This is a genomic window from uncultured Succinivibrio sp., from assembly GCF_902756765.1.
In the GTDB taxonomy this organism is placed as follows: Bacteria; Pseudomonadota; Gammaproteobacteria; order Enterobacterales; family Succinivibrionaceae; genus Succinivibrio.
The window spans coordinates 1-47,717 of sequence record NZ_CACVSS010000023.1 but is presented as its reverse complement, the minus strand read 5'-3'; the positions used below and the strand labels follow the sequence as shown (position 1 = coordinate 47,717).

Below are 47,717 nucleotides of genomic sequence, written 5' to 3'. Positions count from 1 at the left end.
ATAGTTTTCACAACTGTAGGGAGATCTTTAAAAGTCTGTTTGTCACGTAAGCTAGCTTCTTTTCTAGTACACGATTCCAATATCCTGTCTAGTTGCTTGTGGATTGCTCTATATATAGAACTTCGTACTCCATTGGTAAAAGATTTAATGAGTGCATCTGTAGCTTCAAGCACAGTGTGTATTCTTAGAATACTGAAGGAGACCTCTGATTTAGCAATCCTCTTTGCAACAGTAGCAACTAGCTGTTTAAAACTGTACGTCAGTATATTTCCTAGCATAAAGGTAATAATCACATCCAGAAGGCTGGAGTTTATTGTTCTCATGCCGTCTCCTGACTGCAGTGCCTTAAAAGTAAGCTCAGAGCCTTCCCATCTACATCTGTAAAGCAGGTAGACAGCCTTTGCTGGAATTTTATCCATTGGCAGATTGGTTCCGTAGTAGGAGAATTCCCCATCAGGATTTCTAACTCTAACCACTCTTGCAATAACCTCGTTACCACTGTCACTGATACGTTTAACCAGCATGTCTATGTACTCTGATTTGATGTTGTCTGGGATTTCACAGGATGGAGCCTTTCCTATGAGTTCATCAAGGCTTTCTCCTGTTTCCCCATCAACAGCCATTATCACGGTTCCCTGAACATTGGTGCGATAGCGAGTTAGGTGGAACTGACTTCTGTCTGCATAAAGGGGCTCACCGTTGTAATCAATATAGCCTCTGTCTTTGATGTTCAGCATTCCCTCTCCATACTCGTCAGCTCTTACCTGTTCACGTTCTGAGCCGGTACCTTCGGTTATGGAAAGATGGGATATGGTTCCGTTTACATTAGAGAATGCCATATGTACTTTGATACCAGCGTTTTCCTTCTGAACTCCTCTCTGAGTGCTTTTTCTACCTGCAGTCTTACAGTTGAAGTTTTTTCTGCAGGATAATCTTACAAAGAACCCGCTGCCGTCAACCGGAACAACATCAGTTATACCAACAGAAGAGAGGATTTTTACCAGCTCAAGATGTTCAGAACAAGGATTGTCATTTCCAATGTAAGAGTAAATTCTGAGGATTAACTTTTCCAAAAATTCAACAATCTCTGGCTTCCTAAGCTGATTATGAAAGGCTTTGTCAGAAATATGCTCCTTGGCATATTTACTGTAATAATTCAGTCTGAAGTTGTTAATAGTGTATTTGGCTGAAGATAGCATTCCACGATCGTTAAAATCAACAAGAGCACAAACGAAAGCTACAATATCAAAGATTCGAGAACGTTCAATAACACCGCAATGTCTGGCAAGCGCAATAATCTCTTTAATGGAGATCACGCTTTCGATTTTTTTAACTGACATCGGTTTGTTAAGAGTAGAGTTAAAAAAATTAGCGTTATATAATTCAGACATGAGCTTCTCCTGTTGTTGTTTTTTTTTGCAATTTAAATATTAACAGAGAAGCTCTTTTTGTTTTGATCCTGGCGTCTCAAAACCGTGTCTCAAAAATAGTACAAAAACAGACTTTTAAAGAACTCCATACCTGTAAAAAGATATGGAAAACCATGCAGAAATTAGTGAATTTGACTACAAAACAAAATAAGAATTTGAAGCAAATCAAACTTCATATTTTTTATGATTAATAATCAATTAGTTACTAAGATCTTGGGCATGAATCCGGATAGGTTCTGACGTCTGTATCCGACATCATTGTAGAAATCCTCTATTTTATAGTTGAATAGAGCAAAGAATCTGACTATGAAATCAACACCTATGCTATCTTTGAGAACTCTCAGTTTTGTCTCTCTATCATCCGGACTTACCTTTTTCATAAGAAGCTTTTTTCTGCATTAACCGTTGGTAACATTGGTTAAAAGCTCTATATTTGTTAGTTAATTTTCTTACATAATCTGCACTCTGAGCCAACAAAAACGATGGCATAGCTGTCAAGCGGACGATTCCCAACCTTCTCTTTGAGAACCGTACCCTCACGGTATTTTTCAATTTCCTCTCTAGCTTCTGCAAATTTTCCTTCTACTGCAGATTTGCTGTCATCCTTTTTATGTAGATATTTAAGTTCGAGAAGGAAATAGTGTCCGTTAGGATAGATATTCTTTACTAGTACATCAGCAAAGCCTTTACCAGTGTAAAACTCTGTATAGGAGGTAAGCTGTCTCTTTCTACTGTTATTAATGATACTGTCACAAATAAGCTGCAGCGCCATCTCAGAGAATTTTCCAAGAGACTGAGGATTAAGCTTGTTCTCTATATGCTCTGTTATAGTCTCTAAGAGAGGAGTTATATCTGCAGTTTCCTCATACATAGCGGCTAAATCTTTGTTACTATCTGCTTGATAGCCAATAGCCTGACGACAGTAATCTAAAAAAAGTTTTTCATAGATTTTATTTGGAATGACAAAGCTTGAAATGCCTTCCTCTCTGGTAGCTTCAGTATCGATTGTCAAATAGCCTAAATGATAAAGCAGAGATATCATCTGCGCTTTATCAAAATAATCTGTACTGTTCAGATTCATCTTGTCAGGGAGTTTTGTGACAATTGGCTCTTTATTAAACATTGCTTTGACTATTTCTTCCCTAACATCATCCTCGCAGAGACTCAGCATTCCTCTTAATTTGCCGGCATCATCATTTAGAGAAATTTCATTTGGATCAGGAATTCTTTTTCTTGAAATAAGAGCATCAAGATATGCAAGACAGAGATTAGAATTAAATATCTGTTCATTGGCATCTTCAGAAAAGGAAAAACCGTCAAAGTTCTCTTCCATTAAATTAAGAATCTGCTCTTTTGTAACGCCTGAAAGCAGTGATAAATCTACAGTTTCATCAATTATTGCTGACAGTTCATCATGTGTAAAACCAATCATTTCCTGGAAGTCTGGCTTTGAACTGATATTGGTTGCAATATTAAAACCTGATGTTACAGAATCTAAAGAAACAGATGACACGCCAGTAATAAAGAATCTGTCAATACCTCCATTACGATTGCCACGATAATTGGATTTGAGCAGAGCATAAAACTGTTTAATTAAACCTTCATGACCTTCTGCAGTTGAAGTTATATCTTTAAAGGATTCCTTGTCTTTTGTCAGTATTTCATTGGCAAAATGGTCATACTCATCAATGATGACATAGAGATATTCTCCAGCTTTAGCATTTCTAGAGAAATTTCTCAGAAATCTAGACATTACATCAGTTGCATTCTTGTATAGTGATGGCTCAAGTTCTTCTGCAGTAAGTCCATACTCAGGATATTTGTCACTAAAGAAGGATATACCGTTTATAACCGCATTTATAAAACTGTCATTTAACTGTGAAGCATCAGATAAGACATAGGAAAAATCGAAATGCAAAACGTAGTAGGAACTAGCAAGTGGTGTTCTGTGATCATAAATCCATGTGTCTTTGAAATTCTTTTCAAACTGATCTTTTTCGGAAATATCATAGTAACTGTGGAGCATACTTGCGGTAAGGCTTTTTCCAAAACGTCTAGGACGCAGGAAAACGGGAACCTTTGTACCGGCTCTATTCTCAAGGTAGTCAATAAATCTGGTTTTATCGACGTAAATGGCGTTACTTTCTCTGATTTCAGATAATGTACACATTCCTACTATGATATTTTTCTTTTTCATTCATATTCCTTAAACATATTCATTACAAATTATATAGAAACATATAAAGAAAGTTGATGTTTTTATGCTTATATTGACGAATAATGCTCTAAAGAACAGTTTAATTGTGGAGCGGTGCAAGGTCTTTTGTTCTATATAGATCCTGTAAAAGGCATTTTCTCCTGAGTTTAATTAAAAAGTGACCAATGTTCGTATCGTTTGGTCAACGTAATAAATTCATTTTTCTCTCAAAAAACATTATTTACATTCTCACGATTTCAGAGAGTTCTAATCGCTACAATAGAAACATAAAAGCAGCCCTTAAACTGTATGACATGCCCACTAACACATGTTCGTTCCAGATTTAAATCATTAGAAAAATTTATTTGCTGATTAGTCTGGATTGGCTGGCTGGGGCAGTCAGATTATGCGGTATTTAGAATACATAAACGGAGAATAACTATGGAAGAACTTCAAATCAACGGAGACTTCAGCAAACTTGGCGGTTTCGCAAAGGACATTTCTGAGTTCAAAGAGTTCTCAATGGACGGTTTCAGATGTTTTTCCGCCAGACTTACCAACAGATCTGTTGACTATTACATCGGATATGTAGCTTTTGGTAATGAATACAGTACAGCTGTTGATCTTGCTATTGAGAACAGCGGAGAACTTCCAGAGGAAGTTGAAATCACCTGGGAGAAGAAGATTCCTCCGATACTAAAGAGATACGAGCATCTTTTTGAAGGCCTAATCTTTCTTGGAGTGGATCTGAATCATATGTATGACAGAGAGAAAGGCGTATGCCTTGATGAAAAGAAGCTGCATTACGAGCTTAAGACAGTAATTGAGTTTGTGAAAAGTTTTACTGATGGCAGCTCTCGTCAGGAGTAAAAGAGCGCATTAGAACTTTCAGAATATACATTTCTTCAACATAGGATCGTGCATAAATGACAACAATGGATAAAGAAACATTTGTTACACCTTATTATGAGGTTAAAGGATTCAGTCCTACAGAAAAGTTGTTTGTCATGACTGATCTGCATGGCTGCAGTCAGGCTATGTCACGACTGCTTAAGCATTATGACGGACAATCGAAAGTGGTATTTCTTGGTGATGCTATAGATCGTGGCCCTGACAGCTACGGTGTTGTAAAAAAACTTTTGGAACTTGATGCACTGTGTATTCTTGGAAATCATGAATTCATGTCCTTAGAAGAGCTGTATCCGGAGACGGTTTATTTCAAAAACTATGCACCGTTGTGGCATACCGTAAACGGAGGAGCAAAGACTCTTGATTCCTTTGACAAAGCCATTACCGAAGGTGCTGATTATATCGAGAACAGGAATAAAATCAGATTTCCAAAAAACTATGATGACTACATCAGACGCTGTCAGTCACATTATCTATGCGGAAATATTCTTTTTACCCACTCAGGTATACCGCTTCACGAAGAGGTTAAGTTCTTCGAAGATCCGTTTGATGTAGAAAACTTTGACGATACCTTCCTCTGGTGGAGACCTAGAGAAAATAAAGAAAGGTATCTATATGAGCCTCGTATATTTAACGGTCAGAAAGTTTTCTCTGTAAGCGGACATACTCCAACTAATCCAGGCTTTGTAAGACAGGATTATGGAATAGAGCTTGATACAGGTCATGTATTGAAGCTTGCGCTGGAAATTGAGCCAGATTCAGATAGAAAAAACTGCAAATACAGGCTAATCGGTACTCTTTGCTATGAAGTTCGACTTGATGAGTCTTTCGAATACGGATGCACTGTTGAAAGATTAGTAGAATCATATAAAAGGAGTATTGAAAACCAGATTATCTGCAAAGCTATCTAGACAATAGAGAAAAATAAATTCAACTCCAAAAAAAATGCGTAGAAGAACTAGCCATGCTATAGTGGTTTAATTAACGTCATTAAATTCTCAGTTTTTCGCTTAACTTTTTATGGGATCTCCTCATGGTTAAACGTGGGTTTTCTTGCTCGCATAAGATATAATTATTTAAAAGTTCATAAGAAGTTAAGGTCTCAGAACATGGTAAATAATTCTCAAATTGTTCTTTTAATTGTTGCAGGATCAAATGGTTCAGGAAAGTCTACTATTTACGAGAATTTTAAAAATACCGTTCCAGAATATAGGAATCTTCCTCTTGTTAATCCAGATGTGATTACTTACAACATAGTAAAGGAAATGGGATTCAACTCTATTAACCAGTTATCTGTAACCGAACAGAATATAGCGAATCTTAAGGCGGCTAAAACTGCACTAACTCTTAGAAAAAAAATGATAAGAGAAAAAACTAGTTTTGCAGTAGAAACAACTGCATCTTCAAGAAGTATCATCGATTTGGCTGATAAAGCAAAAGAGCAAGGATATAGAATTGATTTACTATACGTAACAGTTGGTTCTCCTCTAATGAATATCAAGAGAGTTCACCAAAGAGTTATAAAAGGAGGACATAACGTTGCAGATGCAGATATCCTAAGAAGATACAATAGATCTCTTCTCATATTACCTGAATTGATAAAAAGAACTGATACAATCTATGTTTATGACAATGAAAACAGTCCTGAAATGATTTTTTTTAAGTCTGCAGAAGAAAGACAGTTTTTCACAAAGAAAAAACTACATGTTGATTTTATTAAAAAGATTTTTTCAGAGAGTAATTAAACTGAGCAGAATAAATGTTGCATATTCTCTATTTGATTAAAAATCTGTCCTTCGGGCAAGGTTCTGTATAAATCTTCCTTCCATCTGGTTTGAGCTCATAGATCCCCTTTGAATCCATTTGCATCACAGGAATTCCCAAACTCCAATCTTTTTCAATTGCTGCTTGAACATTCTGTTTAACAATTTTAGGATCGGTTATTTTTCTGAAAAACTCCTCTGCTATCTCAGGTGTATTTTTGCTTAGATCATGCTGTTGAAGAAATTCTTCCACAAGCTCGTCAACACTTTTACTCATGCTCATTCCTCTGTTATTTCTTACCTTAATTATAACTGATGCAGGTGAAAAAAACACGTTTTCATCCGAGGGGGTATTGCTCGCAATCTCAGCTTGCTAAGGAAAATAAGAAGTTTGTTTACAGCATGTTAAAGAAAGGTGGAAGAGCCAAAGAATTTGAAGATGCTATTCAGTGGCTTAATGATGCAGGGCTTATCTATAAAGTTGAAAGAGTAAAGTCGTTATCAATGCCGTTGAATTTTTATGAGGATTTTGGTGTATTTAAACTTTTCCTGTCAGATTTAGGTTTGCTTGGAGCACTTTCTGAAGTTAAGGCTAAAAATATTCTTATAGATAATAATATATTCTCCGAATACAAAGGAGCTTTCACTGAACAGTTTGTAGCTCAGCAGCTTATAAGTAATAAAGAACATCCTTATTATTACTCAAAGGATAATTCCACTTTAGAGCTAGATTTTGTAATTCAGAAGGACAAGGTGTATCCAATTGAAGTTAAAGCAGGAGATAATGTCAGATCAAAAAGTCTTAAAACGGTAGTCGATGCGAATGAGGAAATGCAGGGCTGGCGTTTCTCCATGAATGGATATATTGACCAGGGATGGTTTGTTAATATTCCACTTTACCTTGTAGAAGAGTTTGTAAAGTCAAAGGATGAAGATGATTAAACTGCCAGGTATATTTATACGTAATAAAACACAGCTCTCTTTTTTCTCATTGTTATATCAGCAATTTTTGTAAAAAAATATTATCAATCATCTATAATAAAAATATCAGTGCTAAAACAGTTATCTCTATTTAGCTCTGAAATTACTGATTACACGATAATAAACTGCTTAATTCTTCACCTGCAGCATAAGGTTTTACATTATTATGAAGTTCAGCACCAAGTTTCTAAGAAGTCTTCTGCTTATACCCACACTGTGTATGACACCTTCGTACGCGGCGGTGCAGTCAGGATGGGAACTGTCAACTTCATATATCTGGAGACTTAACGACGATTCAGATTTTGTCTTCACCAAAGGTTCTCCTGCCAAGATTCTGCAGATGGACCGAACCATCCGTCATAGACAGGCTGTTCTTAATGTTGTCCAGTCTTTAACAAAAAAGTTTTCCTTCAGAGTAGGGTGTATGTATCAGAGTCAGACTCCTGCACTAGGACTTGATCTGACAACTCTTGATATTGGCATACGTGATCTTGAGCGCGGCTTTGTCTATGCCAGAGTGATTGTAGACAGTGGTCAGGAGTATTCCCTGCGAGGAGAGATTATTCCTCCTGCCAGAATCATTTTTGCTCCTTTAACTGCCACTCAGGAGAAGAAACTCTCTGATCTGTTTTTGCAGATCTCCGAGGGGGGAAGTCTTAAGATTGCCGTTCTGCAGGGAGAGACTACCGAACCTCGAGTCTATAAGATCCCGCTTGAAGGCTTTTTTGATATTTCCAAAACTGTCCTTGATGACTGTAAGAATCTAAGTGCTCTGGCAAAAGATCACCGTGGTCCGGTTACCTTGCTGCCAGATTATATCTCAAGAGAACCAAAAGGACTTGCGCCTAAGGATTACTCCGTCAAACCAAAGAAAGGTTCTGATGGCTTAACGCCTGAACCGGATGTGGCTGAGGATACTATTGATCCTGTAAGTGAGCCGGAGAAGAAAGAGGCAGAACCTGCTATCAAGCCATTTGAACCTGGTGGCGGAGCTGCTTCAATCGGTGAGGATGGCAAGCCTATCATGGCTACCGAGGAAAAGAGTGAAGAGAGTAATCTTGGAACTGCTAAATCCATGCAGATTGGTGATGACGGTAAGCCTGTAAGTCATTGACATCTCCCCAAGGCCAAGCCTGGGGCTTTTCGGCAATCTTTGGTAATGCCCAGTTCCATGTGGCTTATTTATCTGATACAACATCTGCTCCTGCAATTATCATCTGCCAGGAAGTGACTGTTATTACTTCCTGCAGATAAGGTTCATTTCAAAAAAGCAAACGGGAAAGAACTTTCGCTCTTTCCCGTGCATTCAGAGTCCTCCTTTGGAAGATACTAGAAGAAATACTGTAACATCAGTGACCATGCCACGTAGCCTAGACATGCAAGCAGGAGAATAGGTACGGTAATAGAGAATACTTCTCTGATAATATAACCGAAGTCCTGTATCATAGAACCGCAGTATACAAAAGGTACCTTTAACTTCTGTGACATATTCAGCTTGTTAAACTCGGTTTTAAACTCGCTCCAGCTGATCTGATTCCTAATGAAGGCAAATACGAAGCTGTAGTCCTCGGTAACGTCTGTGTTATCATCAGGAAAGAACTGATCATCAGCAAATGGATCATCGTCATATCCTGAAATCTGAACTTTCTTCTTAGGAATCTTAAAATGCCAGTCAGAAGATTGCATGTGTTCTGGAGCAATTAATCTGTTGGTTATAGTCATATCGACCTCCAGTAGCTACTTATGTTTGTTTGACTGCTGTGGAAACTTATAAATTTATAATGCAAAAAAACTAAAGCAAAATATTTCCACCTCGCATTATAAGAATAGTCCAGTTTTCAAAATTTGCCTTATCTTATTTTTTAAACTTTTGTTGTTTGGGAGGATTATTTCATTTTTTTATAAGTCTATTCTATGTTTGTGCGCTAATGCACTGAAATTTAACAGAATCTAAAATACTGTATTTTATTTTATAATACTATATTATACAAAGTATCTTTACAAAAAATAGTTAACAAAAATAAAATTTGCCTAAAATTATCAAAAGTAGTAATTATTACTATTAATATTATTACGTGAACGGTTGCTTACACCATGCAGTCCTAGGCTCTACTTCTATTAAGCCATTTTCTATTAGTCAGAAGCAATCTGAGAAAAATTGCATATTTTTTGGTTACTTAGAACAGACTTAGAATCATAACTCCTCTGTATATTCACTTTTACAGCAGATCACGTCTTAGAAAAATTTCTTTTTCCTTTAATTTCAATGCACAATTCGGAATTCTCACAAAAAATGACACCCTTACGTGCAGGGCCATTTTTTTGTGCATGATAATGTTGCCCGAGGTAAAAATGAACACAGACCATACAAGGATTAAAGAAAATCTATACAGATCTTTATATGAAGGTTTAGGTGACAGAGTTGTAAGTGCTCTTGATTCTGGTTTAGTTGAGGAGCTGATGCTTAATCCAGACGGAAGATTTTTTGTGAAGTATACAGATGGCACCATTGTGCAGGATGAAAACTTTACAAAAGCCCGTGCGGAAATTGTAGTCAGAACTATAGCCTCGCTTAATGACAGAGAAATTGATGAGGAAGCTCCAATGCTTGAGTGTGAGCTTGAACGCTTTAGTGCAAGATTTTCTGCACTGATGCCGCCCTTATCAAGAGGAACCAGTTTCACCCTGAGAGTTCTCAAAGCCCTGAATCTTTCCTTTGATGAACTGCTTTTAAGCGGCTTTATAAAGGATAGTCAGGCCAGAGCAATAAACTCTCTTATAGAGAAGCGTAAGAATTTTCTGATCTGTGGTCAGACGGGCTGTGGCAAGACCAGTTTTATTAACTCGATCCTGAATCGGATTACAAAACTTGATCCTGCCTGCCGCATTATTTGTATTGAAGATACTCCAGAACTGAAATTAAGTGCAGATAACTGTGTAAATCTTTTTACCTGTACAAAGACTTCAATGAGTGATCTGGTCAGGGCCTCCTTAAGATTTAGTCCTGACCGTATCGTGGTAGGCGAGATCCGCTCCATTGAAGCGTTAGATATGATTGATGCCTTTTCAACAGGACATAAGGGGGGAGTTGCATCTATCCATGCAGGTTCAGCTCTTCAGTGTCTGGACAGATTAAAGCTTTTAATCTCCAGACATCCTTATGCTCCGGCAAAAGGGATAGACGAGCTTATTGCTCTGTCTTTAGACGCGGTCATTGTTTTGGGAAAACGTCCTTATCGTCATGTAGAGAGCATAGTGCTTGTCAAAGGATACTCGAACAACGCTTATGTACTCGAGGAAATTGGAATTTAGTGCGTTTAACGTTCTGATTCCTTTGCTAAACGGTTTAATTGATGGATTTTTTCAGATTCCTTTACATAAAAACAGAAATATTAAACCGGATCTGAGCGTTCCTTCTGACGATAAGACTCCTTTATTGAGGTATGAAATGAACAGATTTTTAATCACCCTGGTTGCTCTGGTTTCCCTGTGTGCGGTTTTTACTTCCGCCTATGCGGCAGATACAGCATCAAGTGCAGTTCTTCCCTATGAGGACTGGCTTAAAACTATTCAGAAATCACTGACTGGACCGGTAGCCTTTTCGGTTTCCATTATCGGCATTATCTCCTGTGGTGTTACTCTGATCTTCACAGGCGGGGAAATCAACCGCTTTATGAAAACTCTAGTTTATCTGGTGTTCGTGATGACTCTTCTGGTAGGAGCCAACAGTTTTATGTCCAGTGTCTTCAATGGTGCCACCCTGGCTAAATCCGGCAGGGGAGAACGTATTGTCAACAGAGTGTTCTCCGACTATTCAAGACAATGTTCCCTGAAGCATGTCAGCTCAGATTTTAAGTTTCTGAATTTCTGTTCTCCTGTAGATGAGGATAGGGCTCTGGCCTGATTAAGAGTGAAGTAATCTTTCTGTCGTGGCTTTTATGCACAGAGTTGGTTTCATATATGCGTATACATGAAGGCAAGTCCCAAATATAGCAGGTTGGCGTTCTGCTTGCTTTCTATGCGGGGCATTTTATCTGCTGTGTAAGAGTACTGCGGTATATGCTGTTTTGTAGAGTTTTGTCGATCCTATAGCTTTTCATGAATAAAAAACATCAGGTTTATCCGTCATTATTAAGAACACATACGCTTTTTGGTGCAGAGAGAACTCTGTTTCTGCTATGGCTGATGCTGTGTATGCTTGGTTTTATTCTGAATATTTCACTTTTGGGGTCAATTGAGACGCTTCTGATTATGTTTGCAGGCTGGGCCGTTATTGCGCATATGACCCGTAGTGATCCTCTGTTCAGACAGGTATATGTGAGAAATATCCGCTATAGATCTTTTTATCAGGCTCAGGCTTCTGAGTATTCAAAGTATCATCCAAAATATAACCGCTGATTATGCTTCTTGTTTCGTCTTTTATGCTGTCAGGTGCGCTCCTGATTGCGCTTTGTATTTGTCTTGGTTTAGGAATATTTCTGCCCTATAAGAAATTTTCCAGAAACTACAGTTTTACTGATCTTCTGGACTACGCTATTTTGGGCCCGCAGAATACGGTGATTCTCAAAAACGGTGCTCTGATGAAGTGCTATAGAATTACTCCAGAATGTACATCATATTTATCGGAGGAAGCTCTTGATAAACTGCATTCGATGATTACGGGAAGTATTCGCAGACTTGATAAGTCTTACATCTTCAACTGTGATGTGATTCGTTCAAGGAATACTTCAGCCAAACCTAATAATGGTGAATTATTTTACGGCTCTACTGAGGCCAAACGCCTGTATGAGAAAAGGGCAGAGTTCTTTGAGAAAAATACCACCTATACAAATGAGTTTTTTCTGAGTTTCACTAAGCTTGGCTGCAACCTTGAGACAGCTGACATTGAGTCTGTGTTTCGTGGTGACAGTCACTTGCCCCAGAGATTTTTAAATACGGTTAAGACCTTTAATCAGGAGTCTAAAAGCTTTATTGACGGCTTCTCTTCCTTCTGTGAGATAGAGGAGCTTGGTCTTAAAGAGAAAGCTGTGTCCTTAGAGAACTCTTATTTATGTTCCACTCTGGCAGCTAAGAGTAAACTCACTCATGAGACGGTTAATTATCTTTTGAACTGTATAAAAGGAGCAAAGACAGAACTTTCCTGCCCTAAAAAAGCAGCGCTTTTGGATCTTATGCTTTCTTCTGATGATTTTATTCCGGGAAACTGTCCAAAGCTTGGGGATAGATATATTGCTGTCATAAGTATTGACGGCTTTCCTCTGGTTTCTGATTTTGGAATGCTAAGAGCCTTATGTGCGCTGCCTTTTGAGTTTCGTTTTTCGAACCGTTTTATTTCCTACTCAAAAGTTGAGTCCTCGCTTAAGCTTGCTCTTTTACGACGTCTGTGGATTCAGAAGCGTAAATCTTTTTTATCTATGCTCTCATCCTCTTCTGATTCAGCTGTGGACAGAGATGCCGAGGAGATGGTGGAGAATGTGGATGAAGCTCGTAAATCCATGTCTCAAAAGGCGGATAATTTCGGAGCTCTATCGTCTACGGTGATCATCTTTGATGAATCTGTCAAATCACTAGAGGAGAAGGCCAGACAATGTCTTAAGCTTTTTGAATCTTTAGGCTTTGTTGGCAGAGTTGAATCTTTAAATGCTACGGATGCATACCTTGGCTCACTGCCTGGCCACAGTATCGAGAACTTAAGACGTGCCATGGTTTCTTCTGAGGTTGTGGCAGATCTTCTGCCTCTGCACAAAAACTACAGTGGGGAGAATGTCTCTCCTAATCCTAATTACGGTGAAAATGCTCCTTATCTCATGAAGGTTGTTTCTAAAGCTCATGAGCCTGCTTACCTTAATCTGCATGTAAAAGATCTTGCCAACTGCCTGGTGGTCGGACCTCCCGGCTGTGGTAAATCTGTATTTTTAGGGGCCACTATTTTAAGCCTTTTAAAATATGACGGCATGAAGATTTTTGCTTTTGACAAGGGGCAGTCTTTCTATGCCTTAAGCCGTTTTTTAAAGGGAAATCACCTGAGTCTGGAAGAGGCCTCATCTCACAGGTTCTGTCCTCTACTGGATCTTTCCTCTCCATCAAAGATAAGTGCGGGAGCTTTGTTTGTGGAGAAACTGTATGAGTACAACGGGAAAACTCTAACTGACGGGGAGCGACAGCTTATTTTCAGAACGGTTGAACTATTATCACAGCAGTCTGAACAGAGACATTCTCTGACGGATTTTTACAATCTTTTAAATAATAACGAGCTCAAGCTTAGCCTTCGTAATTACCTTGTTTCGGTAAATCCTGACAGTCCTCTGGATGGTACGGACAATCCGGACCTCAATTCTGCTCTGACGGTTTTTGAGTGTGGAAGTTTTTTTGAGCACGGCAATAGAAATCTCTATCCGGTTCTAGACTGCATCTTCAGTTTAATCAATTCAGAGATCCAGAAGGTAAAAAGCTCAGCCATCATTATTGATGAGGCCTGGCTGATGCTATCTAACAGCTATTTCTGTAAGCAGCTTCTTTCCTGGATTAAAACCGTGAGAAAGCACAATACCGTGGTTATTCTTGCGACTCAGTCGGTAAATGACTTTGCCCGCTCAAAGCTGCTTGAGGATATTCTTGACTGCGTTAAGACCAGAATCTATCTGCCAAATGCGGATATTAAAAGTCCTGCTCTTACGGAGCTTTACTCAAGACTTGGCCTTAATGCGCCGCAGCGAGAGGAAATTTTTAAGGGTATACCTAAAAAAGATCTGTTTTTACATAAGGATGGGAATTTTATGCAGTTTAATCTGGCTATATCAGAAAGCGAGCTTAAGCTTCTGTCCTTTGTGGCTAAGGACAGAGAAAAGCTCGATATGCGATTTAACAGTGAGGGAGGTGATTTTATATGGGAACTCTAAGATCTTTATTTAAGAGAAAGGAGCATAGAGACTCCGTAACTCTGTATACCTTTGCCTCATCTGGTTACATGAGAAATGTTCTTCCGCTGATTATGGGGTTAGGTGGTATAGCGCTTGGCTTTGTCTCGCTTGGTTATCTTCTGATGCTGCATAAAGAGCCTCAGGTTATCCCCTATATAGTCACAGTAGATAAACAGGGCAGTGTTATTGCCTCAGATAGACTTCAGAGTTCAAAGGAAATTCCCGAAACAGCCCTGGCCGCTTTTATGTGTGACTTTATAGAAAAAGCATTCTCTATGTGTCAGGACAGCTCTCTTCAGAGAGAGTATATCCGCAAGGTTTATTCCATGGTGGATCTGGAAAGTCAGGCCCGTCGCTATCTTGATGGCTTTTATAACGACTCGGAGCTGTTCAGATCTGGAGGTAACCTTCTTGCAGATGTAAAAATCGATAGCGTCTCACGACTTTCGGATAACAGCTTTCAGGTGGACTATTCTGTTATAACCCAGAGATTAGAGGAGATAACAGAAAAGCACTTCAAGTCCGTTTTAAGCTATAGAATCGGCAGCATCAGCTTTGATAATGTGGAGGAGATAAGACTTAATCCTCTTTCAGTTCTGATCTATGAGATTAGAACCTCAAGAAAACTTGTTAAGGAGATGAACCATGAATAAACAGAATGTGCTTATGCTTTCTCTTTGCTTCTCCTTTGCCGGTATTGCCTCGGATGGCAGTGAATATGGTGGTGAAATGTCTTATCTTGATGAGCGTGATCTTAACACCATACAGAAACTTGAGGCTTTGGACAGAAGACAGGTTTCAGCTCAGGCGGTGTTGCCAGGACAGGTAATATTTACCTATGGCAGCGGAATTCCTACCGTGGTCTGTGCTTTGTTTGAAATAACGGATATCTCCATGGAAAAAGGCGAGCGCGTTTTTACCGTTCAGCTTGGAGATTCTACCCGCTGGCTTATCGACAGTGCAGTATCCGGCAGTGGAGCTGACAGAACCGAGCATATTGTGGTCAAAGCTTTGGATAACGGACTTAAAACCTCCCTTATCATAGCCACCAATCGCCGTACCTATCATATTGCTCTTAAATCATCACAGAAGGATTTTATGCCGGCGGTAAGCTTCAATTATCCTGGTCATAGTCTGAAACTTAATCCTTCTCAGTATGAAGACTCAAGATCAGCTCAGCGCTTTGACTATTCTCTTGCTGACAATAGGGAGTCATCACCTGGTATTTCTACAGTCTCCTATCAGTATGGAACAAATGAAAACAGCAGAACAGAAGGGGGGATTTCCCCAAAAGGCCGCAACTACTCCTATTCTGTAGAGGGAGATGATTCGCTTCTTCCTCTAAACGCCTTTGATGATGGGGTGAATACCTATATACAGCTACCATCTGAATTTCAGCGCAATGATCTGCCTACAGTCTTTAGAGTTACCAGTGACGGGCTGCCTCTGTTAGGAGATGAGAAAACAGCTCTTTTAAACTTCCGTGTTGAGGGACATACCTTTGTAATCGACGGTGTCTATGAGCATCTGCGTATTGTCAGTGGCTCTGATGACAAGTCCGTGTGTGCGGATATTGTAAGGGAGGTCTAGTGTATGTTTGACAGAATCAGAACAGGTCCTTTATCCAAAAAATGGGGCTATCTCATTACCCTCGGAGCTGCTGCCTGTATCCTTATGATAGTAATGTCTGGTTATATCATTAAATCTCAGAATAAGAGCGCGGTTAAGTCTGGGGAGAAAATGTACAGTGTAGAGACCAACCTTAAATATGCTGATAAGGTAGCATCGGGGATCGCAAGAAATCTGTCTTCAATAGATGATAGGGTAAAGAGTAAATACGATACTGAACCATCAAAATATGATGCAAAGGAGGTATTCTCCGATAATTTAAAGGAAACTGATGTCTCAGTTTCAACGTCACTGACGCCAAAACAGAAGACTGTTCCTTCACCTGGGGAAAGCATGGATACGGAGGATTATCTTAAGGAATACATAAAGTACAGGGAGAAGGGTAATCTTTTAGACAGAACCTCAAAAGCAGAGGATTATTCCTACACAGCAGAGGCTTCTGCAGAAAGGATAAAAGAGAGAAAACCTAAGGAGAATGAACTCAATCTTAACCGTGCTGCAGAATATCGTAAGGCAAAAGCTGCTCCCACCAGAGTGGAGCTGCGTTTTAACCATGATGAGACTGCAGTTTCTGTAAAGCCTGTAAATGATGCATCTTCATCTCATTATAGTAAAGGTGAGCCTGATATTTTTACTGCTTCTGATGACAGGCATTCATCTTTTGATAAGGCAGAGCAGACTCTTTCCAGATATGAGGTCTTTGAAAGGGAAAACTTTACTCTTGAAAATGAAGTGATAAAGCCTAAGACGCCTTTTGCTCTGATGCAGGGGACTGTCATTCCAGCGGTTCTCTCCACCGGCATCAATTCAGAGCTGCCTGGACAGATAAGCGCTATGGTAACCCGTGATATCAGAGACAGTATCCGCGGCAGATTCCTGTTAATACCTAAGGGATCAAAGCTTTTAGGTCAGTATGGTTCAACTGCCGCATTCGGAGCTCAGCGTCTTTTTTTAGGCTTTAACCGTATTATTTTTCCTAATGGACATTCTATCAATATAGGTTCAATGCCGGGACAGTCTCCTGACGGCTTTGCTGGTTTTGAGGCAGATGTCGATAATCATTTCTTCAGGATCCTAAGCAACTGCTTTTTCCTCTCCTCAATAACCACAGCAGCATCATCAGTCCAGCAGACTTACGGAACCACATCAGGAGCCGGAACTCTATACACTACCCAGGCAAGGGAGCTCTCATCCGATGTCACCGAAGCCTTGAGCCGAATCATTGAGCGTAACATCAACCTAGCTCCAACCCTGAAGGTTCAGCCTGGCTATAAGTTCACCATATCTCTTACCAAGGATATCTTTTTCAAAGAACCTTACGGAGTTAATCATGAAGAGTATTTTATTAAATACTAATTTTATTATTCTGTGTCTTGCAGGTTATCTGCTTATTAACATTGCAGCAGCTCAGTCTGGCGGAATTTCTCACAGTCAGGGCAGTGAGATGATTGAAAAGCTCAATGCCACCTATAAGACACTTAAGGCCTGGTCAGAGGATAACAGCAGTAAGGCTAGAAAACTTGAATCCTATTTTATAAAGGAGAACTCCAGAGAGGAGAGTAATTCCAGCTTTCAGTATAAGGATGCCTGGAAGTCCGTTCAGGAGCTCAATCAGAATTCCATGCTGCTTTTAGAAGCCAGCTATGCCTTTGCCAAAAATACAGAATCGGCAGCAGGCTATTCAGAGGATTCCATCAGATCAGAGGCCTGGCTTAAGTGTCTTAAAAGTGATTCCTGTAATTTCAGAAAGCTGAATCAGATGATTGATAATGAAGCACTATCAGTTTCAGCTCAAACAAAAGAAAAAGCCATAAAGACTCAGCAGCTTTTGCTTGAAAGCATAGACAAACTCAATGAATTCTCCATGCAGTCCGAGGAATCACTGGGGCTTAATGATTCTATTGATACGCTATCAAAAGTAAATGCTACTCAGGCTAATGCTCTGGTGCAGCTTACCGCTCAGATCTCCGATCTCAACAGAATTTCTTCAAGTGAAATTACCAAGAACCACGAAAAGGAAAAGATAAAAGAAAAGGCAGATGAGCTTTTTTTACGTAATGATAATAATACAAAATCACGTCATCTGGATGTGACTATGTAGTTAAGGTGAGCTCGGTGAAACTCTTACTGCTATCCCTCATTTTTATATCAGGTTCAGCATCCGCTGTTGAACTCAATGCGGATGGAATATTAAATTCTCTGATAGACGAGTTTGTCTTATGTGTGAATGACAGTGCTGTTCCTATTCATAAGGCCGCCATGAGGCTCTTCTGGTTTTTAGTTCCAATGAGTATGGTTATGACCGGTATACGCTGTGCTTTTAACGGCGATATGTCGGAGTTTTTCTTCTCTTTAGTTACAGGAGTACTCTTTACCGGTATCTTCTTCTATCTTCTGAGTAATGACTATGCTATAGGCAAGTCGATAATTGATTCCTTTGTAACCATGGTTGATAACGGGTATATGGGACCGTCAGAGCTTATTGATCTGGTGTTCAACATAGACCGGCAGATCACTAATCTTACCACCTCAAATGTTTTGGGGCTTGTATCTAAGGTCCAGATCATTGTCTGTATGATTGTTTTTTCGGTGGTGATGTTTTTTGTAATACTGCGCTTTGTAAGTATTTATCTTACCGCTCAGATTTTATGCATAATCGGAGTGTTTGTCCTTGGCTTTGGAGGTCTTAAATCAACCCGTCATCTTGCGGTGAATTATCTTAAGCTTCTGATCTCAAAAGGCCTTGAACTAGTTACAGTTCTTATCATTATCAAAGCCGGATGCAGGATATTGAACGATGTGATTGAGGCAACCAGACTTTATGAGGATGGTATGAGTGTTTTAAAACATTCTGACTGTATGGTGATGATATTTATCTCTCTGTTTATGTATGTTCTATCCAAATCACTGCCTCCGGTTATGTCTTCGCTGATGTATGGAACCAATGGTTTTGAGACTGGGGCCGGAGGAATTTCCTTAAAGAAATACAGATTTCTTGTTAACAGAAATCCAGGTAAGTAAATTTTTTCTTTGAGTATTCTTGTATAATCATAAACAAGGTTAGTCTTCTTGAGGATTTTTATATGGTTACCACTCCTTCCCAGCGAGTCATCTGTCTTATGGAAAGTTCTGTCGACGGACGTATTGATGAGTCCAGATGGTCTGTCCTTTACAGTGAAAAAGGGGAAGGTGATCCTGATGTTTACTATGAAACTCAGAAAAAAATCAGGGCAGATGTTTTTGTATTAGGGGTAAACACTGTAAAAAGACATCACTGTTCAGATGAGTTTCACTCTGATACTCATACTAAGGTTGAGAATCCTGAACCTTTTCTTGGTATCCGTACTCACAGCAAGATGACCGCAGTATTTGACTCTAAAGGTTCAGTTGCCTATAAAGACAATAATCTGGGCCACTCTACTTTAATGGTTATCCTTGGAGAGGATACCTGTTCTCAGGAATATCTTGATTATCTAAGAGAGCGTGAAATCTCGTATACCTTTGCAGGAAAGGATGGTAATGATCTTCGCAGAGCGTTAAACAGTCTTTATTCTGATTTTGGGTTAAGAAAGGTTCTTTTAAGCGGTGGAGGTAAGCTTAACGGTTCATTTTTAAAGCAGGGCCTGATTGATGAACTGTATCTTGTGATTTATCCTGGTGTTGATGGTCTATCTGGTGTAGGTTCAATCTTTGAGTACGAGGGAAAAACTGATGAAAAACCGGGGATGGGACAGTCCCTGGAACTTATATCCTGTGAGGTGGTCAGGGCAGGAGTTGTTAGACTCAGGTACAAGTTCCACTTCTATTCTTGTTAAGTCTATTATTCAATTTTTTAAATTTCCCCAGATCAACCGGTTTTTTTGATGATCTGATGTGGTCAGGCTCTTGCAAATTACAGATTTTTAAGTAAAATAACATCGTTCACATGGTGAGATGTCCGAGAGGCTGAAGGAGCACGCCTGGAAAGCGTGTATACGTTAACGCGTATCAGGGGTTCGAATCCCCTTCTCACCGCCACTGCACCTTAGGGTGCTTTTTTTATGTCTGTTATTTCTTCTTATTGTTTTCCTTTTCTTGTTTAAATCTCTGGTATTTCAACCGACTTCAGCTTAATAGGTAGGTAAGTAAGAAGCTGTCCTCTCCTTATGCAATTGTACCGGTTTTACATGAATATCCATGTAACCGTAGAGTTTTTCTCTAAATATTCTGATCCCGTATGCTCTGTTCTGTAGATGGATTAAAAACATGATCTTAATCTCATAATTGGCAAATATATATAAAAATCCATTTTAAGACTACATTTTTTAAAAATATACCTTATACTTTTAGCTATGTTTTTACTGTTTATTGTTTTTTTTAACACATAAAAAAAATGTTAAAAACATATAGATAAATAAATGTGGTTAAGCTAAAAATTGTTAAGCGATATATATAAACAAGAAAAAATAACTTTTCTTTTGAGCTTACATAATTCTGTCAACTATATTTATTATTAGAGATTTGAAATGCTTGTCGTGCAGCTGAATGAAATCTTTAAACTGAAGATTTTGTTTAAAGTTATTTTCTGCTGCGCCAGATATATAGATTACATAACTGTAGAACTTTATTGGAGCCCCTCTGCAGTTTGTTTTTTTTTTAGAGGATTGGAGTTATGAGCGATATTCATGCAAGATTAAACAGCCACAATCTTACATTAGATGATTTTAAGAGAATCGCCAGTGAAAGTCAGGATAAGGCAGAAATCCGCATCAGAAAGAGTGACGGTACTCTGAGTAATACACCTCTTGGTTTTATCTCAAGAAACATCGGCTTTTCTCACTCTCAGTCCAATAATGAGGTTACTCTTGCCTTCTGGTCGGCACTTATAACTAATGATAAGTATGCTTCTGTCAGCAACAATCTTCGTCGCACTTTAACCACTATGGTTAAAAATGGCGCTGCACTGACGCCTTCTAAAATCAATGAAGCTATAAAATTGGCTGATAATCTGCTGAATGCACATAACAAGGCAAAGGCTGTCACTGAAAAAGCGGTAGAGAATGCATTAAAAAATAAAGTTATTACACAGTCTCAGGTTGAGTCATTTAAGAAGTTTTCACAGGATTTTGCCTTTAAACATATATCAGCAAAGAATGATTTTGTTGAAATCGACATGGATGGAAACAGCGTAGACGACTTTGTTGATAATGAGAAGACTTTCCTAAAGAGAGTGCTTAATGATTTTTATTCCAGCAGAGATCCTGACTATTTTTCACAGGGTAATGCTTTTGGTCTTGATGTGTCTGAGTTCAGAAATCCGACTGATGCTAAAAACGTAAATGACTTTCTAAGGAATCTGTTCCCTGATCTTACAGGAGAACATGGTAGACAAAGAGTAATTGAATTTATTAATGGTGCTTCTTTTGCCACAGGCAACGAAGAACTTCCAAAGGGCAGCAAATCTATAAATGATCTGTTTAAAAGAGCGGCAAATGTTAATGATCCTGCCTGTATGTCTGCTTTAAAAATAATGCCTAAGGAGGAACTGGATAAGCTTTCAGCATGTCTGCTAAAAAAGGGAAATGATCCTGCCAGAACCCGTGAAGATCTAAGCAAGATGCTGGTTGCTGTAAACAATTTCTTTAAAGCAAACTCTGAATTCAAGGATAGTATGTATTTCTTTGGGAAGAAACTCAGTCATGCTATGGATGCTTTAATCAAGTATTATGAAAAATCATCAGTTCCAACCTCATCTTCGCTGTATGCTCTTTCACAGGAACTGGCTATCGATTCATTCATAGAGGATATTGAAGATGTCACTTTTGGTCTTCCTTTATGTAGAAAATTAGGTCTGGAGCCTTATGCTGTAAAAGCCCTGCTTTTACAGCCTGAAAACCGTAAGGCCATAATTGAGGGATATAAAAACGTAGAAGGTGATTTTTACTCACATATAAAAGAAAAGCTTAGTGATCTTGCACAAAAAAATGCTCTGTTTTTGCGTAGGTTCAGTAACCTTGATATGTATTCGGATAAGATCCCTTCTGCCTGTGTAGTTGGAACATATATAGACCGAGTCATAAAAGAGCTCCTAAAGAAAGAGCCTGATGTCCCTACAATTCTTGAAAATATAAAGGATGCTGAGAAGTCAATTGAGCGTTTTTTTGTTTCCGGCAAAGAGACTTCTGCCGTATTGAAAGAGGTTATGAAACTACTCGATATTTCCTTAAGTATCAATGATAGAAATAAACTTCAATCAAAGCAGAACCAGACATACATTCTGACACTGTATCAGGATCTGATAGAAATAAAGAAGAATGGGGCAGATCTTACCTTAAAGGATAAGAAGGATCTTGAGAAGATTGATGAACTTCTTCTGGCTCTTTTAAACATTCTGACCGCAGATTTGGATGAAGATTCTCGCGTTGATCCAGCATCAGTCAAAGCCAGTGGAAATAATATCGAGCTGAAGGAAAGTTTGCTTGACAATATTCCTGGCAGTAAAAAAATAAAGCGCAATGCTTCAGATGTTGAAATTTACAGCGCACAGCAGGCGATTTTAAACAGTCCTGAACTTAATGATGATAAGAAAAAGACTGCCATAAGTCTAATCAAGCTGACTAAATGTACAGATATTGCCTTTATCAAAGGTTTTGTTGATGTCAACGATAATCTTGCCACAATCCTTGATGTGTTTAAGAGCAACTCTCAGCAGAAAATAAACAGTATAGTCCTGCAGCTTTTGGAATTCGGAAATAAACTTTTAAATACAGAAACTCTGCTTGCAGGTTACAGTAAGGAAGATGTTGCTGATTTCTACTTTGATGCCATCATTGCATTATGCGATCAGAAGTCTCTTGAAAATCTTAATGGAGGTTTAAGAGATAAGTATACAAAAGCTGTTCTTGAGATAATCAATACACTGCAGGCAAAGGAAAAACAGGCAGATCCTTCAGCTCTGGATATAGCATCTCATGTCAAGTTCAGCTACACTGAGGCAGTGGATGTTCTTCTTAACAACATCAATAAGCTTGGAGAGAAGGTGGCAGCTAAGCTGAATATTCAGAATCCTCAGCCGCTATTTGACCCTGATGCTAAGCGATATCTAGGAGAGATTCCTTATCAGGATAATCTTCCTGATGCGTTTGCAAAGCTCTTCAGGTTAACCTTCAAACCTTTTGACAAGGTGATGGTAGGCTTTAATGAATTAAGCCAGGAAAAGAAGGATGCAGTAAAGGACTTTATTTACAATCTGAAGGTGCCTGTTTCCGACAAGGAGCCTCTGAAGAATGCCGGAGCCTATGGTGAGAATAAGATTTTTGATTACAGCTATATAAACGAAAACGGTGAAGCTGTTGACGGTTACTGGAGGCTCGAAGACCTGATGAGTCTGATAGGCCAGAAGGCAAAAGAACTGTCTGAGCTTTTAGATCAGAGTGGAGGAAATCCAACACCTCAGCAGGTTTGGGGCGTTCTTCATGGAGGTCAGGCCCCAGCGGATCTTAACTTTGATAATCTTCTGAATAAACTTGCTATTCAGCTTAACGAGGAAATCGATGCATTAGGCAAGCTTTTAGGAAAGAAGAATTTTGATCCTTTAATGGTATACGGATCTTTAAATCTAATAGGCATCAATATTACAGATTACATAAAAAAACTATCAACAGCCGACAAGGAGGATGTTGTCTTTGAGCTGAGTGAACAGAATGGAGGTCATGGGGTATTCCCTATAGACTGTATTAATGGTTATCAGTTTAAGGACGGTTCAAGTGATTATGGCTTTGGAATTGATTTCCCTAGAGCTAGAAATCCACAGGGCGTAACATCTGTTGAAGGGTGCAAGATTACTCTGCAGACCGGAAATAATAAAGAGAAGATCTTCACTGAAAAAGAGAGCTGGAATACGGGAGATCTAAACGGTAACAAGAAATACACTAGCAATATGGCCAAGGAGATTAGAGAAAGTCTCGGTAACATCTCCGACCAGCAGCTGTGTGGCGTTGGATTCTGTATTACCCAGGGTATACAGGCTATACTGCATGAGGCTCCTGTTCTTTACTATAATGTTGCGGAAGGAGCAGAGCATACCGCACTTGATCATACAATCAGAAAACTGGATAACGGCAAGATTCAGGTAACAGTCAATGAGAAACCTGGCACAGCCTTCTTCAAGTTCCATATGGTACTGGAGGTTGATGTGAACGGAGTGATTAACTGTAAAGAGGGTAAGATTTCCTTTGCATCATTGGAGAAGATTCAGAATTACAAGAAGGAGCATCCTGAGGTTGCAATCTGATAAATCCTCGAGCTGCTTATGCAATATCTCATGGTTAATCCCGAAACTTTGACGGATTAACCAAAAAAGAGAGTTTTCTGAAGGAATTATTGGGTATCTGTTGAAGTTATTGAATTAAAATCTTGAACTTTATATTTTGTTGTTTAATTTAATATGTGTTCGACATATACCTTACACTGTATTTAAATTTGAAATTGTTGTTAAAAAATTAAGGATCAGCTGATGAAAAGCGAAGAAGTAATTGAGAAAATCAATGAAGTTACCGGACTTAATCTTTCATTAAGTGAGTCCAATGCGGTTAATTTTATTTACGATGAGAGAAATGTTCTACTGCACTTTGAGCCGGAACTTGGTGTATGTATCATCTACGTAGAACTAACCACCTTGTCCCCTGGTGCTGTTTCTCTGGTATTACCTCGTCTTCTTGAGGCTAATTTCCTGTTTTCACAGACCAGCGGTGGTGCTTTGAGCTATTTAAGCTCCACTCATATGGTTTCCATGAACTTTATGTTTCCTTTTTCTGAGGAGTCGGATTCAACTGATTTTATAGGCACATTAAACCGAGCTCTGTCGGTTGCGGATGAGTGGACAAAGAAAGTTAACGATATGAACAATGAGGCAATGCAGTTTAGGTCAAAGCGACTGCAGAACCTGATTAATGGTGTAAGCGATAATCAGTCACAGCCTTTTAGCAATGGTTATAACTTCATGCATTTATAAAGATTTTTGCAGATTCAGATGCCGTCAGGAATGAGAGCCTTATTTCTCATAATTCATCAGTTCAAATGTAACTCTGCAGGATTTTGGTATAAGCTAAGACCTGCAGCATTGTCATGTAGCCTTTATTTGAGCCGTGATGTGCTTTGTACATGCGCAGGTGCGTAAGCTTAGATCCTTTAACTGTTTTCCAGCTGCCGATTCTATTCCTTCAGAACAGATCCTTTCAGATATACTCGGCAGTCCTAATTTTGTATTTTTGAAGCAAAATCGAATTTTTTATCACGTTTATTATGATTTTTGTGTGATCTCAGATTATATCCGTCAATTTGAAATTACCTATCCTCCAAAGGTTTTCTTATAATTTTTAAAGAGTTGTTATTTTTATATTTTCTTTTTTCGTAGGAAAACATTTTAAACTGAAATCTTTTGCTTTATTTTCTTTGCAAGTCTCCTTAAGGGGATTTTTCATAGTTCTAAAGCGTTGGTCTGAGAGTATTACATGAAAAGAATATTAGTATTGATTGTCTGCGGTCTGTTTCTTACCGGCTGTCATGATGATAAAACCCTTAGAGTCGGTGTCGGAGCTCCTGGCAGCGATTACTATGAATATACGGTTAATCTTAACAAGAAACTTGAAAAGGCCGGAGCTGACCTGAGATTAAAGCCTGTTTATACAGCTGATTCGGCTTCATCCATCAGACTTCTGAATAATGGGATTCTCGATCTTGCTCTGATTAATGCATCTGCGCTGGATACGGCTCTTGCTGTTGTTGCCAGAATCAATCCCGCTTATGTTGCCAGCAGTGTCAACGAAAAGAATTATGATGTTATAAACGATGGAGATGAAGTTAATATCTATAACTCAACAGTTGCAGGAGTTTATGAACAGACTCTGCATGCAATTGTAAGAGCAGATTCACCTTATGAGGATATATCTGATCTTGCAGAGAAAACAGTAGCTGTCGGCAGTTATGATTACGCTGCCAGAACAGTTTCTTTCGGACTTTTAAAGGATCATGGCATCAAGCGTCCTGCAAGAAAGCTTGTGGCAAAAACTCCAAAAGATGCAATTGAGCTCTTTAAAAACAAAGGGGCTGAGGCCTTGTTTCTTTATGACTCAGTTCCATCCGGCTATGTTTCTGAGCTTTGCAAGTCTATGAAAGTTAAATTCCTGCCTATAGTTGCAGACAGATTAAAAATCATAACCAAGTATGAGAAGTCTCTTACTGCTACCTCTATTAAGGCTAATCAGTATGTGGGGCAGAATAAGTCTGTTGGCGCAGTCAGCATAAACATTCTGCTTCAGGCTCATAACGGTACCTCTGATTCCGCTATTGAAAAACTCATGAAAGTTATGTTCGAGCCGGATCTTAACTCAAATGGTGATGAGGTAAAGTCTCTTGACAGGGAGGCTCTAATATACGCAACCGAGCCTAAGCTTGATCTGAAGTTTCACCCTGAGGCAGCTGATTTCTATCAGAAATACGGATTTACGGTTAAAGAGACCGAAAATTTAAAACCTCTTTTTGATATTCATATTGTGGCATCTCAGGACTAAGGAAAGAAAATGCTGGAAATTGTTAATCTTAATATGTATGAGACAGCAGGCTTAGCTGTGATGGTGCTATTTCTTGGTGTTTTTATCAAACAGAAGATACCTTTGCTTGATGAATACTGTATTCCATCTCCTGTTGTAGGCGGCCTTATTATCGCACTTGTCAACTTCTGTTTTTATCTTGAAGGTGTGGTGTTTATCACCAGTGAGGCTATAGAAAAGTTTTGCATGGTGCTTTTCTTTACCTCTGTAGGTTTTCAGATAGACTTAAGTCTGATTAGACGCAGTATTTCTACTTTTCTGATTCTGTTTTTAGCTATTATTCTTCTTATAATTGCTCAGAATGTTCTGTGTCTATCCTTTTCTTCGTTATTTAATCTGGATTCACTGACAACCTTTACAGCAGGCTCTATTTCTATGGCCGGAGGCTTTGGTATCACCGAACAGTTTGGTGCTTTCCTTGAGGATTTAAGACTTGCAAATGGTCAGAATATGTCCTTTGGTATGTGCACCCTTGGTATTATTGTCTCAGGTCTTGTAGGTGGTCCTCTAGGACGTCATCTCATATTAAAGTACAAATTAAAGCCAGCTTCAGAAGAGATTTATTTAGAAAAGAATTCCGATTCTGATGACTCTGATCTGCCTTTTGCAGCCAAGCTTGCCAAAGCCTCATATCAGATGGCATTTGTAGTCGGTTTAGGTGTAGCAGTATGTGATTTTTTCAAAATTTTCGGTGCTACTGTTCCTTATTACATCGGCGCGATGCTGATTGCTATTATTCTACGTAATCTGAGTATAAAAACCAAACGTTATCATTTTTATACCAGCGAGATTAACTATCTCGGCGGTTTAAGTCTTTCCATGTATCTTGCTATGGATTTTATGGGGTTAGCAATCTGGCAGCTGAGTTTCCTGAATATGATTCAGGTAGGAATATTTATCGCTCAGCTGATTCTTCTGCTGTTCTTTGCCTTCTTTATGGTCTATATTCTGACCGGAAGAGATTATGATGCAGCGGTACTCTCTGCTACTTCAATCGGTTTTGGTATGGGCGGACCTTCAAGCTCTGTGGCAACACTGATGGTGCTCACAGGCAAATTCGGTTCATCCTTTAAATCATATCTGCTTTTCCCAATTGTAGGTTTTATGCTTGCAGATCCGATAAACAGTATTATTTTAAGCATTTTCATGAGAATGCTCTGACAGACTGACAGAGACATTAGTATAAAAACAAAACCCGCTAAATGCGGGTTTTGTATTTGACTTGTAGCTTGTAGAGAATAAGAAGTAGTCTTATGCCAGCATAAACATACTCTGAGCTATCATCACGTTAACCAGCTCTGGCTCTTTTTTTTCTCCAGTAGTCCCCGTAGTTTCACTATTACTGCTGCTAGAAGTCCCTGGTCCTTTTGCTGAAGCGAGTATAATCTGCTTAAGCTGTGTTTGAACATTAGGATCTGTACTCAGAGGTTTACTCTGTTCATAATTCTTCTCGGCAGTGATATTTGAAACAGCTAGAGACAATGCACAGGATTGCTCCATATCAGGGGAGAGCTGAGCTGCTTCATCTGTAAGATCTTGACTCTCTCTTAAAGCCTGCATTACAACATCCAGAAGCTGTGTCTTCATAAATTTTTTCAGGTTTTTGGCATTGTTAATAAAGTCGTTGATAGAATCTCTTAGTACCACTGTAGTAATATCTTCAAGCTTAATGTCATAGCACATCCACAGAACAGTAGTATCACTGTCATAGACAAGTCTGATGTTATTGAACCTGCCTGAAGAGACCTCAGATGCAAGAATCATCTCAAAGAGTTCCGGGAAAGCCTTACTTTCTGAACCTAGTCTATCAATGCGGTTATAAATCATCAGGGTCTGTGGTCTTATGCACATGAAAAGATACCCAAAACCAGGGATTGGACTACATGACAGCGGATTGCCACCAAACTTGGCAATTCTAGGTGAGTCCAGTGAATCTAACATTCTGTCGATACTTGGTGCATCCATATATGACTGGATCCTTATTTTTGAAAATTTATGCGCATATATAAAAACTTTTAGTTTAATTCTAGAAGGTGTAAATCAATTCGGCCATAAAAATTCTTTAAAAATAGGGCATTTCTTAAGAAAAAAATTAAAGAAATGTAGAGTAGGCTGCACATCCTCATAACGAACAAGCTTCAATGTCACCGCTATCTTTTTGGGGGATAGTAGTTCCTGGTTTTTTGATATACGTTTGTTTTTTAGAAAAAAAAATGTAATAGCCTACTAATAATTGGCATTAAAAATGATTTAAATATCTTTTTGCAGTTACCATAAAAAAGGTTCGATTATGAACTAACCTCATGTTATTAAATACTTCAGTCCCTTTAGCAGTCTGAATCCTCCGAAAGAAACAACTGTGAATACATGAGAAAAGATTAAAGATAAAAATGAAATTGAGGTTTTGATGAATAAAGCAATTATGCCTCCTGTTTTTTCTCCTGCTCCTGGAAGTGGCGGCAGTCGGCTTATACATTCCCATGTTGCCTCAGCAGGTTATGACCAGTTAACAAATCTTGCCAGTATCAGAGAGTTTCAGTTTTTAGCTCCTAATTCCATTGATGAACTCAATTCTGCTGGAAAAGTCCCTGCAGTTGTATTTTTCGATCTTGCAGGCATGAAAGCCTTTAATCTTCGTTATGGCTTCGATGAGGGCGATAATCTTTTAGTCTGTTTTTCCAATATTCTGATCTCCAAATTCAGTAGATGTAACTGCTGTCGTTTTGGCAGTGATCAGTTCGCGGTTATTAGTTCAACTGATAAAATCGAGTATGAATTACAAAGTATTTTCTCTGCGCTTACTCAAGCTAATTCAGGAAAGACTCTTAACGTAAGAGCCGGAATCTATGCGTTATCTCATATTGATGAGAATATCATTTATGCCATAGATAAAGCTAAAATGGCGGCTGATATCAACAAGTACTCTATTGAATCAAGTTATACCTGGTTTAATGAAAAGATGAGCTCTGACTATCTTCTGAAAGAGTATATTATTTCTCATCTTGATCAGGCTATTGAGAGAGGGTGGATTCGAGTTTATTTTCAACCGGTTATCAGAACACTTACCAAAAGAATCTGTAGCTTTGAAGCTCTTGCCAGATGGGATGATCCTACATACGGATTTCTTCAGCCGGGGCAGTTTATCTCAGTTTTAGAGAACAACGGTCTTTCCTTCAAACTTGATATGGCTGTAGCACGCCGCACTGCCGAGATTATTCGTACCATGCTTGATGAAGGGAAGAACGTAGTTCCTGTTTCTCTGAACTTTTCAAGATATGATTTTATATTAGGCGATCCTGTCAGCAGTATTGATGGTCTTCTAAAGGAGTTTAATCTTCCAGCAGACTATTTTGTTGTTGAAATTACTGAATCTACTGTTATTAAGGATTATGCTCTGATGCGCAGCATGATTGAGAGATTTCACGAAATCGGCATTGAAGTCTGGATGGATGACTTCGGTTCAGGTTACTCATCCCTTAATGTTTTGAAAGATTTTAATTTTAATGAAATCAAAATTGATATGGAGTTTTTGTCCAATCTGAACCAGCGCTCTCAGATCATTATTGCCCAGACAATTCAGATGGCAAAGAAACTTGGAATTCATACTCTTGCAGAGGGAGTTGAGACTGAGGAACAGATTGAATTTCTAAGTAAAATAGGTTGTGAAAAGCTTCAGGGCTACTATTTTGGTGCTCCAATGAGCTTTACTGATATTTATCCTTATATTGAAAAGAAAGGCTTGCTTTGTGAAAGTCGAGAGGCTGCATCTTTCTTTGATCAGGCAGGTCTGGTTGAGATGTCAGATAATATGCCTACTGCACTGTTTCTTTATGGTAAGGACAAGAAATTTGTGCTTTTGCGAGAGAATGACGCCTACAGGGATATTATCACGTCAGATAAGATTTCCGATTCTGATGCCATTAGAATAAACATGAACTCCTCTGATTCTGTTTTAAGTAGAAAATTCAGAAACCTTGCCAAAAGAGTAATTGTCAATGGGGATGAGGAGAAGATGATTTTTGTGGACAGAGGTCGTTATTATCTGTTTTCCTTTGAGCAGGTAGTAAAAAACCGTAACTACTCTCTGCTGTTAGCCCATATAGATGCAGTTAACTATGATTTTGCAATGAATCAGAATAAGCTGCTTGACAATACTCTTAGAAATATCATTTCCGTCTTTGACAGTATTTACCTTGTGAATATGAATACTGATTCAAGAACAGTGCTCTTCAGTGACATTCCTTCTGAGAAAAGTGGAGATGTTCTTTATGGCTTAAAGCAGTTTTACTCCAACTATTCAGTCCGACATATTTATCCTGATGATCTTGAGCGCTATCGTCAATTTACGACTAAGGATTATCTGGTAGAGAGAATCAATAAATATAATCGTGGCTTCTATGAGGATTCTTTCAGAATTAAAAAGGCTGATGGTAACTATGAATGGAAAGATTTCATTATTGTCACTGTACCTGAAACAGATAACAAGGAGATGTTTGTCTGTATCAAGGCTTCTTCCATGGGGTATCAGGAGGATATTGTTTCGACTGTAAACCGTTATTTTGGCTTTGATAATAATTCATCCTCTGGAGCTTCTGTTGCTAAGGATGCTCTTTTATGGCGAACCATGATGGAACAGAGCCATGTGAAGTTTTTCTGGAAAGACGCTCAGCGTCGTTTTGTAGGCGTAAGCAAATCTTTCCTTGATTACTTCAATATCAAATCCTTTGACGAGATTAAGGGTAAAAACGATGAAGAGATAGGCTGGCATACCAATAATGCTCCATACAGACAGGGTGAGCTGAATGTTCTAAAAAAGGGCCAGATTATCCGAAATTCAGATGGAGAATGTATTGTAGATGGTGTATTGAAACCTATTTCCTCAACAAAGTTCCCAATCTACAAAAAAGGTAAAATTGTCGGGCTGATGGGGTATTTCATTGATCTATCCGAGAAAGAGAATAATGATTCTGTTCAGGATTCAAGATTTATTGATCCGGCAACCGGTTTTATGAATTCCAGAGGTATTCTGCTTGCTCTGTTTGGAATGGAGAATGAGCTTCGTGATCACAACCGTGACTATACCATAATTCTCTGCGAGGTTACTGCGGTTACAATGCTAAGACGGGAATTCGGTCTGGCTTTTTCAGAGAAGGTCTTAAAGAAAATTGCTGAAAAAATTAAATCTGTATTCACGCCTATGACTTCTTTGGGACGACTTCAGTCTGGCAGATTTATCATCTGTTACCGTGACAGCTATGACAGACTTTCAAAACTTCTACAGAAGCTTAAAGATGAAATCAGTAAGATTCGAAAAGTAGATTCTCATAAATGCTCTTTGACGGCAGATCTGGGTATTGCTAAGGGCTCTGAAGCTTCAAATTCACAGAAGGTACTGGAACTAGCCTCCAAACGCATGAGATCAAGTCAGGGAAGATCCTCCTTAAAGAACATTTCTCAATTTGATCTTCATGCTGATTTACCTCTTCCTTATGCTCTGGTTCATCCAATTATCGAAGAAGATAGAGTTATTGACCTGCAGTATATGTATGTAAACAGCAAATACTGTGAAATTGCAGGAAAAACAATGGAAGAGCTGAAGGGGCATACCTACAGAGAAAATTTTCCTACTGCTGATGTTCAGTGGATACAGTTCACCAAGCGAGCCAGCTTGGGAGAAATAGCTTCTGGCAGAGTATTCTCAGATACAGTTCATCACTGGCTGCAGTTCTACTGTTCACCTGCATCAAAACCAGGCTGCTGTGCAGTAATGTTTACCATTATTGATGAAGATAAGAAAAATTACGACAGACTTACTCGCGGCAAGACCACGGATGATTGTATTATCAGAATTGCAAGAATCTTAAACAGTGAGACTAACATAAAAGTTGGCATAACCAAGTCCTTTGAATGTCTTGGCAGGGTTATCCATCCTGATAGGTTGTTTATTTTTGATATCGATGGATGGGTGGTTTCAAGAACTCTTGAATGGTGTCGACGAGGTATTGAATCAAACATATTCTCCCGCAGAAAATTTGATTATCATGCCATCAGCTACTGGGAGAAGATACTGTTTAATGAATCCAGTATTGTGGTTCATGATACTGAAGTGGTTGCTGAATTCAGTCCAAAACTCTATGCTTTCCTAAAGAAGCTTAAGATCAATAACTTTATTGCAGCACCTCTTTATAACGACGGTAAACTTTCAGGCTATCTTGTAGCAGAGAACTATCGTGCAGATGAACTGGTCGATACCAGACGACTATTGGAAACAGTTTCCTACTTCATTGCAGATCGAATGGCTTTAAGCCTTTCTCTTGAAAAACTAGAACGATTAAGTTCACATGATTCACTTACTGGAGCTGGTAGCCGTAATGCTCTGTTTGAAAGAATTGCTGAACTTAAGAAGGTGTCATCTAAGCTTGGAATTGTCTTTGCTGATCTTAATGGACTTAAGCTTATTAATGATAATCATGGCCACGCTTCTGGCGATGAGGCAATTCGTGGAGCAGCAAATCTGCTTTTCAGATTCTGCGGAGAAAATAATGTCTATAGAAATGGAGGCGATGAATTTATCGCTATTATTCCGAATATTTCTATAGGTTCATTTGAATCGATTCGTGATAATCTTCTTGAGGCCTCTAAGATTGGAAATAGCGTATCCTTATCTATCGGGTTTGAATGGTGCGACGATTCTCGAAAGCTTGATGAATCACTTAAAAGTGCTGATAGAAAAATGTATGCAGCTAAGTCTGAATACTATAGTAATCACGACAGAAGACAAAGAGAGTAATTATATCTTTATAACGGCAGAAAATAAGCTCGTGTAAAGATAATCAGAAAGGTTTTCTGCAGTTATAATCTGAAGAAAATAGACATTTTGAATATCAGACAAAAAAAGGCTCACAAACTTCTGAAAAGAATGTTGTGAGCCGCTTTTCTATATAAAAATTCTGCTATTTCTGACTAGGCTCAGTCAGATGCGTGATTCATAAAGTTTTTTATTGTCTTGGTTAAACTTAACTCATCATAGCTAAGCTTGTCTTCAAGTTTTTCGGTATCTTCAGTGACTTCCTTATAGGCAGGAATTACCATTTCCTTGAAATCTTTTATAACCTTGGAAACAGCTGCTGAGTCTGAGAAATCCGCTGTACTGAAAAGGGAAGTGATCCTGTTTATCAGGTCCTGATTAGAAGCAACTACTTTATCTCCTGTTACTGTTGCAAGATCATCATTTACGCCAGTATCAGTAACCTTGTAGCCGTAGTATTTATCCTGAGTTTTCTCAAAAATACGCTCGATGATGGTGTCGTGAACCTCCTGAGCTTTGTTAATAAAGCTGTTTAAGGCCTTGTTGACAAGTTCTCCCTGCTGGATATTCAGATTCTTCTTTGCGTATTTGCCAACGACATTTCGAGCAATCTCAAAATGGGCGTAATTGATGTAATCAAGGAGCTTTGACTCGGTGATGTGAGCGGATATTTCTCCTTCTACTCCTTTTATTACTCCCACAGCCTTCTGAAGCTCTTCAGCTGTAAAAACAGTACCGTCAATAGAGAAGGTATTATCAGATTCTTCTTTTGCTTTTATTCCAAACAGTCCTTCAACAGATTCTAATACTTCATTCATATTTCTTGTCCCCGCTTTCTGCTGTTCAATTCCTTTTCTGATGACACTTTCTAAATCACCCATTATGGAATGTATCATGTTAGTCATCTTTTCCTGATGAGGGTCTTTTTTCTGTTTTTTACTGTTTCCATTTTTATTGCGATTCAGACTCTCCAGACTTTTTGAACCGTAGCTAACCTTAATCATAAAAACTCCTCCGATACATCCTTACTGATGAGATATATCTTCATATATGTTATATATAAAGTATGGAATATAAAGAGATTTTTTTAAAGCTCGAAATTGGTATTCGAGCCTTTGATCTGATGATTTTGTGAAAAAGATAACCTTTCTCGTACAAGGAAAAGCAATTACAACTGTAAAAATTGGAGAGCTTTACTTTTTCTTTGACTTAGAGAGCTTTAAAATTGCATCTCCAAAATCCTTCATGTCAACATCTTCAAATAGAGATTTGACTGTATGAATCTGGCTTTTGACATCATCAGATAATTCCGGAAACTGCGGATCAATTGCTCTCAGAGTATCCCGTACCAGCATTGCTATCAGTAATCTTGTAAACCATTTGTTATCTGCAGGAAGTACATACCATGGGGCATATTTGGTAGATGATCGATACAGCATATCACTGTATAAATCCTGATATCGATCCCAGTACTGGCGTTCTCTGATATCACCAAGATCAAATTTGTAATGCTTATCAGGATTAATGAGTCTCTCTGCCAGACGTTTTCGCTGTTCATCCTTTGAGACATGAAGAAAAATCTTAATCATATGAAAGCCGTTCTGATAAAGATATTTCTCCCAGTTACATATCTGGTCGTATCTGTCCTTCCAGATATCAGAGTCGTTTTTAATTTCGTCAGGAAGAGGTCCATTTTTGATCAGATCATGCAATCTTACCGTTACCACATCCTCATAATGAGAACGGTTGAAGATTCCTATTACTCCGCGAGGCGGAAGGGCTCTGTTGATTCTCCATAAGTAATCATGATCAAGCTCTTCTTCGGAAGGTGCTTTGAAGGAAACAATGGATAGTCCGGCAGGATTTACTTCAGAGAATACTCTTTTAACAGCACTATCCTTTCCTGCTGCATCCATTCCCTGGAAAAGAATAATCAGGCCATGTTTATTCTCGGCCCAGAGTTTTTCCTGCAGCGTACAGATTTCCTGGGTTATCTGTGGGAATAAGGATGATTCAACCTCATCTCTTTTAACTTTTGGATCAGCTTTGGTGCTGATATCAGCTAGAGAAATTTTGTCTTTTACAAGATAGGACTCAAGTGAGATTTTCATAGCAGCTCTCCTATAACTCTATCTCAAGTATAGGAAAGATCCGGGATAATGAACAAATTAAAAGGTTCTTAGCCTAAAATCTCAGTTGTGCATCATGAACATATACAAAGCACGAAAAGATATTCGTGCTTTAGTCATGATTATTTTTGTGAGAAGGCATGATTGTAAGCTAAATATGCAAGCATGGACAGACTTGCGTTGTAATAGTCATCCTTGTCGGTGAAAACTGGCTCAGAAACGCTTTCTCCTAAAACCAGCTTTCTGACGTTCAGAAGTCCTGAACTCATGTTGTAATTAGCTTTTTCTCCTGAGAGTACATCCACGTAGGCAGGAGTACTGTTAGCAGGGAAATAGGAAAACCACTTTTTCCACTCAGCAAGTTCTGGCGCATTCTCATCCTCCCAGTAAAGATAGAGAGGAACTCTGATGGCATCATAGCTTGATCGTGCAGGCCATCTGTCTGAAACCTGAACTTTTCCGTTGAGATCCAGAGTAATCCAGTCAGGAGTGATTGGAACTTTTCTGTCTTCAACTGCAGTAATCAGTTTTTTTCCCTCATCCGCAAGCTGTTTCCATTTTTTCTGATAGGTGTGTTTGTTTACAGCTTTTAATGCTGGATAGATATAGTAGGAAGGGTTTATAGTGATACGGCTGTTCTCAAGAAAACTTACAAGTCCTGGCAGTAATACCGGTCTTTTAGCAAAGTCTATAATCAGTGTGTTCTGAATTACAGAAAGAAGTTTTTCTCCTTTTTTTCTGTACTCTGGCTTATTCCACTTCTTACCAGCTTCAAGCAGCACCCAGGCAATCATCAGATCACCGTCTGTAGCATTGTTTTTATCTGTTAGTGGATCATTCTCATGTCTTTTATAAGCCCAGATATAAAGACCTTTTTCCTGATTGAAAAGATTGTTATCAGTCCAGTTTAAAATCTTAGAGAAGCTTTCCTGATCATCATAATACAGAGAAAAAAGCAGACCGTAGCTCTGACCTTCGGTATGGGAAATTCTGTTATTTCCGGTATCTATGATAGAGCCGTCAGCTGAAAGATATCTCTGTTTATAGTCATCCCAGGCAGAAGCAAAGGCTGTAGATGTCAGTGATAAAAGCACAAATGCTGCTGTAATGGATTTTTTTAAAAGCTCTTTAATCTTCATAGATCGCCTGCCTATGTTTATGCTCGTTTAAACTCGAATACAGCATCACAAGGGGAAATGATTTCCTTGATACGGCAGATAAGCTCTGCTGGTGCACCTGTCTGTCGGAACCAGCAGTTATACAGCCCGCACATAATCACACTGAAATACTGTAGCCACTTATCCTTGAACTCCCTGTCTTCAATTACAGGAAGATCATGATGCTTAATAATAACACGATTGTTAGCATCCTCGATCTGACAGACACCAAATCCAAGCTTTGAGAGGATCTCGTTTATCTCGACATGGAGAGCAGATAGTGTGTCTGCAGCCTTTACGGAGTGCTGATTTGCAAGGTTCACTCCAACTTCAAATAGAAAGTCATTTACTTCGGAATTGCTGGCATTCATATTCATCATTTTGATGATCTGCACCAGAATTTCCACGTAGCCGTTAACATCCTGCTTATATGAGGTAGAGAAATAGCTTTTCATTCTTACATACCTCCAAGAACAGACTTGATGTACAGCATTTCAGACATTTCCTTGTATTCGCCAAAGGTATTGTATCCGATTGAGCCTCCGACCATCAGGTCGTCAAGCAGGTAGTAATCGAGGACAACCTTTGCTGAGCCACCAATACCGCTTTCGTCCTTGGCGTCATGTTTTGCTTTCTTGATAAAGCCAAAGCCTGCAAGGTACTCCGCAGCACTCTGATATGCAGAATTTGTTGGGAAGTAATCTTCCTCGTTTAAGTGATAGTTCTGATAGCCCAGAGATACTTCTGAGGTTAATATCATATTCTCAGTCTTTTTCCTGTATCTAACAGGAATTGAAGCCACAAAGTATTTTTGAGGTGAGAAATATCCGCCGTGACCAAAGGTAAAGTTGTTTTCGTTATGTTTGAAGTTCTCGTAATTTAAATCGATACCAACAGTTAAATCCTGGTACATGGTTGGCTTTATAGGATGAACATATAATCCTGTATTTAAACCGAAACTTGAGTTAGATAGAACGTTTTTACCTCTATAGTTATAATATGAACCTCCAAGGTAACCACCTAAGAATCCATCATCATAACCGTATTCAATTTTACCTCCGTTCTTGGTTACACCACCCCAGTAGGTTCCGGACATAATATCCTTATAACCATAGTATGACAGCAGTGAGTCTTTGACTGCTGTACGCGACAGATTGAATCTCATTTCTCCATGCATTGATACAGGATATCTGTAGAATATTCCTCCGGTCAGGGTGGTTCCGTCTTTTCCAACAGGAGTTACACCCATGTTGACTCTGTAGTCATCACCCGACAAACCAAGGTCAAATCCTACACCAGAACCTCTGTTTACCTTTGCGTTGGACATGACAGATGTTGCCTCAGAATACTGATTTACAGCGTACATAGTTTTTCCAAGGTCACCGAATTTAGCAAAGAATGCCTTTAGTTTTGCAACACCTTCCTCTGTTGTTAAATTCATTTCAGAGGCATCAAGAGAACTCTGGAATAAAGTTATGACATCTGCAAGAGATAGATTTGAAAAACCATTTCCCTCCTGGAAAGTTTTTAGTGCGCTTACAAGCTGTTCCGCGAATCCTTCCGAATATTTAGCATTAAGATTTGGATGATTGGCTAAGAAACTCTTAATAAAAGCCTTTATAGTTTTAAAATCTGATGAATCAGTTGAGGTAATACCTGAATAATTTGAGGTAATAATACCCAGTAACTGATTATCATTTGCATCACTCCACTCAGTTGTATATTTTGCTTCATCTCCATTCGCTACAGCATAATTATATTGAGTCTGATACTTGGAAATTACAGCTGATTCAAAATTAGAATTAATAGAATTAACTCTATAGGACAGATTCTGTACACCAATGTTAAGCGCATTGGTTCCCCATTTCTCTGAAGACTGACTAGAAACATTTCCTGCATACATTGTATTTGGAGTAATGGTCAGATCAAGTTTTGCACTGTCAAATACAGGAGTGGAGAAAGTAACAGGTACTTCCAGAGAATTAACCTTGCTTAAGCCTGCTTCACCTCGTTTCTGTCTTGTATTAACTCCTACAGAAATTGTGGTTGCAAGTTTATCCTGAAGCTCACGAATCATGAAGTTAACTTCATCAAGAGACTTTTTCCTATCCTTTGGAGTCATATTAACTGCAGTTTTGGTTGCACTGCCGCCAACAGTCCATGGAAGTACAACCTTATCAGGCTGACTTACAGTAGATAAAGATGATTTTCTGTTTGAGAACGGATTTCCTGGCTGGTGCACAATGGTATTTGCAGGTGCACTCATAGAGGTTGATAAATGAGAGTCTGGCAGAATCTCATAACGGCCGTCTAATAAAGTACGAGCTCGCTTTAACTTTGCCAGGGCCCCCTCGTAATTCTTATTCTCGTTATCAACTCTTGCCATCAGGGTCAAAGTCTGAGGATCATCACTAGGAGCCAGTCTCTGGGCAAGTTGAGTTGCTGTTTCGTATTCCTTGTTGGCCATTGCGGCATTGATAGCACCTTTCAGAGCATCCTGAGAATTTGGATCTGTTCTTAAAACATTCTCATAGATGGTATATGCCTCATCATACATGCCGTTATCCTGATACAGACGGGCCATTGCCATATTCAGAGCTGGACTGTCTGGATTTGCCTGAATCAGAGGATACAGAGTGTCATAGGCATCGGCATGGCGCTTAAGTTCACGCAGTGCATCTGCCTTGCGGATTGAATCACCAACACTCAGATCATCAATAGCCTTTGCACTTGAATTTGCAAGGATAGACATATTGTTGGTGATTTCACGTGCTTTATCGTAATTACCGGTTTCTGTATAAACGGTAACGATATCAGCATAATCATCAATTCCTGCTGTAGGATCCTGTGATCTTAACATGGCCTGATTTGCAAGATCTAAAGCTCTATCCTTCTGACCACACTTTAAGTACAGATAAGCAAGATGACCTAACTGACTGGTCTTTAGTGTGGCAGGGGAGATATTCATGGACTGAAGCGTATTCAGGGCGGCTTGAGGATTTCCCTGTTGCAGATACAGTTCAACCTCTGAGAAGGTTCTGTTTCTTAAAATCTCTTCCTTTAAAGCTCTTGCCTTATGATTGGAAGCTCCTGCTCTTGAGATTGCGTTTAAGGCCATTGCGTACTGCTTCTGCTCATTTAGCAGCATGGCTCCTGCATATAAATCCTCATTGCTTGCACCCTGACGGATTAGATACTGGATATGAGAATTTGCACCGGCACTGTAACCCTGTTTGGTCAGATATTTGGCAAGATCGTAATGCAGCCAGGTGGATTTTGGATACTTGTTGACTCCTGCATTTAAAACGTCAACAGCGCCTTCAATATTACCGCTTTGGGCCAGATTCTCCGCATTGCGTCTGATACCAGGAACAGGATCAACGTAAGGCTTTACGGTTGTGGCTTTGAGGATCTTGTCGCGCAGCATCAGTGGAGCCTGGTCTAAAAGCTCTTTAGCCTTTGTCTGATTTCCTGCATTACGGTACAGATAGTACAGTGACTCAATAGCACCTTCATTGGAAGGATCCTGTGCTAGGATATCTGTTAAGGCTTTTTCTGCTGCAGGCAGATTCTTCTGTTTCAGATTTATATTTGCCTTGATAAAGAGGGCATCCTTGTCATTTGGTGTAGATGCTAAAACCTCATCTATGATGGCATTGGCCTGAGCATAGTTGTTTAAAGACAGATTGAAGTTTGCTCTTGCCATAAGTGCATCATGACCTAGCTTGGCGGCCTTGCTTCCTCCCTGATCAGCAGCTCTCTGCAGATAATCTGATGCTTTGGAGTAGTCCTTATCCTCAAGATAGATATAGCCTAATGCTTCGAGGGCATTCTGATTGTTTGGATTGCGGTTGAGAATCTTCTCAAACTCTTCAATAGAGCCTTTCTTGTCCGAAGCTCTCTTTGAGTAGGCTTTTTCGGTCAGACTGCCGATAATGGTCTCTTCATAGTGTTTTATTACATCAGAATTATTACCATGTCTTGCGGCATAGCGTTTGTAAATCTCTTCATCTGCTGTTGTTGGAGTGAGCCATAACAGTGCCTGGTGCAGAGCCTTGTCAGCATCCTGTGAACGGTTGGAGTAGAACTCTAAAAGCTCAATACCTTTGCGCAGAGTTGCCTTACGGTAGGTTAAAATCTTACCGTAGGTTACCTGAGCGTTGACATCATTAGGGTTGTTTCTGATGTAGGTAACAAGATCATTTACCGCCTTGTCATAGTAAACCTTGTCGCCGGCCATGGTCAGATAGTACTCTGATACCAGAGAGCTTGGAGGTACATTGCCTGAGAACATCTTACGGTATTCAGCAATAGCTCCAGAAATATTACCGCTTTGGCTTAAGGATCTTGCATGATTAAGCTGTTCTGCTGAGAGATTTGACATATTCTGCGCACGGTTCAGCTGCTCAAGATAAGAGCTGTTTGGATTAGCCTTTGCAAGTCTGTCTTTATAGGTTTTTGCAGTCTTTGACTGGTTGATTTCAGATGCCCATAAGGACATGTAGTACAGAGCTTCCTCATTGTTTGGATCGGTTAAAAGGATCCTGTTTAAGGCCTGCGCTGCTTTCTGATGCTGGAATTTGTCATGCCAGAATTTAGCCTGATTAAAGAGGTTCTCTGTTAAATTACCAGAATTTCCTGTTCCCTGAGCGTAATTTGAATTTGCTCCTGAACTCATTCCGGAACCGTCATTTGCAGCATAGGCTGCAGGGATCAGTAATTGAGCCAGGACAATGGCTAAAATGCTTTTATTGAAATTACTATTTTTCATACTCTAAACCCTAATCCCTTATTCACCTTTGTGGTAGCCGCCTTCTTCAAGACGTCTTACAGCTCGTTTCTGCAGAATCTTGGAAATAATCAGTGACAGCATCATAACTATGAATACAGAGAAAATTGCCAGCCACAGAATATGCTCACCGGCAAAATGCATGATTTTAAAGAGAGTTGATACATTACCTGAATAGATGAAATCACCCACTGTATACTTAACGACTCGTTTATCTCCTGAGATAACGGTAAGATCTCCTCCTACTTCACGATTTACCTGAGGATCATCGAGATCGTCGGAAAGCTTTGCTATTTCCTTGTCGTCAGTAGCTGTTACTACTACAGCGATTTTCTCTGAGTCGAAAGGAGAGAGCATACTTAAAAAGCCTCTCCAGGCAAGAGAGGTTCTAACGTAACGGTTGGCGTCGGCATTCTGATTTCTGAAATCACCAGAGAACAGTCTTTCAAGACCGCGCATCACACCGCCTCTGAAATTCAGAATTCCGTAGTCATAGATATTTAGCTCAAAACCGTTGAAGGTGAAAGCTGAGTTTCTAAATAATACAGACAGGAAATTCTTGTTTACAAGAGTTGAAACAATCAGAATATCCTTAGCCTCCAGCTCCTGCTCATGCTTTTGGACCTCGTTTAAGCCCATGAGAACCATTGGCTTTGAAATAATTGCACCTGTAGCTTCTCCGCTGCGGGCAGACATGTCAAACAGAGCCTTTAGCTCATTCTCGGTAGGATTTTCCGGCAGCAGAATAGCTGTCTGTGAATAATCTGCATATTTTGAGAATGGGAAGGACGCACCCACAAAGTAGGACAGATTTGGCAGTCTTGCATAGTGAACAGAATGAGACAGATCGATGTAGCTTGAGGAATCGATCACACTCTTGATGTTTTGATTCTGGAATACAGAACATGGTACATTGTCATTGAGTCTTAAATCAAAATACAGCTCGATGTCATTCTCTCCGTAGATATAAGATGGGTCAAGCTGTACATGACGGTATGTCTGTCTTGCATTTCCTCCAAACAGACGCCACATGTTCTCAAGAAGACCTTTTTTGTTAACAGGCAGTTTATCCAGGAAAATTCCTGACAGGGAAACATTAAGACCAGATTGTCTCTCATTAAGTTCTTTCTCAGCTGGGAACTCGTATGATACATACAGATCTGCCTGACCATCGTACATCATAAACAGATCTGGTGCGGTTCTAAATGGCAGATGAATAGAGTTATGCCAGAATCCATTGGTGGTCAGGGACTGTCCTGCTGTTAAAAGTTCTCTCAGATAGACTTTTCTGTTTGTTGAAATCCACTTTGGTGCATCATATTCTGTACTTTCGGTTACAGTTCTTGAATAGACGGGATAGTAGGATACATCTACAAGTCTCTCATTAGGAGAGAAAATAGGATCGCACAGCTGCAGAATTTCGTTTTCGAATTCCTCATCAGTCTCGGCCACTACAAAGATTATCTTGTAAGGATAGAAATAAGGATTGTCTTTTATGTACACACCTTTCTTTTCTGGCAGACTGATACCGGCTATCTTTTCTTTTGGCTTTCCAAAGAATATTGAGTGATTGTGAGGCAATTTGTCATAGGATACCTTGAACTGAATTCCTCTATAATCAGCCTTGTCTCCGAAGAAAGATGAAAGCATATGCGCTGCTTTGATTACAGATGCATCAGGTTTTCTTGAGAATACATATTCAACTTTTCCCTTGCTGATTTCGTATTTATCAAAAAATGGCAAAGGGAACAGTGTCAGATCTGAGTCAATCTCAAGAGCATTTCCTTCAACAGTCAGGAAACTGTTTCCTTCTATACTGATTTCATTGAAACCGGTATAGTCAATCTGACAGTCTGCTGAAAGACCTTCTTCAATCTCAAAGGTGAGACTGTTTTCCTGTGCAAGGTATTCTGAAGGTACATTAAGCTCATATCCAGATGTTTCGACATTGGAAATTACAATTGAACCCAGCTCCTGGTTATTCAGCAGCACGGTAAAATGAGGGCTTTTCTGAGCCATATTCTCAGTTGCTGAAATAAACAGCTCAAGCTTTGATTTGGTAATGATCTTGTCTGTTGGCAGAGTAAAGTTCAGTCCACTTTGCTTCTGCCCTAAGGTCATGGTTATACCCTGTGGAAATCCCAGCTTTTCAAAGGTAAGCTCTGCACTATATGCTACATCCTTTTTTTCCTGAGTACTGACATTGAAATTATCGCTGCTTGATAGTTCAGTGAAGTAATTTTCGTTCTGCTCTAACGGAGTAGAATTTAAAAGGATTTCCTGAAGAGCCTGAGGAAGCTCTCTGTTTTTTGCGTTAGCATCATTCTCATCTGCAAATCCATGGGTGGAGAATGCTAATGCAGATGTAAGTAAAAGTACTTTTGTAAAATTATTCATTGATATCCACCACTGCAATATGAATGTTGTCCTGGCGACGTTTTCCTCTTAGAGAATCCTTAATACAGCCTAAAATTGTGATAAATGATCTGAAAGGATTATCCTGCTTGTACTCTGGTCTTACCCAGGTGTCAGCACGGGAGAACAGTAATCTTACAAATTCACGTCTTGAATCAATATCAACATCAAGGAATCTCATATGGATAAACTCATCCTTTCCAAAAGCAGGAATGATTCTCTCCACTGGTACACAGAAGGTGTGCTTGTCGGTCCTGATCTCAATATGAGAGATAGGATCTTCAGAAAGATTAAGTTCACCGTTTTCAAAGTTGTCAACACGACATCCTGTCATTGACAGGTCTCGCATCAGAGTTCTTGAACAGTGACCGCTTTCCTGATAGATATTTACAGGAGTTTCCACATAGAGACGGACTGTCTTTCTCTTGTTGGCTGTTTCTCTTGCAACACAGATAGCTGCAGTCAGCAGTACCAGATTGAACACTGTCCATCCTATATTAAGAATGGTTGGTTCAAGCTGAGCGTCAAAGTAGTTTGGAATAAATAGCTTTAAGCTTCCTATCACAATTGAAAGGAACAGAATTCCCCATGCAATCAGATGAGGTCTAACTGACAGCGCATCAAAATAGGACTTGTCCACAGTGTCACCTTTATCGGTCACATTAAAGGATCCGTGGTGAGGTGAGAACAGGGTTACGACTGTTGGCAGTACCAGATGGAAGGATAAAACCAGATCGTAAATAGGACCCCAGAAGCTGTATCTGTATTTACCGTAAAGTCTTGAAGAGGCAAATATGGACAGAATCAGATGCGGTATAGCGTAGGACAGAAGCAGTTCTACAGAGCCATGAACAATAGATACACCAAAGAGCAGATATAATACTGGTGTAAACAGGAATATCAGTACCGGAATGGCAAAGAAGAAATACATGGTTGCAGAAAGATAACAGAGTCTCTGTGCAAAAGTAAGTCCTCTTCCTAACAGCGGATTGTCCAGACGGAAAATCTGAACCATTCCACGTGCCCAGCGGTTACGCTGCTGAAGGTGCAGAACCAAACGCTCTGTTGCAAGACCACCTGCCAGAATATGATCAAGATAAGCGGTTTTCCAACCTTTACGCTGAAGTCTTAATGCTGTGTGAGCATCCTCGGTAACGGTCTCAACAGCAAAGCCTCCGATTTCATCTAGAGCCTTACGTCTGATAACCGCGCAGGAACCACAGAAGAAGGTTGCGTTCCAGTTGTCATTTCCTCTCTGAATAGGTCCGTAGAACAGATCGTTTTCAGCAGGAATATCCCTTCCTAAATACAGATTTCTCTGAATAGGATCTGGAGAGTAGAAATGGTGAGGAGTCTGTATCAGGGACAGTTTAGAATCCTTTAAGAAAGCTCCTACAGTTGACTGCAGGAAGATCTTGGTGGCGATATGATCACAGTCGAAAATTGCAATCAGCTCTCCGTCGGTAAGCTTCATGGCATGATTAAGGTTACCTGCCTTTGCGTGATCATTTTTGGTTCTGGTGATGTAGCCTACATTAGCTTCAGTGGCAAATGAAGCGAATTCCTTACGTTTACCGTCATCAAGGATGTAGATCTTCATCTTATCTCTTGGATACTCCATGCACTGAGCTGCAAGCACAGTATCCTTAACCACATCCAGAGATTCGTTGTATGTAGGAATATATACATCCACTGTAGGCCATAGAGAGGTATCCTTTGGCAGAGGAACAATCTTTCTTTTTAATGACCATGACAGCTGGAAGAAGCTTAAAAGCAGAACAATATAAATATAGATTTCAGCAAAAAGCAGCAGATATCCGAAGAACATGTCAATCCAGGATGGAAAATCCAGGGTCTGAGTAATTCTGAAGAACATGTATCTTGTTGATGAGATAACTGCAACCAGCAGAATTCCTAAAGACACGAAATGTTTTTTGGACATGAAATGAGCCACAAAACAGGTTGTAACCATGGTTATTCCATAGATAAACTGATTGTGTGTACTCATTGGGGCAACTACCATCAGGATCAGAATTGGCAGTGCGACAAAGATTAAAAACAGAGATACAAATAAATGGTGTTTCATGGATAACCCTATCGAACTTTAGTTCTTTTCCTTTCTTAACGGATTGATAATCATGGTTTCCTTGTTAACTACAAAGCCAAGTCTCTGTGCTACCTTTTTGGCGATAATTTCAATATCAAAGGCAGCTGCTGAGTTTTTGTTATAGTCAAATACAGCCATCTGCTGACCGGCAGCTTCAATTACAGAGGTATCTCTGTGAATCATTCCCAGAAGCTGATCTTTAAAGTTCTGTTCACAGAAGTTCTGAACTTCTCGATTTAACTTAATTCGGTTATCAATCTGATTCAGAATGATGTAAAAACCTAGTCCTCCTCCGACAAGCCCGTCCATAAGACCGCCAGACATCAGCTGGGAGAATAATGAAATAGATGCGGCATCTGCAATCAGTGGCACAATCTGCATATCTGATACAGAGGCAATAGATTCTAAAGCCTGAGTATAACCAGGTGCGAAATCGGCAATTATAAGAATATCCGGATTATTGAATAATCCTCCCTGAACATTCTTGAAGAAGTCAGGCTCAGCCATTGCTTCATCTAAGAGTGCTCGCTGTTCCTTATTGGATTTGCCAAAAGGAAGCATGTAAAGATTCTTGTCGATGTTAATACAGGCGTTGGTCCAGTCTGTATTAGGGGTAGAAACATAGCCTCTTTCATCATTTAAAGGCAGACCGAAATAAAGTCTTAGTGCATTCTGAGGATCAAAATCAACCACAATTACCTTGGTTCCTGCTCTTGAGAATGCATATGCTAGATTGGCAACAACGGTGGTTTTACCAACACCGCCTTTTGGAGAACAAACACTGATTACTGGCATAATAAAAAATACTCGTTAAATATATTGTTTCTTAACAGTTAGTTATTCAACAATCTTTTATACAAATCCTGAAGAGAGTCTGTTTTTCTGCCTCTGAATTCGGATGTGATAGATGATCTGAATAGAGAAGAAAATGGCTTGGATTGCTTTTTTACAACAATACTCTCATTTGCAACTGATATTTCTTCCTTTGGCTCGGTGGAAATGTCTTTAGCTGAGGTCTTTTCTGCATTTGCAGCTGTAACAGCTACTGTATTATTTCCCTCTTTATGAGAAGTTGCGTTTGCCGCAGGTGCAGCAGGTAACTTGTCTGTAAGAGGGGATACTTTATCCTGAATCTGTTCTTCAGAATTCTTTATGAGAAATGATTTTAAGGAAGAGGCTTTTTTCTTCTGTATAGATGCAGAAGATGAAAGGGCAACTCTAGTCTGAGCTTCTCTTTCTTCTCTTTCGTTTTTAGGGGTAACTGACAGAAGCTCTTTAACTGATGCTGCACTTTTGATATCAGTAACCGCAGGTGCTGCTTCTGTGGCTAGTTCTCTAATTAAAGAAAATCTTGAATTGCTGTATATTTCAGGATTCTTCTCGTTAAAGCTTTTAAACTCAACTCGATCAGAATAAGCTTTCCTGAACTTAAGTTCATCACCGTTCTGGGACATTATCACTATTTACCTACTATTTACCTAATTGTTTTTAACAATACATATTAAGTGTGATTTTTACACAATTGGTGAGGCATTCCATTCATATTATATGAAATCCTATTCATATAATATGAATAAGTTGGGAGAAACTCCTTCCAAATGGCTTAATATAAAATCACCCTACATAAGGGAGTGCTTTATAACCCTTACCGCTATTGTATTATTATTATTTTTGTTATGTTTTTGTTTAATTGGGATTATACTCTTTTTTTTTTTTTTATAATTTCCATATTGTGATCATCTTGGAATTGCACTTTTTTTAGGCAATTTACATCTTTGACAGTTTTCTATAAATTCCTCTCTTCAAATTCTCCTAATTAATCCTTTATTTCAAACAGTTAAAATTTAATCTGTGTCAAATTTTTATTAAATATTTGTAGCTATATTATGGCAAC

At 39.2% G+C, this 47,717-nt stretch carries 35 protein-coding genes and 1 tRNA gene; 21 read left to right on the top strand and 15 right to left on the bottom strand.

Annotated features, from left to right (window positions below):
* The 3 genes from QZU45_RS05195 to QZU45_RS05185 form a co-directional block, all read right to left on the bottom strand.
* Nucleotides 1-1,391: transposase (locus QZU45_RS05195; RefSeq protein ID WP_295352460.1), on the bottom strand; the 1,391-nt coding region annotated here is incomplete at its 3' end.
* Nucleotides 1,392-1,624: 233 nt separating this feature from the next.
* Nucleotides 1,625-1,810 carry a hypothetical protein gene (locus QZU45_RS05190; protein WP_295352459.1) on the bottom strand — a complete coding sequence of 62 codons (186 nt, stop codon included), beginning with the start codon at nucleotides 1,808-1,810 and terminating at the stop codon, nucleotides 1,625-1,627.
* Between the two features lie 56 nt (nucleotides 1,811-1,866).
* Nucleotides 1,867-3,627, bottom strand: a complete 1,761-nt coding sequence (locus QZU45_RS05185) for an AAA family ATPase (RefSeq protein ID WP_295352456.1) — start codon at nucleotides 3,625-3,627, stop codon at nucleotides 1,867-1,869.
* 441 nt (nucleotides 3,628-4,068) lie between these two features.
* Between QZU45_RS05185 and QZU45_RS05180 the strand changes: the two genes are divergently transcribed.
* From QZU45_RS05180 to QZU45_RS05170, 3 genes are all read left to right on the top strand, one after another.
* The gene (locus QZU45_RS05180; RefSeq protein WP_295352453.1) at nucleotides 4,069-4,497 is read left to right on the top strand and encodes a hypothetical protein; all 429 of its coding nucleotides are present in this window, start codon (nucleotides 4,069-4,071) and stop codon (nucleotides 4,495-4,497) included.
* Between the two features lie 56 nt (nucleotides 4,498-4,553).
* Entirely contained in the window at nucleotides 4,554-5,447 is an 894-nt protein-coding gene (locus tag QZU45_RS05175) for a metallophosphoesterase (RefSeq protein ID WP_295352450.1), read from the top strand.
* A 198-nt stretch (nucleotides 5,448-5,645) separates the two neighbouring features.
* Entirely contained in the window at nucleotides 5,646-6,281 is a 636-nt protein-coding gene (locus QZU45_RS05170) for a zeta toxin family protein (RefSeq protein WP_295352448.1), read from the top strand.
* Between the two features lie 28 nt (nucleotides 6,282-6,309).
* Here the strand turns inward: QZU45_RS05170 and QZU45_RS05165 are convergent, their stop codons facing one another.
* Entirely contained in the window at nucleotides 6,310-6,576 is a 267-nt protein-coding gene (locus tag QZU45_RS05165) for a hypothetical protein (protein ID WP_074841743.1), read from the bottom strand.
* A 125-nt stretch (nucleotides 6,577-6,701) separates the two neighbouring features.
* Between QZU45_RS05165 and QZU45_RS05160 the strand changes: the two genes are divergently transcribed.
* On the top strand, nucleotides 6,702-7,241 hold the full coding sequence (locus QZU45_RS05160; RefSeq protein ID WP_295352445.1) for a DUF4143 domain-containing protein: 540 nt from the start codon (nucleotides 6,702-6,704) through the stop codon (nucleotides 7,239-7,241).
* A 205-nt stretch (nucleotides 7,242-7,446) separates the two neighbouring features.
* Nucleotides 7,447-8,394: a hypothetical protein gene (locus QZU45_RS05155; protein ID WP_295352442.1), complete on the top strand. Its 948-nt coding sequence runs from the start codon at nucleotides 7,447-7,449 to the stop codon at nucleotides 8,392-8,394.
* A gap of 215 nt (nucleotides 8,395-8,609) precedes the next feature.
* On the opposite strand, the gene QZU45_RS05150 is transcribed toward QZU45_RS05155, so the two are convergent.
* A complete protein-coding gene (locus QZU45_RS05150) occupies nucleotides 8,610-9,002 on the bottom strand; it encodes a hypothetical protein (RefSeq protein WP_295352439.1) in 393 nt (130 codons plus the stop codon).
* A gap of 630 nt (nucleotides 9,003-9,632) precedes the next feature.
* On the opposite strand from QZU45_RS05150, the gene QZU45_RS05145 reads away from it, so the two are divergent.
* The 15 genes from QZU45_RS05145 (at nucleotide 9,633) to QZU45_RS05075 (ending at nucleotide 27,579) form a co-directional block, all read left to right on the top strand.
* Nucleotides 9,633-10,592: an ATPase, T2SS/T4P/T4SS family gene (locus tag QZU45_RS05145; RefSeq protein WP_295352436.1), complete on the top strand. Its 960-nt coding sequence runs from the start codon at nucleotides 9,633-9,635 to the stop codon at nucleotides 10,590-10,592.
* A gap of 136 nt (nucleotides 10,593-10,728) precedes the next feature.
* A complete protein-coding gene (locus tag QZU45_RS05140; protein WP_295352433.1) occupies nucleotides 10,729-11,184 on the top strand; it encodes a TrbC/VirB2 family protein in 456 nt (151 codons plus the stop codon).
* A 194-nt stretch (nucleotides 11,185-11,378) separates the two neighbouring features.
* Entirely contained in the window at nucleotides 11,379-11,678 is a 300-nt protein-coding gene (locus QZU45_RS05135; protein ID WP_295352430.1) for a VirB3 family type IV secretion system protein, read from the top strand.
* A 2-nt stretch (nucleotides 11,679-11,680) separates the two neighbouring features.
* Nucleotides 11,681-14,179 (top strand): hypothetical protein, encoded by a 2,499-nt coding sequence (locus QZU45_RS05130; protein ID WP_295352427.1) that lies wholly within the window; start codon nucleotides 11,681-11,683, stop codon nucleotides 14,177-14,179.
* A complete protein-coding gene (locus tag QZU45_RS05125) occupies nucleotides 14,167-14,853 on the top strand; it encodes a VirB8/TrbF family protein (protein ID WP_295352424.1) in 687 nt (228 codons plus the stop codon). The genes QZU45_RS05130 and QZU45_RS05125 overlap by 13 nt, the downstream gene beginning before the upstream one ends.
* Nucleotides 14,846-15,790: a P-type conjugative transfer protein TrbG gene (gene trbG, locus QZU45_RS05120; RefSeq protein WP_295352421.1), complete on the top strand. Its 945-nt coding sequence runs from the start codon at nucleotides 14,846-14,848 to the stop codon at nucleotides 15,788-15,790. Before QZU45_RS05125 ends, trbG begins: the two co-directional genes overlap by 8 nt.
* 3 nt (nucleotides 15,791-15,793) lie before the next feature.
* Nucleotides 15,794-17,185, top strand: a complete 1,392-nt coding sequence (locus QZU45_RS05115; protein WP_295352418.1) for a TrbI/VirB10 family protein — start codon at nucleotides 15,794-15,796, stop codon at nucleotides 17,183-17,185.
* Nucleotides 17,160-17,930 carry a hypothetical protein gene (locus tag QZU45_RS05110; RefSeq protein WP_295352415.1) on the top strand — a complete coding sequence of 257 codons (771 nt, stop codon included), beginning with the start codon at nucleotides 17,160-17,162 and terminating at the stop codon, nucleotides 17,928-17,930. Before QZU45_RS05115 ends, QZU45_RS05110 begins: the two co-directional genes overlap by 26 nt.
* A gap of 14 nt (nucleotides 17,931-17,944) precedes the next feature.
* Nucleotides 17,945-18,850, top strand: a complete 906-nt coding sequence (locus QZU45_RS05105) for a type IV secretion system protein (protein WP_295352412.1) — start codon at nucleotides 17,945-17,947, stop codon at nucleotides 18,848-18,850.
* A gap of 62 nt (nucleotides 18,851-18,912) precedes the next feature.
* Nucleotides 18,913-19,644 (top strand): dihydrofolate reductase family protein, encoded by a 732-nt coding sequence (locus tag QZU45_RS05100; protein ID WP_295352408.1) that lies wholly within the window; start codon nucleotides 18,913-18,915, stop codon nucleotides 19,642-19,644.
* Between the two features lie 112 nt (nucleotides 19,645-19,756).
* A tRNA-Ser gene (locus tag QZU45_RS05095) sits at nucleotides 19,757-19,846 on the top strand.
* 634 nt (nucleotides 19,847-20,480) lie between these two features.
* Entirely contained in the window at nucleotides 20,481-24,101 is a 3,621-nt protein-coding gene (locus QZU45_RS05090) for a hypothetical protein (protein ID WP_295352405.1), read from the top strand.
* 222 nt (nucleotides 24,102-24,323) lie between these two features.
* Complete coding sequence (locus QZU45_RS05085) at nucleotides 24,324-24,821, top strand: type III secretion system chaperone (protein WP_295352402.1); 498 nt, start codon at nucleotides 24,324-24,326, stop codon at nucleotides 24,819-24,821.
* A 499-nt stretch (nucleotides 24,822-25,320) separates the two neighbouring features.
* Entirely contained in the window at nucleotides 25,321-26,379 is a 1,059-nt protein-coding gene (locus QZU45_RS05080) for a TAXI family TRAP transporter solute-binding subunit (RefSeq protein ID WP_295352399.1), read from the top strand.
* A gap of 9 nt (nucleotides 26,380-26,388) precedes the next feature.
* Complete coding sequence (locus QZU45_RS05075) at nucleotides 26,389-27,579, top strand: sodium/glutamate symporter (RefSeq protein WP_295352395.1); 1,191 nt, start codon at nucleotides 26,389-26,391, stop codon at nucleotides 27,577-27,579.
* 90 nt (nucleotides 27,580-27,669) lie between these two features.
* On the opposite strand, the gene QZU45_RS05070 is transcribed toward QZU45_RS05075, so the two are convergent.
* Nucleotides 27,670-28,383, bottom strand: coding sequence for a hypothetical protein (locus QZU45_RS05070; RefSeq protein WP_295352392.1), 714 nt, complete (start codon nucleotides 28,381-28,383; stop codon nucleotides 27,670-27,672).
* Nucleotides 28,384-28,825: 442 nt separating this feature from the next.
* Here QZU45_RS05070 and QZU45_RS05065 point away from each other — a divergent pair, with 442 nt between their 5' ends.
* A complete protein-coding gene (locus QZU45_RS05065) occupies nucleotides 28,826-33,208 on the top strand; it encodes an EAL domain-containing protein (RefSeq protein ID WP_295352389.1) in 4,383 nt (1,460 codons plus the stop codon).
* Nucleotides 33,209-33,387: 179 nt separating this feature from the next.
* Here QZU45_RS05065 and QZU45_RS05060 read toward each other — a convergent pair whose 3' ends face one another.
* The 9 genes from QZU45_RS05060 to QZU45_RS05020 form a co-directional block, all read right to left on the bottom strand.
* A complete protein-coding gene (locus tag QZU45_RS05060; protein ID WP_295352386.1) occupies nucleotides 33,388-34,230 on the bottom strand; it encodes a hypothetical protein in 843 nt (280 codons plus the stop codon).
* A 189-nt stretch (nucleotides 34,231-34,419) separates the two neighbouring features.
* Nucleotides 34,420-35,337: a PPK2 family polyphosphate kinase gene (locus QZU45_RS05055; RefSeq protein WP_295352383.1), complete on the bottom strand. Its 918-nt coding sequence runs from the start codon at nucleotides 35,335-35,337 to the stop codon at nucleotides 34,420-34,422.
* 140 nt (nucleotides 35,338-35,477) lie between these two features.
* A complete protein-coding gene (locus tag QZU45_RS05050; protein ID WP_295352381.1) occupies nucleotides 35,478-36,494 on the bottom strand; it encodes a glycosyl hydrolase family 8 in 1,017 nt (338 codons plus the stop codon).
* Nucleotides 36,495-36,511: 17 nt separating this feature from the next.
* On the bottom strand, nucleotides 36,512-36,967 hold the full coding sequence (locus QZU45_RS05045) for a cellulose biosynthesis protein BcsD (RefSeq protein ID WP_295352378.1): 456 nt from the start codon (nucleotides 36,965-36,967) through the stop codon (nucleotides 36,512-36,514).
* A gap of 2 nt (nucleotides 36,968-36,969) precedes the next feature.
* Nucleotides 36,970-41,283, bottom strand: coding sequence for a cellulose synthase subunit BcsC-related outer membrane protein (locus QZU45_RS05040; RefSeq protein WP_295352375.1), 4,314 nt, complete (start codon nucleotides 41,281-41,283; stop codon nucleotides 36,970-36,972).
* An 18-nt stretch (nucleotides 41,284-41,301) separates the two neighbouring features.
* On the bottom strand, nucleotides 41,302-43,698 hold the full coding sequence (locus QZU45_RS05035) for a cellulose biosynthesis cyclic di-GMP-binding regulatory protein BcsB (protein WP_295352372.1): 2,397 nt from the start codon (nucleotides 43,696-43,698) through the stop codon (nucleotides 41,302-41,304).
* Entirely contained in the window at nucleotides 43,691-45,802 is a 2,112-nt protein-coding gene (gene bcsA, locus QZU45_RS05030) for a UDP-forming cellulose synthase catalytic subunit (RefSeq protein WP_295352369.1), read from the bottom strand. Before bcsA ends, QZU45_RS05035 begins: the two co-directional genes overlap by 8 nt.
* 18 nt (nucleotides 45,803-45,820) lie before the next feature.
* Nucleotides 45,821-46,618, bottom strand: coding sequence for a cellulose synthase operon protein YhjQ/BcsQ (locus tag QZU45_RS05025; RefSeq protein ID WP_295352366.1), 798 nt, complete (start codon nucleotides 46,616-46,618; stop codon nucleotides 45,821-45,823).
* Between the two features lie 38 nt (nucleotides 46,619-46,656).
* Complete coding sequence (locus tag QZU45_RS05020; protein ID WP_295352364.1) at nucleotides 46,657-47,277, bottom strand: hypothetical protein; 621 nt, start codon at nucleotides 47,275-47,277, stop codon at nucleotides 46,657-46,659.
* Nucleotides 47,278-47,717 lie beyond the last annotated feature (440 nt).

Excerpts from the sequence above, each read along its gene's own strand:
- QZU45_RS05190 (WP_295352459.1), bottom strand. The coding sequence starts at position 1,810 with ATGAAAAAGGTAAGTCCGGATGATAGAGAGACAAAACTGAGAGTTCTC.
- QZU45_RS05185 (WP_295352456.1), bottom strand. The coding sequence starts at position 3,627 with ATGAAAAAGAAAAATATCATAGTAGGAATGTGTACATTATCTGAAATC.
- QZU45_RS05180 (WP_295352453.1), top strand. The coding sequence starts at position 4,069 with ATGGAAGAACTTCAAATCAACGGAGACTTCAGCAAACTTGGCGGTTTC.
- QZU45_RS05175 (WP_295352450.1), top strand. The coding sequence starts at position 4,554 with ATGACAACAATGGATAAAGAAACATTTGTTACACCTTATTATGAGGTT.
- QZU45_RS05170 (WP_295352448.1), top strand. The coding sequence starts at position 5,646 with ATGGTAAATAATTCTCAAATTGTTCTTTTAATTGTTGCAGGATCAAAT.
- QZU45_RS05165 (WP_074841743.1), bottom strand. The coding sequence starts at position 6,576 with ATGAGTAAAAGTGTTGACGAGCTTGTGGAAGAATTTCTTCAACAGCAT.
- QZU45_RS05160 (WP_295352445.1), top strand. The coding sequence starts at position 6,702 with ATGTTAAAGAAAGGTGGAAGAGCCAAAGAATTTGAAGATGCTATTCAG.
- QZU45_RS05155 (WP_295352442.1), top strand. The coding sequence starts at position 7,447 with ATGAAGTTCAGCACCAAGTTTCTAAGAAGTCTTCTGCTTATACCCACA.
- QZU45_RS05150 (WP_295352439.1), bottom strand. The coding sequence starts at position 9,002 with ATGACTATAACCAACAGATTAATTGCTCCAGAACACATGCAATCTTCT.
- QZU45_RS05145 (WP_295352436.1), top strand. The coding sequence starts at position 9,633 with ATGAACACAGACCATACAAGGATTAAAGAAAATCTATACAGATCTTTA.
- QZU45_RS05140 (WP_295352433.1), top strand. The coding sequence starts at position 10,729 with ATGAACAGATTTTTAATCACCCTGGTTGCTCTGGTTTCCCTGTGTGCG.
- QZU45_RS05135 (WP_295352430.1), top strand. The coding sequence starts at position 11,379 with ATGAATAAAAAACATCAGGTTTATCCGTCATTATTAAGAACACATACG.
- QZU45_RS05130 (WP_295352427.1), top strand. The coding sequence starts at position 11,681 with ATGCTTCTTGTTTCGTCTTTTATGCTGTCAGGTGCGCTCCTGATTGCG.
- QZU45_RS05125 (WP_295352424.1), top strand. The coding sequence starts at position 14,167 with ATGGGAACTCTAAGATCTTTATTTAAGAGAAAGGAGCATAGAGACTCC.
- trbG (WP_295352421.1), top strand. The coding sequence starts at position 14,846 with ATGAATAAACAGAATGTGCTTATGCTTTCTCTTTGCTTCTCCTTTGCC.
- QZU45_RS05115 (WP_295352418.1), top strand. The coding sequence starts at position 15,794 with ATGTTTGACAGAATCAGAACAGGTCCTTTATCCAAAAAATGGGGCTAT.
- QZU45_RS05110 (WP_295352415.1), top strand. The coding sequence starts at position 17,160 with ATGAAGAGTATTTTATTAAATACTAATTTTATTATTCTGTGTCTTGCA.
- QZU45_RS05100 (WP_295352408.1), top strand. The coding sequence starts at position 18,913 with ATGGTTACCACTCCTTCCCAGCGAGTCATCTGTCTTATGGAAAGTTCT.
- QZU45_RS05090 (WP_295352405.1), top strand. The coding sequence starts at position 20,481 with ATGAGCGATATTCATGCAAGATTAAACAGCCACAATCTTACATTAGAT.
- QZU45_RS05085 (WP_295352402.1), top strand. The coding sequence starts at position 24,324 with ATGAAAAGCGAAGAAGTAATTGAGAAAATCAATGAAGTTACCGGACTT.
- QZU45_RS05080 (WP_295352399.1), top strand. The coding sequence starts at position 25,321 with ATGAAAAGAATATTAGTATTGATTGTCTGCGGTCTGTTTCTTACCGGC.
- QZU45_RS05075 (WP_295352395.1), top strand. The coding sequence starts at position 26,389 with ATGCTGGAAATTGTTAATCTTAATATGTATGAGACAGCAGGCTTAGCT.
- QZU45_RS05070 (WP_295352392.1), bottom strand. The coding sequence starts at position 28,383 with ATGGATGCACCAAGTATCGACAGAATGTTAGATTCACTGGACTCACCT.
- QZU45_RS05065 (WP_295352389.1), top strand. The coding sequence starts at position 28,826 with ATGAATAAAGCAATTATGCCTCCTGTTTTTTCTCCTGCTCCTGGAAGT.
- QZU45_RS05060 (WP_295352386.1), bottom strand. The coding sequence starts at position 34,230 with ATGATTAAGGTTAGCTACGGTTCAAAAAGTCTGGAGAGTCTGAATCGC.
- QZU45_RS05055 (WP_295352383.1), bottom strand. The coding sequence starts at position 35,337 with ATGAAAATCTCACTTGAGTCCTATCTTGTAAAAGACAAAATTTCTCTA.
- QZU45_RS05050 (WP_295352381.1), bottom strand. The coding sequence starts at position 36,494 with ATGAAGATTAAAGAGCTTTTAAAAAAATCCATTACAGCAGCATTTGTG.
- QZU45_RS05045 (WP_295352378.1), bottom strand. The coding sequence starts at position 36,967 with ATGAAAAGCTATTTCTCTACCTCATATAAGCAGGATGTTAACGGCTAC.
- QZU45_RS05040 (WP_295352375.1), bottom strand. The coding sequence starts at position 41,283 with ATGAAAAATAGTAATTTCAATAAAAGCATTTTAGCCATTGTCCTGGCT.
- QZU45_RS05035 (WP_295352372.1), bottom strand. The coding sequence starts at position 43,698 with ATGAATAATTTTACAAAAGTACTTTTACTTACATCTGCATTAGCATTC.
- bcsA (WP_295352369.1), bottom strand. The coding sequence starts at position 45,802 with ATGAAACACCATTTATTTGTATCTCTGTTTTTAATCTTTGTCGCACTG.
- QZU45_RS05025 (WP_295352366.1), bottom strand. The coding sequence starts at position 46,618 with ATGCCAGTAATCAGTGTTTGTTCTCCAAAAGGCGGTGTTGGTAAAACC.
- QZU45_RS05020 (WP_295352364.1), bottom strand. The coding sequence starts at position 47,277 with ATGTCCCAGAACGGTGATGAACTTAAGTTCAGGAAAGCTTATTCTGAT.